Source organism: Niallia sp. FSL W8-0951, assembly GCF_038006525.1.
Lineage (GTDB): Bacteria > Bacillota > Bacilli > Bacillales > Cytobacillaceae > Niallia > Niallia circulans.
This window is the reverse complement of the sequence record NZ_JBBOVK010000001.1, coordinates 1,153,304-1,210,974: the sequence shown is the minus strand read 5'-3', so window position 1 is coordinate 1,210,974 and position 57,671 is coordinate 1,153,304. Positions and strand designations below refer to the sequence as shown.

The window sequence follows — 57,671 nt, the reverse complement described above, 5'->3', positions numbered from 1 at the left end:
GGGAACGAACATGTTCCAAGGCTTTATTGTTAACTAGATCCTCTCTCATTGCAACCCAATCATTAATTTGCTTTTCACAACGACGAGGATATTCATCTAATGGAATATTGAAACGGTCAATTAACTCAGGATAACGCGATTTAATAAAGTACGGATGATATTCAGCATTGTGTTCTGATGACTCTGTTACATAATAACCAAACTTATCCATCAACTCAAACCGAACCATATCACCATGCTTAGTTTTTTGCAATTCACGAGCTCTCCGCTTAATTTCTGGATATAAATCAATTCCATCCTTGCTTACTTCAAGAAGCCAGGCCATATGATTTATACCCGCAATCTTTTCTTTCACTCCTGTTCGGTCCATCCCCAATGCTTCAAATAATTCTTTTGTACAAATTTGCACACTGTGACACAGACCAATTGTTTTAATTGGTGTGAAACGATTCATAACCCCAGTTAACACAGCCATTGGGTTTGTGTAATTTAAGAATAACGCATCAGGACAAACTTCTTCCATGTCTTTTGCAAAATCGAGCATAACGGGAATAGTTCTTAAATTCCTGAATATTCCCCCGATGCCGACTGTATCTGCAATCGTTTGTCGTAAGCGATATTTTTTGGGGATTTCAAAGTCAATTACCGTACTTGGTTTATAGCCGCCTACCTGAATCGCATTGATTACATATTTAGCTCCTCTCAAAGACTCTTTTCGATCCGTATATGCTTTTACTATAATGTTTTTCCCTAGACTTTCCTTCAAATTAGTAAGCATTTGTTCCGAATCCTGCAAACGCTGTTTATCAATATCATATAACGCAAATTCATATCCTTCTAAAGCATCAACGAACATACAATCTCCAAGAACATTTTTAGCAAACACGGTACTTCCTGCACCTAGAAATGTAATTTTAGTCATAGTAATCCTCTCCTCCCAGCTTTCTTTGATTTATCCGTTTTACTGATATTCCTTTCGTATTCCTATCCCTGTACCTCGGTCCATTCATCAATGACGTTATCAAATAAATTTTTTTCCTTCCTAAATTGTTGAAAGATGGTAAAGTGTTTATCTTTAGGAATATAAGCTTCTGCTTTTTTTGCTCCTCCTTTCTTTACAACTTATAAAGCAGATCCCTGTGTAAGTAACATTTGACTAATTCTCTATGTTCAAACTTTCTCCATGTTGAATCTTACAGTTCTTCCTTTAGCGAATTGTTTATGTAATAAAGTTTTCTATCTGACTAATAATCTCAGCTGGTATATAGGCATATTAACATTAATTGTAAGGGGTTTCAATAATTATTCTCACTTTTCAAAAAGTTACTTTACTAATCAGCTTTTATCCTAAATTACAAGTAAATACCCTCCCTAATTACTTTGTTTTATTTTTACAACTATTACAAAAAAACAAAAAAAGGAACTGTTCACACAAACGAGTTCCTTTTTTATCTTAAAGTATCGGTAAGTTTAAAGCAGTATGAATGTTTTGCAAATTAAGGTTCACTTGTTCCTTTGGATCCCATGCATGGTACCACCCTTTTTCAGTCATGTATTGGGATAGTTGTTCATGTAAGTCAAGTGCTTCATTTAGATGGCGGACAAGGATTTCTTTTATCTCTGGATGTCCCGTTTCTGTGATGGCCATGGAATAATTTCTAATTCCGCTTTTGGCAGAAATCAATAGATCTGTTGCAATCATTTGATCAGTTAAAGCATCCATGCCTGTAAAATATTCTATAATGGAATTCATCCGTTCTCTCCCCCCATTCTCGGCATTTCTTGCGCTTTCGATAAAATAGTTGAAAATTCCTGTAGCTGCCTTGTTGATATATCCACATCTTGCAGCATTAATTCTTTTAATTGTGGATCGGAAACAAGTGCGCGCATCGTTTTAGCTTTTGTTATGCAAATCGTTTTAAACGTAGCCAGTTCTTGAACTTCTAATACTTCATGTAATACATAATCCATTACATAATCCTGCCTTTCTTATGGTTTTAAGACAACTTTTATACAATTATCCATTTTCGTATCAAAAATTTCATACCCTCGTTTTGCTTCACTCAATGGTAATACATGACTTACGACATCACTCGGATCAATTTTTCCAGTAGAAACTAATTCAAACATATATGGCATGTAATGAATAACAGGAGCTTGTCCAGAACGAATATTGACATTGCGCTGCATGATATCTCCTAAAGGAAAAGCATTATATCTGCCGCCATAAACGCCAGTAATTTGGATGGTACCACATTTACGAACCGCTTGGGCAGCCATCACAAGAGCGCTCATTGTGCCGCCTTGCAGCTTCATGCCGCTCGCTAGGAATTCCATATCGCTCATTTTTCCATCCATGCCAACAGCATCAATCACCACATCGGCACCGCCTTTTGTGAGTTCTTTTAAGTAAGCTCCCACATTTTCAACCTGTTCAAAATTAACAATTTCTACCTTATTTGTACGTTTGGCATGCTGCAGACGATAATCAACATAATCGACAGCAATGACGCGTTTTGCCCCTTTCAGCCATGCGAATTTTTGTGCAAATAATCCAATTGGTCCACACCCAAATACTATGACTGTATCTCCAGCTTTTACACCCGCATTATCTACACTCCAAAATCCAGTTGTCATTGCATCGGCAATAACCGTCAATTTTTCATCAGGTTCTTCACAAGTTTCTGGAATCTTAAAGTGAGTGAAATTTGCAAAAGGAACTCTTAAATACTCTGCTTGCCCGCCTGGATAACCTCCCGCATTCCCTGAATAACCAAAATAGGCACCAACATCTCCATTATCGTTGGAATTGTCACATTGACTTTCTAAATTACTTTTGCAGTACTGGCATTCTCCACAGGCAATATTGAAAGGAATAATAACCCGGTCACCTTTTTTGACTTTCGTCACTTCTGGTCCAACCTCTTCAACTATCCCCATCGGTTCATGGCCAATCACATAATTTTCTTGTAAGTTTGGCATCATTCCATGGATTAAATGTAAATCAGATCCGCATATCGCAGTACTTGTCACTTTAATAATCATATCATCAGGTTTTAAAATCTTTGGATCTTCCACTTCTTTTACTTCCACATTTTTAATCCCTTGGTAAGTTACTGCTTTCATTCTATCTAACCTCCATATTTAATGCTGATCAGGCGTCCGATCAAACATTCCTTTTCGATTCGTTTCACCAGTAAACAAATGCATATTTCCAATCATAATAGTATTCTTTGCCGAAAGTTGATCTAACTTATATTGTTCACTCATATCATGAGGATGGAACCATTTTTTTTCTATCATTAAATCTGTTATTTCTTGGTGCATCTGGATTGCCTGATTAAGTTGTTTTCGTAACAGTACTCTTAAGTCTGGTGAAGCTGTTTCAGTTAAAGCTGTTGCTATATTTCTCACCCCTTCTTTTGCGCGAATAAGAAAATCAACCGCAAATGTCATATCAGCAAGCTCTGGCATATTTAACGCATTAATGGGATCTAAGTAGTCATTATTCAATGGATAACACCTTCCTCTCCACCTATAATTGGCGTTGGACGCATTTGAGGGATTTCTGTTGCGAATGGCACATTCTTATATACTTCTTGTAGTTCCCTAAGCGCCTGAATAGACTGATTTACATCTTTCTGCATTAAATTCTTAAGCTCTTCATCAAAAACAAGACCTTGCATTAACTTTGATTTTGCTACACAGAGTGTTTTAAAATTTATCACTTCATGTAAATCTAATGATTCATGCGGAGCTAAGCTGTTCCTTTCCATGACCAATTACCTCCTGTCCTAATTTAATTACTTCGCTATTTTCCCCAACTTCTTTTCTTAATTTACTAGCAATTTTTAACGATTTATTTTTTGGAAAAAAACATCTTTATTTACATAAAATTTGAATTATGTACATATTTCCTTTAATGTTATCGTTTCTTTTGCTCATACTAATAAAGCAAACGACTTCTTGAAAGGATTAGGTTATTATGCTAAATAAACAACAAATGTCCCATTTTCAAAAAGTATTAAATGAACAAAAACGTGATTTGGAAATTAGATTTGAACATAATGATAACTTAGATTTGAAAGATGGACATTACCATGAGTCTCTTGGAGAGCTATCCAGTTATGATAATCATCCAGGAGATGAAGGAACGGAGCTTTATGAACGCGAAAAGGATATTGCCCTTGCTGAACATTACCATCATGAATATATGGGGGTGTTAAATGCTTTAAAGGCAATTGATGAAGGAACATACGGAAAATGTGCGGAATGCTCTCAAGATATCCCGATAGAAAGATTGGAAGTTATTCCTACAACGCTTTATTGTAAGGAGCATTCTCCTGATCAGAAAATCTCTGAGAAACGGCCAGTGGAAGAAGAAATATTAATGCCTCCTTTCGGAAAATTCGATATGGATAATAAAGATGAATCTGTCGTATATGATGCCGAGGATTCATGGCAGGAAGTATCTAGCTGGGGAACATCGGAAACACCGTCTGATTTTGCTCATCCTGTTTATGACCATTATAATGACGTCTACACAGAAAGTGATGAGAATATTGGCTATGTGGAAGATTACGAGAACTTTGTCGGTGTGGATATAGATGGAAGAAATATAACGGTTTACCCTAATGAACAGCATAAACGCTATGAACAAAGCTTGGATGAAGAAGGAATTATGACTACGTTTGGTGACTTGCCTGCTTACGAGCATGAGCCTTATGTGGAAAATGATGAGTAAAAAATGGGTTGTCTTAAGAAGGTGTAATGCCTTTAGACAACCTTTTTATATTTTCGTCACGCTTTCCTCCTTATAAGAATATATTAAATATACTAAGGAGGATTTTTATGAATGATGATAACTGGTTAAGTTTAATGGATGAATGGCTGAAAAACCATTTTCTTGATCCGTTGACTTCCGTATTAGATGAAACTGAGTTTCGAATTGATGTGTACGAAACGGAGAAAGAATTTATCGTGGAAGCATTATTAGCGAATTGTCACGATAACAGCATCCATCTTTCTGTAACTAAAAATTTGCTTACTATTAAGGCAATAATGCAAGATTCTAATCTCCTCAAAGAAAAACAAAGATTAATTGAATTTCCGGTTTCAATTGATCAAAATCCAGTTTATGCTGTATGCACAAATGAAATTCTGGAAATTTTTATTCAGAAGAAAAAACAGCAAGACAAGAAACTAACATCTACGATTGACATTCAGTTTTTATAAGTTGAATTCTCTTTCATATGTCTTTTTTAAAACATAATATTGGATTCCTTTCGTATGCTTTAAAGCACTTTTGGCATGCTTTTTCGCTACATCCTTTTCCTCTTTTTTTATAGCGATTTCCGCTAATAGTGCTTCTTTCATCCATTTCTTATTTACCCTTGCTATCCATTGCTGGGCATCATGAAATTGTTGCTCTTCTATATTGATTAAGGCTAAATAATAGGACTTCATTTCCGAATGTTTTATTTTCTCAGCTTCTTCTCTAAGTCCAAGCGTTTTTCCAAAATAAAGAGAAAATAATATCGTGAATATTGGATAATGAGCTTGATATTTTTTTCGTTTCATTAGTTTCCGGTAGCTTACAATTACCCTTTTATCCTCTTTCACACTTAAAGCATGAACAAAGCTATAATAGGGATGCTTTTTATTCTTACTAAAAAGTTTTTCCAATTTCTCAATATTTCTAGTTGCATGAATACGATACCATGTTGTTATTAACATCGTTACAAATACAAGTACATAACAAATAAAGATGTTTAGAAATAGAGGAGATGTAAAATTGTCGAGTACAAAGAAAGTAATAATAGCTACAGCTACTCCGATTATAAATGTTCCAAAAGATACCAAAAATATTCCTCCTCTACATAAACCATGCGTCTGCTAGGTTTATGATTCCTTCTTCTATTTCCTTTTCTTTTAATCCTCCAAACCCTAATAACAGAGGGTAACTCGCCCTTTCCTCGGCAAAATATGGTTTTGTGGAATAAACGTTAATCCCTATTTTTTCTGCTTCTGATAGCAGGATAGCTTCATTTTTCAAAGCTATACGAATAAGTAAATGTAAACCTGCTTTTTCACCAATTATTTCCACCTTATTTCCCATATACCGCTTGATACATTGAATCAAAAAGGTATATTTTCTTTCATATACTTTTCTCATACGCTTAATATGCCGTTCAAATTCTCCCTTTTGGATAAATTTTCCTAAAGCTTGCTGTAATAGCGGAGAGCACGGTTGAGTCTCGTTATACCTTTTCTTTTTCCATTTTTCTAGTAAAACATTAGGTAATACCATATAGCTTATTCTTAATGATGGTAAGAATGATTTAGAAAAAGTCCCCATATATATTACTCGATCATGCTGGTCAATTGCTTTCATACTTGGAATTGGCGAACCTTGAAAACGAAATTCGCTGTCATAATCATCTTCTACTATATACCCGTTCTCCCTTTCTGCCCACTCTAATAGCTCAATCCGCTTTGAAATAGGCATAATTTTCCCGGTTGGAAACTGATGGGAAGGGGTAATATAGACCAAATTACAAGAACTATTTAATAAAGAAGATAAGTCATGTCCATCTGTTTCTGATACTGGAATAGAAGATATAGAAAGCCCTTTTTCCTGGAATACATTGCGCACATCATTATAACCTGGCTCCTCCATCCCTATATGTAATGGGCAATCATTTAAAAGTGATAATACAACTTGGATTAGCTGCTCCGTGCCTGCTGTAATAACAAGCTGATCTGCTGTCGTCTGAATTCCACGTGACCTGTATAAGTATCCTGCCACTTCTTCTCTTAATTCTAATTCTCCCTGCTTATCTCCATAATTCATCCACCCATTTTGCTTGTCCTCCATTATTTCTTTCAGGGTCTTTTTCCAAGCATTTGTTGGAAAATTAGTCTGATCAATATCCCCATAATGAAAATCAACGGAATACTGTCCTGTTTGCTTTAAACTATTTTTATGGTTCCATTGGTTTTGTTCATTTTTATATTCATAACTAGGTAAGGAAACAACCGTATACCCACTTTTCTCTTTACTTTCCACATACCCTTCCAGCCATAATTGCTGGTATGCATCAATAACAGTATTTTTACTTATGTACAAATAACTTGCTAAATATCGAATGGATGGCAATTTTGTGCCCGCTTCTATCTTCCCTGTTAAAATTTCCGCTTTAAAATAATTATATAATTGCATATATACTGGCTCTGTACTTTCTTTATGCAAATGAATAGCCATATTCATACCCTAATTCTCCTTTTTCTCTCCGTTTTGTACCCTTAAAATTTCTGTAAACTGTGCCTATGTAATATACTCATTTCATTTTAAAATGAAGGAACAAGAAATGGAAGGGAATGATTTTGTAGTGCGACAATTATTTTTGGTGGAGGTAGGAGCAAAATGAACATATTCCAAGCAACAAAGAAAGACATCGGAGAAGTAGCTCGCTTATTTAATGAATATCGCATGTTTTATAAACGAGAAGATGATATCGTGAGTGCAGCAAGTTATATAAAGGAACGAATCGAAAACAACGAATCTGTAATCTTCGTTGTTCAAGACGGTGATGATTACATAGGTTTTACTCAACTTTATCCTAGCTATTCCTCTTTATCGATGAAAAGAACGTGGATATTAAATGATTTATATGTTGAAAAAAGAGCAAGAAAAAAAGGAATCGGAGAAATGTTATTACAACAAGTAAAAGAATACGCAAAGAATAGCGGAGCCAAGAGTCTAAGTCTTAGTACAGCTATAGATAATTTATCTGCGCAAAGATTATATGAGAAGAATGGCTATAAAAAAGATACGAAATTTTTTCATTACGAGTTAAATTTGAATAGTTAATCGTTCTTCCGTTTACTTTAGTCTAATAATTATTTTATGCAGAAGCTGTCTAACCAGGTTTCTGCATTTCTATTAGTTGTAGTTTGGCTGATTCCTCCCCTCTTTGGCTGATATTTTTCTGCTTTGGCTGATTTCCTACCCACTTTGGCTGATATTTTTTTACTTTGGCTGATTCCCTACCCACTTTGGCTGATATTTTCCGGTTTTGTCCAGAATCCTCCCCCTTTTGTCCAATAATCTTGCACCACTAAAAAAAATCGTCCTAATTTCCAAAATCTCTTTTAATATTCACGTATTTTTTTCATAAATTAACAAACAATACCAATATAATGATGGTGGAGGTTTGTCTAATGAAAAAAGTACTTTTTACTTTTTTTCTTTTTTGTGGTTTATCTCTTCAAGCATCGCCAGTTGACGCATCTCCAAGTGAAAAGGAAGTTAAGAGCTTAGCCGATAATTTGGGATGGACAACGGAAGACTTAGAAGAATATTTATCATTTAAAGGATTAAAAATAAGTGATTTTGATAATATACGTGTTTTAAAAAAACAACTTGGAACCCCAATCACGCCGTCTAATCTCAATAAATTACTTGTACAAAATTCGATGACACAGGAAGAATTAGATATTTTATTGGCGGGATTTCATGAAAGTATAGAAGATTTCTGGTTTTTAGAAGACTTAGAAGTAGCGATTGATTTTTATAAAAACCATGAAGATAAGATGCTGCAATTAGAAAAATTTCTCGAGAATATTGGCTTTGATGATAAGGAAAAACAACAATTTTATGGGCATCTAAATAAATTGGACCCTGCTTTTTTAGCTGCAAAAGTGGAGGATTGGAAACAGCAATTATCAACTTTTCAAGCTATGGACCAAGAAAGTGAAATAAGCGCAGAAAGAAACCAGGCATTAACGGATTTTTGGAAAGATTTTTTTACAGCAACCTCTTTAAAGCCAGTCATTATTAGCATAGACGATAACGGAAAAAGAAACGAACTTTCCTTGAATGATCTAAATCATAAACAGATGGATGCGACGGTGGCGATTGAATTATACGATCATGAGCAATTTTTAATTGGGGATGCAGTTGTGACATCTGATTTGGTTGCTTCTGTAGATGTTATCGACAAAGTGGTTGAATTGACGGAAGTGACAGAAGGTTTAGCCAATTTATATGCTGCTCAGCTTCCTAATACAGCATCTTCTCTTCCTATTATCCTTTGCATCGGTTATATGCTAGTATTACTAGGGTTGTTGATAACATTTAGGAAAGCTCCCTATGAAAATTAGAAAAAAAATGGGGATTCTCTCTATCTTGATAGGATTGGGAATGATTCTCTATACTTTGTCTTGTTATTTAAAAGTGGAAACTATTACAAAACAACCGTTCCTTGCTAAAGATAGTCATGTAGTTTTCTCTCCAACTCAATTTTTAAAAGAAGGAGAAAAAATGGGAGTCATTCTCATGCCGAAATTAGAGAAAACGATTCCTATTTATGAAGGGGTAAGTGCTGAGGTTTTAACTGAGGGAGCAGGTCATTATCCAAAGAGTGCCTTACCCGGTGAAAACAACAATGTTGTATTGTCAGGACATCGCGACACCTTTTTCCGTTTCCTGAGAGATTTAAAAAAGAATGATTCCCTTATAATCCAAACAATGGAAAAAGAATATGAATATAAAATTACGAAATTCTCCATTGTCTCACCTAATGACCGAACCATTCTTACTCCTAAATCAAGAGCTGTCCTTACACTAACTACCTGTTATCCCTTCTCCTTTATAGGACATGCACCAAAAAGATATGTAGTAACTGCTGCGTTAATACATTCAGAAGAATTCGGAAAAAATAATCGATCAGAATAATTCTCAAACTGGTTAGAGCGATTTTTACATATGAATGTGCCACAAGCTTATTATATCCCAAACAAATCACACGAAGGTTAAAGTGAACCTTCGTGTGATCATGCGGAAATTCCAGGCTATTTCCAAGTCTTTAAAAACACCCTTATTCTATTTTTCCATAAAAGGATTTTTGTAAATATTTTTGGTTGTTTTCCTTGCTTTTGCATTTCATACATACTTGCAATGGTAATTAGAATTGTTCCAGCAATTAATAAATATACCCACCAAGGAAAATTACCCCAATATGGTCTAGTTTGCAATAATACATTTAATATTAATACACCAATGCCAACAAAGAAATAAGATTTATAGCGGAAATAAAATCCTGATAAAATGGATATTACTGCAAGCACACCCAAAATGATGGCATCATAGATAGTATGAGAAAGATAGCCATCCATCGCTAAAAGCAAGGCCGAAATGGTTACGACACCCCATTCAATCTTCCTTAATAGTCCCGACGCATGCTTGACGATTTTCTTTGCGGCAACCATAACGACAAGTACTGGTAACACCTTTAGCTCTGTCTCGATATATTTCTGGATAGAAATAATTGATAGCATAGAATAATATGGCAACATGAGTGTAACCAAGCCGATAAGTTGAGGTACCCATTGAATTTCTTTCCCCACCCTATTTTTCTGGATAAAAACTAGCAATGCGAGTAACACTCCCGGAATAACAATATCCCACTTTAAATTTGTTTCTATTGCGTATAAAGAGAAAATGGTAAGAAAACTTGCTAGGAAATAAAAATCAATCCACTTTTCTCCTTCTTCCTGCCACTTTGTAATGACTGGATATACAATAGTGCTAATAAGCATAAATATAACACCCCAAACCAGCGTAAAAAGATACCGGTCGATTGGCAGAAAGTCATGCATGAATACTTCATTATTCATAAATAGGAAAACTATTCCAATAAACGAGACAAGATATAGTTTTTCTAGATGGATAACAAGTAGCAGGAGTACAATATATAGAAGGATGACGATGTAAGTAATAATGGTAAAAGGTGAGGCAAACATCCAATATATTATCCCAACTGAACTAAATGGTAAGAAAAAGAAAACAAGTTCTTTCTTTTCTTTTTTCAGAAAATATATCCCGAACAACGCCATCGACATTACCATAAATGCGAGACTATAAGCGTTCCCTCCTGCAAAGCCAAAAGGAAGAGCGGCCGCTAAAAAGAAATAACTAGATAGATAGCTCCCATATCGAAATACCATTTTCACATATTTATTAGCAACTAAATAGACACTTATACTATAAGCAATAAATAAATAGATAAACGGAAGAAAGGAATCATTTTCTATCATTAACCGATCAATGATAATACTTCCGAGAATATAAATATGGGAAATCGTGAGAAATGGAAGCTTGAAAGATGTGTTTTTTAATCCTAAACCCATCATAAACATACCCATCCAGCCATACTTCATAAGTAGTTCAAAAGAAAGCGTATCTGTGTTCCAAATAGAACCTACAAGACTGAAATAGCTAATCAAACTAACGATCCCAATTAACCAGGCAATAAGGATATTTTTTATTTTTCGATACAAATCATAAAAAATAATAATTGATGCTAAATATACACCAGTAGTCACCCATTTATTTAGTGTGAAATATTCCAAAATTAATAGCAACCCAAATCCGTACATGATTTGCCCAATGAAATAGCCGTTTCTTCCCATATTCTTATCCGCTTTTTCATATAAATTACCTGTTAAGATGGTAAAGACACTTCCTAATGCAATCGACAATGGATGGCCTTGCTCTTGGATAAAACGGAAGGATTCTGCTGTTGTAAAATAAACACCAAAAACAGTAAACGGAATTATATAGGAAAGAAGTTGCTGCTGCGTTTTATTTTTTATGAAACGACTGCCGCTATATAGACTTAGGGCAATTCCTGCTATCATAAAAGGTATATACCATTTCCCTAAAAAGATTGCTGTTGATAAAAAGGCTATTAGTACCATCCAGGCAATATTATAAATGGCAGATGGCTTTCTAATATCCTGTAATGGATGCCATTTATTAAAAATACCTAACAAAAATAAAAGCCCTATATTAATCCCGTAGCTAACAAGGAAAAAACTGTCGGGATCTTTTATTAATGGAACTAACAGAGCAGCATTCCATAACGCCAGGTTGATAAAGAGAACTGGCAAATAACGAATAATTACATATGTCAGCCTTTTTGCTAAAAGGATGAATTCTACAGCCAGTAAGAGATACGCAAACACTAAATACAAACTTCCAGCGAGAAACAGTTCCCAATAAAAAAGAATGGTTACGAAAAATGTAGCTAAAGCAATGACAAAGCTTGTAAACTCCCAAACTTTCCCCCACTCTATCTTTCCTTCTAAGATAAAAACAAAAGAAAGAAGGAAAATACTAAAGCAAGCAAAGGCTATTGGCAATAAGTCTTCTAAAATTGGATAGGTAAAAATTCGATAAAGCCCAAAGGCTATAGCGATAGTTATGTAAAAATGATCATGCTTTCGTTTCGTTAATGCTACGGTCATCATAAATAGACTGCTGATTATCAAATAGTAAAAGCCATTTATCACACTGCTCTCAAACAAAAAAGTCATAAATAAAGCAGTTAAGATTAATTGAACTTGAACAATGGGTGTGAGTTCCTTCTGAAAATATTGAATCCATTTCATGTGCTGATACTTTAATAAAACATAGATGGTTATAAATTGATAGATGATCATAAAGAAGAAGAATCCATCTAGTGCTAATGGTAAAAAAGCAAGCAGAAAGGCAATCGTTCCAGTGATGGTCCCAATCGTTAGTATTTTATAAAGACGGGACTTTAAATAAACCGCTAGAGCTGCATATATAGGGAATAATACGAAACCAGCTATTACTCCTAATAAGAAACGTCCCTCGCCATACATAGAAAGATAGTCCCCTGCTAGCTGAAAAAAGCTTATTGACAAAAATCCTATTGGAAGAAAAAGACTCCCCAGGAGAAAGAAAGCAAAGGCTGTATGGTCGATCTTTATTATTTTTTTCGATAACATGGCAAAACCAAAAAATAAGATCGAAACAAAGAAAATAGATACTGCCTTCAACCAACCGGGCATAGAGTCCCAATTACTAGTTGCAACCACTAATCCACCTATTAATAATAGAAAAACTCCTAAATAAAGTAACACCCCTATATTTCGTTCGCGCAGCTGTTCTGGAGTATGTTGTTTCTTTTGTATGGAAGGCTGCTTTTTCTTTTCTTTTTTCTCCATTACTTTTACTTTTACTTTTTCTTCTTTTTCTCCATTTTCTTTTATCGTCTCGTCCTCTAAATACTTTTGGAAACCAGACTTAATATCGGTATAACTCGTTTCTGTTATATATTCCTTCGAATACAATGATTCTACCATCCGATTAAAAAAAATAATCATATTTTTTTGCATTGTATGCATCCTTTCTATAAACACATGCGTTTCATACCTTTTAAACTAATAGTGTAATTTTACAACGAAGTTATTTATTTTTCAATATATTTTATTTTCAAAAAAAGAGGATATTCTTCTTATATAGCGAATTTATTTTCCATATCGAAATAATTGGAGGAATGGATAGAATGGATGTTATTCAACAATATTTAAAAGAAAAAAGAAAAGACCACTTAGAGGAATTATTTTCCTTTTTATCATTAGAAAGTATTAGTGCCCTTCCAGAACATAAAAAAGATATAGATAGAACCGCAGAATGGTTAGTGAACGCTTTAACAAAAGCTGGATTAGAGAATGCTGCCATTCATCAAACAAGCGGCAATCCTGTCGTTTATGCAGATTGGCTGCATGAGGAAGGGAAGCCGACCGTATTGGTGTATGGACATTATGATGTTCAGCCAGTTGATCCCCTTGAATTATGGGAATCTCCTCCTTTCGCACCTGAAATTCGCAACGAAAAGCTTTATGCTAGAGGAGCCAGTGATGATAAAGGCCAAGTTTTTATGCATATTAAAGCAATCGAAGCAATTCTTAAAACGACAGGTTCTTTACCAGTAAATATTAAATTCTGCATCGAAGGAGAAGAGGAAATTGGCAGTCCAGCTTTGCCGTCTTTTGTAGAAGCAAATAAGAAGTTATTAAGTGCCGATGTCATCGTTATTTCAGATACAGGGATGATGGAAGAAGGAAAACCAACGATTTGCTATGGTTTAAGAGGATTATGCGGGATGGAAATCCATGTGAAAGGCCCAAAAAGCGATCTGCATTCTGGGTTATTTGGAGGAGCAATTCACAATCCTATTACTGCTTTAAGCCACCTCTTAGCAAGTTTTCATGACGATAATGGAGTCATTTCTGTGGAAGGCTTTTATGATCGGGTAATTTCTTTAACAAGGGAGGAAAAAGATGCTTTTGCAGCATTGGAAATCACAGATGAATCAATTATCGAACAAACCGGCTCTCCTTCCCTATTTGGAGAAACAGAGTTCACTACTTTAGAAAGACTTTGGGTACGCCCAACCCTTGAGATAAATGGAATTAAAGGTGGATTTCAAGGAACTGGCGTCAAAACAGTTATCCCTTCTGAAGCGAGTGCAAAAATAACATGTAGACTAGTTCCAGCGCAAGATCCAGATGAAATCGTTGCTTTATTAAAGAAACATATTGAAAAGCATAAGCCAAAAGGAGTGGATGTAACAGTTCAATTATTTGACAAAGGCAATCCCTATGTTACTCCCTTTGATCACAAAGCTATTCAGGCCGCTGGAAGAGCGTATGAAAAAGTATATAAAGTACCTACTTCCTATACACGAGGCGGAGGATCTATTCCTATCGTAGCAGCTTTTGATCAAATTTTACATTTACCAGTTGTCTTAATGGGATTCGGCTTACCAGATGAAAACTTCCATGCTCCAAATGAACATTTTCATCTCAAAAACTATGACAAAGGATTAGAAACAATCTGTCATTACTGGTTCGATCTGGCAGAGGTGTGGTGAAAATAGCGAACTAACACTAAATATCAAAACAGCTCCCATCCCCTTGCTTTTTTAAAGGATAATCCTCCACTAGCATGGATAATGGGAGCTGCTTTATTTAAACTACCAATTTAGCTAATTAATTTCCAACCCTTCGTAGGTTGTATGGTCTATTTTCTCAAAATACTCATTTTGTTTTCCGTTTTCGATATACATAGTCAGTTCATGCATTGCTCTTGTACAAGCTGTGTAAAATAATTCTTTCTCTAATTCGCCTTCATAACTAGAAGCATTATAAAGGATAACTCCATCAAACTCAATTCCTTTTGCTAAATAGGCCGGTATGACAGATACACCTTTTTCATAAGAAGTTGTTCCTTTTTGAATAAAACGAACATCCACTTTTGCTTTAAGTCGTTTATATACTTCCTTACTTTCTTCAATTGTTTTGCAAATGATCGCAATTGTTTTATGGCCTTTTTCCTTCCACTCTTCCATTCGCTTTTGGATGTCCTTTATTTTCTTATCCCCATTTGCCACATTTACGACTGTAGGTTTTTCACCATGGCGATTAAATGGTTCAATTAAATCTCCATTTACAGTCAAGCCTCTTGTAAACTCTATTATTTCCTTTGTTGAACGATAACTTTTCATTAACTCTATTCGTTCTACTTCTCCGCTCTCTTCATTCCTAACAATCTCATTGTGATGATGCGCATAAATAGCTTGGTTAATATCCCCTAAAAGAGTCATTTTACTATATGGAAATAGTTCCTTCAAATAGTTAATTTGGAAATCAGAATAGTCTTGTGCTTCATCAATAAATACTTGGCGAATACCAGACGTAGATTTTTTCCCTTCTAGTTTATCTTTTAGGTAGGCAAAAGGAGTTCCATCTTCATACGCCAGAAAGCTTCGATTGAGATTAGCAATCGTTTGTGTTCCTATCGTTTGCCACTCTTTCTCTGTTAACTCTTTAGGACAAGATAAATGAAAAATGTTTTTGTAGATTGATGCAATATCAATAAATCGCATTTTTTTTATGGAAGCATAAATTGATTTAAAATATCGATTTACAATAAACTTACGTAAAAACTTTTCCTCTTCCTCGAAATAAGCAAACTCTTGCTCTTTCCCATTTTTCATTTCAGATGCATGGTATGCTTCTAAATATTCCTCTTTATCTAGCAGCTGAATTTCTTCCTCCACCCAAGGCTGCTTTCTTTCTACTTTAGCATGTTTTTTCATTTCTTTTTGTGCCCATTCAATTAATAATTGCATTCGATTGGGAATCGTGATAGTGCTATCCATTTCGTAAAATTTCCTCGTCAGTTCTTCACTAGAGATAAATACTTTTTTCCGAAACATAATATCCTTAAATACAATCCCATCATTCTGAAGATGTTGAAGATATTCATCGATTAGCTCTTTAAATGCAACACTACTTTTATATTGAATACTTATTAATCTTTGCGCTTTTTTTGCCTTGTCTGTTTCTGTTAACAAATACTCTAATTGAGAAAAGGAGTCTTCCACTTGATAAGGTTTGCCAATCCTTGATTGCAAATACTCATAAAAGGTGGACTGACGCATATTCTCTTCTCCCAGCTCTGGCAGTACAGTGGAAACATAACTATTAAATAATGGGTTGGGCGAAAATAGCATAATATTATCCGATTTTAATGTATCTCGGTGTTTATATAATAAATAGGCAACTCGTTGCAAAGCAGCGGAAGTTTTCCCACTTCCAGCAACTCCTTGGACAAGCAAGTATTTACTTTTATCATTTCGAATAATTTGATTTTGTTCCTTTTGGATAGTAGCAACAATTGATTTCATCATGGAGCTGGCATTATTACCAAGCACCTCTAGTAATAACTCATCTCCAATAGTAACACCAGTATCAAATAAGCTAATTAGCTTTCCATCACGGATAATAAATTGTCTTTTTAATAATAATTCCCCATCAACTTTACCACCTGGTGTTTGATAAGACGCTGGTCCTGGTGAATAATCATAATAAACACTAGAAATTGGCGCCCTCCAATCATATATGTAAAACTCTTCATTCTTTTTATCCATGAACGAACGTATGCCAATATATACCGGTTCAGTTTCCTCCCCCTCTTCCTTAAAATCTATCCTACCAAAGTAAGGAGAATCCTTTAATTTATGAAGAACCTTTTGCTGTTTATGGATCTGTCCATATGTTCGCTCACGCTCACCAAGTAGCTCTGCTTGCTGCTTAATACTTGTAAATGTTTCAATGACATCATCTGGTTCATCTAAGTTTACAGTAACATCTTCCCAGAAACTAGAACGCAGCTGGCTTACATCACCGCCAATATGGTTAATATCAGTTTCTAATACTGTTAGCTTCTCTTCAATTTGTTGACGAACAAAATCTATTCGCTTTTGTTCCTGGTCTTTTTCTAGTTCTTCTTTATTGTTCATAGTGTCTCCACCCCTAATCAATTATCTTGACAAGCAGAATCATTTTGTGATATCATTAATATAGAAATAATATAATCTTTTCTAAAAATGAATTCACTAACAGATTCATTTATTTTAACATATCTATCAACAAATTACCATTATTATAAGAATAGACATCCCATATCCTTTACGGATATGGGATTTATTATGTGTTTAGTTATATTTTTGCCATGTTCTTTTTGATTGAAACCTAATCCCTTCTCTCATTTTTAAACAGTGAGAGAAAATGACCTCCTGCATGGTCACAAAATCTAGATAGGCCATAATCCGAATGATGATAAATAGCCTCTCCAGCATAAAGAAAATATTTCTTCCTCTAATGCCAGATAACTAGATATAGCTAAAATAATATAAAATGTCGCTATTTTATTAACAATAAAAAAGTCCCTTCCCACATACTGGAAAGAGACTTTTTAAATGCTTATTCTTCCGGTGATTCTTCTGAATCAGTCTTACTAGTATTACCTTTTATATAATTATAATCCTCACGGTTTATTGGGGTAAATCCATCTGGTTTATGGAATCGCAATAAATCCTTCATCACAATGCTATCAGATGCTTGTAGTTCAGCAGCAGCTGCTTCCGCTTGTTCTTTTCCTTTATCTGCATCCACTAACTCGCCGTTAGCATCATAATAGTTATCACCTATTTTTGTTAGTGTAGGAGAAACAAAGTCACCGTTTCTAAATGGAACTGTTTCACGATGCTGCTCAGAAAGTAAATCAGAACCAACTTGTAAATAGTCCTTTGTATCAATACCAAGAAGATGCATTAACGTTGGCATTACATCTACTTCGCCGCCGTATTTGCTTACGACATTCCCTTCAACACCTGGTACATGAATAAATAATGGTACACGTTGTAACTGCGTGTTCATAAATGGTGTGATTTCCTCTTCACCAAGTACTTGGGCCATTGCTTTATTATGATTTTCAGAAATTCCATAATGGTCACCATACATAACAATTACTGAATTATCATATAATCCTGATTCTTTAAGTTCTTTAAAGAATAAACGGATTGATTCATCTAAATAATGAGCAGATTGGAAGTAATGGTTAACAGCATTGTCACCAAAGTCACCTGCTGGGAAGTCCGTATCTCCCTCATCCATTTCAAATGGATGGTGATTAGATAGCGTAATGAACTTTGTATAGAATGGTTGCTTTAACCCTTCAAGCAGAGGCATACTCTGTTCAAAGAACGGTATATCCTTCATACCATAGTTTTTTGTATTTTCTTCTGACATATCATAATACTCTGCGTCAAAGAATTTATCATATCCAATCGTTTTATACATTTCATTACGATTCCAGAATGTTTTATAATTCCCATGAAATGCAGCGGATGTATAACCTTCCCCTTTTAGAATAGCTGGTGCTGATTGTAATGTATTTTGCGCTTTGTTTACAAAAACAGCTCCTTGGGACATTCCGTATAGAGAATTTTCCATCATAAATTCCGCATCAGATGTTTTTCCTTGTCCTGTTTGGTGGAAGAAATTATCAAAATAAAATGTATTGTCATCTTTAATGAGTGAATTTAAAAATGGTGTTACTTCTTCTCCATTTAATTTGTAATTAATAATAAAGCTTTGTAGGGACTCTAATGAAACGTAAATAACGTTTTTGCCCTTTGCAACTCCGAAGTATTTGTCATTTGGTTCTGCATAATTAGCACTAATAAAGTTTTGTACTTCCGTAATGTCGCTGCTGTCTGCCAATGCTCTTTGACTTTCCGAACGAGCATTTTGGACGATATCATATATAGTGAAGTTATATGCACCTAAATATTTCACTAAATAGTTTCTATCAAATGAACGACTTAATAATTGCGGGCGGTCTGCCTCCGCTAAACCTAAATTAATAACAAATGTCAAAATAGCTAGTGCAAAAACTGATTTTGCTGCTTTTCTATTTTTTTGTATCGTAGGTTTATATGCTTTTGTTGCAAGTAATACGATTAAAATAATAACATCAAGGAAATAAAGTATATCATAAGGTTTAAGTAACGATAAAATACTGTCACTTAATTGACCACCATTTACTTTCACCTGCATTACTACTGGAACTGTTATAAAGTCAGTAAAGAAGCGATAATAGACTATGTTTGCATATAATAAAGCTGACATTAATGCCGTATTTATCGTAATATAAATAGGCTGTGCTTTCCCTTTAACAAATAAAGCAAGTCCAATAAAGAGCAACGCAGAGCTCAATGGATTAATAAATAGTAGAAATTCCTGCATAGGCCCTTGGACACCAATGCTAAACTCTACCTTATAACCAATATACGTTTTCAACCAAAATAAAATTATGGCGATTAAAAAGAAAGAAGAATGTTTTGTTAAAAATTTGCGAAATAATTCTACTGTACCTTTCAATCCCGTTCACCTCAATTCAAATAATTAACAATTTTTAATATAATGTTTATTTTCCCTTAATAAGTGCTACCTTATCTACATATGATACTGCTCTTCCTTTTGTTCATCTCTTTATGAAGTAGCAGATGATGAAATGACGTAATCCATTATAACACATCATTTTTATAATGGTCATTTCTTTTTCTTCCTATTAATGTAAATTTTCATTAATTGGATTTCAAATCAACCCCATCTTACATTAAATGAATGAATATTGCCAGCGATATCTATATTTATACGAAAAAAAGAAAGAAAAGCACATGTTTTGTGTTTTTTCGACAAGAATGTATATTAACATTTCTTTTACAAAAAGAAAATGGTAAATACTCACAACTCTTTCTTACTACCCTAAGATTAAGTCAGTTAAACAGCGGATAAGCATATTTAATCTTTCTATTATTAATAGTATAATGATTAGGATATTAAAAGGAGGAATTCTACTTGGTACAAATTAATCAAAAAGAGTATTTCGATTTATTAGAGCAAATATTGAATGTTACAAGTCCTTCAGGTAACACAGAAACCATTATTCAATTAATGGAAAAATACTTACATAGCGCAAATATTTCAACTTATCGAAATAATAAAGGGGGATTAATTGCAACTATTCCAGGCAAAATCTCAGAAAAGCAGCGGATGCTGACTGCCCATGTTGATACACTTGGTGCTATGGTAAAAGAAATTAAAGCAAATGGTCGACTTCGCTTAGATTTAATTGGCGGATTTACGTATAACAGCATTGAAGGAGAAAATTGTGTAATTGAAACTTCTTCTGGCAAGACATATACAGGCACTATTCTCCTTCATCAAGCATCTGTTCATGTATATAAGGAAGCAAGAACTGCTGAGCGTAATCAAGCCAATATGGAAGTTAGAATTGATGAAATCGTAAAAAACCAAGAAGATGTAAAAAAACTAGGCATTTCTGTTGGCGATTTTGTTTCTTTTTATCCACGTGTGGAGATTACCCCATCTGGATTCATTAAATCAAGGCATTTAGATGATAAAGCTAGTGTGGCAATTCTGTTATTACTAATGAAAAAAATGACAGAGAATAATATCGAACTTCCGTATACAACTAATTTCCTTCTTTCCAATAATGAGGAAATTGGCTATGGAGGCAATTCCAATATTCCAACCGAAACAATCGAATATATGGCTGTTGATATGGGAGCAATGGGAGACGGACAATCTACAGACGAATATACTGTCTCCATCTGTGTGAAAGATGGTAGCGGACCATATCATTATGCCTTACGAAAACATCTTGTTCAATTAGCTGAAAAACACGAGGTTCCCTATCAACTAGATATTTATCCATATTATGGATCAGATGCATCTGCAGCAATACGATCTGGTCATGATATTAAACATGCATTAATCGGACCAGGTATCGATTCCTCTCATGCATACGAACGTACTCACTTTTCGTCTATTAAGGCAACAGGTCAATTGATTTATCATTATCTGTTAAGTGATTTAGTCTAATTTTCTATCCAACTATCAATGGGCTGTAAGACGTTCACGTTATGAGATTGTAAGGCGTCCAGATAGATAGCAGTAGTGCAACTATCCATACATAGTGGTTTCTTAATAGAAAAAAGAGGATGACATCTTTTATTATGAGTCACCCTCTTTTTTGTTATTCAGGCCTTTTCCCTTTTTGCAATTCCTCTATTGTTAAACCAAAATCCATTTGTAAATGGGGATAATCTTTAAAGTTTGCCCAATCGCCACCCCATTGAAAACCTAAAGATTTTGCTATTTCTACCACTTCTGACCAATCACTTTTGCCATTACCGTTTCCATCATATTTCATATCCCAAATAACAACTCCATTAATATCCATAAGGGCAAAATCAATAGCTAGTCCATAATTATGATATGACTGTCCCCCCTTTGCATTTGTGACAATAGAACCTTCGCTCGTTCTACCTTGCTCATATAAGCGATCCTGTTCCTCTACACTTCTGAAGTCCTCAGTGATAACTACCCGAATTCCAATATCACCAGCTTTTTTAACAAGAATATCCTTCTTCTCATTTACAACCGGGTTTAATTCAACAGGCATTGGAACATCCCTATAATCAGGCTGGTTTAATTTCCAATATAATAGAAGAATAGAGAAAAAAATCAATATAATAAATAAGCTTCTTCCATGCTTCTTTCTTTTTTTTCTCAAAATACCGCTCCCAGCTTCAAAAGTTATTATTAGGTTTTACACCAAAATGTATTTCTTTATCGTAAATATTCAAATCGGGTAGTACTTCCCGTTTGCCCAGCGATTACCTCGAGCCTGATTTCCATTCGATCTTTCAATTCTGGAACATGGGAAATCACCCCAACTAATCGACCTGAATTTTGAATGTCCATCAATGTTTCAATTGCTTGATCCAAGGATTCTGGGTCTAATGTACCGAAACCTTCGTCAATAAACATTGTTTCAAGGGAAATACCGCCAGCAAAGTTTTGCACAACATCACACAATCCTAATGCTAGGGCTAGTGAAGCTTTAAAACTTTCTCCGCCTGACAGTGTTTTTACATGTCTTTCTTGACCAGTATATTGGTCAAATACGAGTAACTCTAAACCACTTTGGACATTTCCTTTTGATCGGTCACTCTTGCGGACAAGCTGATATCGACCGCTCGTCATTTTATTTAACCTGCTATTTGCTTGAAGCAATATTTCATCCAGGAAAGAAGCTAGTACATAGCGTTCAAAAGTAATTCGCTGAGCATTTTGTCCTCGGGAAATATCATATAAGTGGCCGACAAGTTTATACTGATTTTCTAGATCCTTTACTTGTCGATTTATTTCAATCACCTGATTATATATTTCTTTATTTTCTTTCTGCTTTATTAACATATTTGTATGTTCTTCCTGCAATTTATCTGCTTCTTCAATAATTGTCTTAAGTTTGTTTTGAAGATCTTCCGTGTTCGGAATGGTAATATCTTTAAGCGTCTCTTCTAAATCCCTTAATCGATCGGAAACAGACCGACATTCTTCTCGGTAAGCTTGGACTGATGCTTTTAACTTTTCCACTTCCTTTTCCAACAATTTACTATCTGAATAAGAGCGATAGGTTGGAAATCCTTGCTTTGTCATGCTTTCTAAAAAAATCTCTCTTTCTGTCTGCAAGCTATCAGTTAGCTGTTTGATTTGTTTTTGTACGCTTTCAAACCGAACGGATTCTTTTTGCCAATTTTCTTTCGTCATCTGTACTTTTTCTTGCGCTAACTTAAATTGAGCTTCTAACTTCTCTAACTGAAGCGAACTTTCCTTCCATACTGTTTTATACTGTGATAGAACACGCAGTTCAGCTGGAATGACATCTTTCATATTTTTCCATGTCGTATTATGTTCCGTATATTGGATAGTAGTATCTCGCATCGCTACTGCAATTTTTTCAAGCTCAGATTGCAATTCCTGATACTCGCGCTCAGCACTAACAAGAGATTGTTCCATCTTATCTCTTTCTGTCAATTGTTCCTCAAGTCTCTTCTGTTCGGTCTCAATTCTGTGAAGTTCGCTTTTAATCGTATTTACTGCTATCGTACTCTCTTCATTAGTAAAAGCTGGGTAAACATCTTTCACTTTCATTAGCTTATTTTGGGCATCTTCCGCTAATAATTTCCATTGCGTATTTGCTTCAAGCCAAGCCGCTTCTGCTTTTGCTTTTTCCTTTTCTATTGCTTCAAAATCCTTTTTCGCATTCTTACGGTCTTCCTCCGTCGCATTATCATCGTGATTCCTATTTATTGCCGGATCAGGATGATGAACACTTCCACATACCGGACAAGCCTCATCTTGCTTTAAGCTGCTCGCTAAAATAGATGATTGATTAATAAGCCATTTTTTTTCTAGCTCTTCTACTAATCCTTTTGCATCTTCTACTCTTCTTAATGTATTATCTAGCAATTTTTTCTTTGCTTCTGCATCTGCCTTTTGTCTCATCCCGCGATTAAGTACTTCTAAATAATCATTCATTTTCTCTAAAATAGATTGTAAATTCCGAAGCTTGTCTTTGTTTTCTAGCAGCATTTCCTTTATCCCGTCTAACTGCTTTAAACGTTCTTTCATATTTTGTATCCTTACTTCTTTCTCTTTTCGTTGAGTTTGAAGTAATTTTTCCTTGTCACCTATACTATCTAAATCTTTTTTTATCGTTCTTAGTTTTCCTTCTACTTCCGCGAAACGAAAGACATCCTTCTCCATATTTTTTAAATCGACAAGATAGTCAGCTAACTGTTTACGTTCTACTTCTTTGTCAACCTCTTGTTTAAGTTGTTTTTCTGCCTCCGTTAATTGAATATTAAGCTTTTCCAAGTTGAATTGAATTGTTTTCTCTTCCAAATTTCTGTCATCGATTTGTTTTTTTAAATGGTGGCAAATTTCTTCCTGCTGGGCAAGAAGTGCTGCTTTTTGCGCCTTATTAATTTTATTTTCTTTTTCTGTATATTCCTTCTGTTGACTATTTAGTTCATTTAAACGAGCAGCAAGCTCTTCTTTAAGCTTTGTTTGTTTTAATATAGATTCCGCTTCATATAAATGTTGCTTCAAACTATCTCGTTCTTTGTTTTTTCGGTCCAATTTTTTCTGTATTTTTTCTATCTCTGCTCCCATTAATACAATTTCCTGTTCTAACAGGGGAAGAATCGCCACATCATTTTCTCGATCTGATTCCAATTGAGTGATGAGATCCTGATGATAAACTGCCGTTATTTTCGATAAAGCATTAGTACGTAACAGGACTTTTTGTTCCACTTCTTTTTTTAGTGCTTGTGCTTGTTCCCTTAATTTCTCTTCAATCCGCTTATACATTTCCGTATGGAATAATCGCTGTAATATATTTTCTTTTTCTTTGCTATCGGAAGTAAGTAATCTACGAAATTCTCCTTGCGGGATCATGAGAATTTGCCGAAACTGATTGCTGTCAATTTGCATAATCTCCCTAACTTTTTCATCGACATCACGGATAGAGGAGGCAACAAGTTGTTCATTTCCCTCTGCATCAAACGTATATAATTCTGCCTTAGCACCGATAGTTGTATATCCATCTCCTCTTTCCTTTTTCTTCTCTTGCTGAGGTGATCTTGTAATTAAATATCGCTTTTCTTTTAACTTAAATTCAAAACTGACTTCTGTTAACAAGGAGTCTTCAGCAAACTGGCTTCTTAATTCTGGACCATTGCGGTCTTCTCCACTTGCTTTCCCGTATATCGCATAACTAATTCCGTCAAAAATCGTTGTTTTCCCAGATCCAGTTTTTCCAGAAATAACAAACATAGTACGATTTCCTAAAACAGTAAAATCAATGACTTCTTTTCGTGCATATGGTCCAAATGCTTGCATCGTTAGCTTTAACGGTCTCATTTAGCACCCTCCTCTCTTAGAACCTGATTAATAACCGAAGTCATCCATTCCTGTTTTTCTTGCGTAAAATCAGCTGTTGTCATTTCTTCATAAAAAGAAGCAAATAACTCTAGTTCGTTTTTTTGAACTTCTTTTTGAACTTGTAAAATACTCTTTTCTTTCCGGTCTTTGTTTTCTATTTTTCTTTCTAAATGAAGGACATTCGGATAGACTTGTCGTAATTTTTGTATCGGATCAAGAATTGCCCCTTCATCAAGTAATGTAATTTTTAGATAATCATCTACTTTTTGCTGCTGATAATAGGAAACGTCTAGCAATTCTTCTAAGTGGCCTTCTAATTCTCGCATATCTCTTTTCGGCATAAGCGTTTGATAATTTTGTGTGAAATTCCCTTTTTCATCTATTTCAATAATAGATACTGACTTCTTTTGATTTGCCTCGGAAAAAGAGTATTTCATTAGTGATCCTGAGTACTTTACAGTTGGATGATGAATAGCATCTGGACTATGTAAATGACCCAATGCTGTATAAGAGAAGGGCGCAAATAATTCCGCACCGACACATCCAGATCCGCCTACAGATAATATTCTCTCAGAATCTGTTGTTTTTCCGCCAAGTACAAAACTATGCCCTATGAATACATTTGGCTCATTTACATTTAAATTACTTTCAATCTTGCCGATGATTGCTTTCATAGCATCATGATGATTAAGGATAGTATCGTCCGCTAATAATTTTCTTACCACTACTGGCTCACAGTATGGCACTAAATAAAAATTCACTCCCGAAAATGAAATCGGAATAAAGCTATTTTCTATTTTACCGTTTAAATAAAAACGATTCTTCTGATACCAAGAGCTACCAAAAGATAATCTTTCTGCACTATCATGATTACCGGAAATAGCAAGAATCGGAGTATTTAACTCGACATTAATAAAATATAATACTTCATCCAATAGATTCACTGCATCAGTCGGAGGAATCGAGCGATCATATAAATCACCAGCAATAATAACTGCATCTGGTTTTTCTTTCTCCACTAGTTCCATAAATTGTGCTAGCATAAATCTTTGGTCCTCTGTCATGTATAAACCATGCACTAATTTTCCTAAATGCCAATCGGCTGTATGAATAAATTTCATCACATTCACCTCTATGTTTGAAAAAACTACTTACACTTTTTTTGTATATTCATTATAAATAAAAGAATATATTCTTTTATTATAACAAACTATGAAAAGATGAGGATGTGGGAGAAGGAGTAAATCAATTATTTCTATAAAAGGAGTCATTATTCGTTTGACAGATTATCAAAAGAAAAAGGCCAAACCAATTTTTTGGTCTGACCTTTTATATATGAAGAATAGCTATCCTTATATTTTAGTAACGTTAGCTGCTTGAGGTCCACGAGCACCTTCAACAACTTCAAATGATACGTCTTGGCCTTCTTCTAGAGATTTAAAGCCTTCTACTTGAATCGCTGAGTAGTGTACAAATACGTCATTGCCATCTTCAGCTTCAATGAATCCAAACCCTTTTTCTGCATTAAACCATTTTACTTTACCGTTTTTCATGTAAAAAAATCCTCCTAAAAAAGCTTGCTAGCTTCATCTTTAAATTACCATTTTCACGCATAAGCATTTGGCTATTAATCTCTCATTTTAAGTTGTTGATTGAATAAATAACATACTAAATACGTCAATAACGGTTAATGTAAATTTAACATTTTTAACTATTATTGTCAATAGAAAACCCTTTCATTTTTCGGATAATTATAATTTCGGGTCATTTTTTAAGCGATTTACTACTTTTTGATTAATTCTGGTAAACTCTGAATAGATTTTATCATTATATCTAGCTTTGTTTCGATACGATTCAGCAGATAAAAGCTGATAACTATCGGAAACCCTACTTGGCTTATAAATGATATAACCTCATCCACTCTGAACGCCTCCCAATAAAGTTACCTATTACGTTTTAGGTGTATCAATTATTCCCAGCGTAATAGGTAAACTGTTAACTTGCTATTTATACGTTAAATTTCATAATCTGTAATCTTTCTTTCCACTAGTCGAATTCCTTTTACCGCCGTTAAATCACCGTTATTTGAAGTAAAAACTTTGGATGCAATAATACTTTGCATGACAGATAATATTTCTTCAGACTTAACTGGTTCAATCGGACTTTCAAGGGATAATTTTGAACTTTTACCATTATTCGTTTCAAATGTTATCTCTAGTGTTTTTGCCATTATGATTTCTCCTTTCTATTTTTTTCTCTAATGTGTAAATCACTAAGCTTCTACTTCTACAATTTCTGAAATATCATTTCGTTCAACTGAATATAAAGAATAGGTCACTAATGATGCCAGTCCTTGTGCAGCTGCGTAAATTTGTTCTGGAGTAGCTGTTTCATTTAAATTTCTAAACGTCTTTATTACAAGATTCGGATCCCCATTTTCTTTCATCCCATTTAGAAAAGCCAACTTTAAACTTGCTTCATTCCAAAGTGCCTGTGCCATTGCCTCTCACCTCCTTTCAACTATTACATAGAGAGAAAAAGACAAAAAGGACAGTTGTTTTTTTACAAGCATGCTAATAGTACTTTCTGAAATGAGAATGGTTATGTAAACAATCAGATTTTCTCATCAGTGCATATGATAATCATGTAAAATAAAGGAGGGAAGATACTTTGGAATGGTTACAGGGTTTTCTACTAGAACATTATTATATATTAGTACCAGTCCTATGGATTATTGGCTATGCGCTTAAACAAACCCCCATTATCTCTGATTGGTTGATCATTTGGATTCTTCTTCTAACCTCCATTTCCTTAGCTGCTTTTGCTTATGGAATGACATTTGAAGCTATAACAAATGGAATTATCGCAACAGGCGTATCTGTATTTGGACACCAGCTTGTAAAACAGACGATTTTTAAAGATAAATCCAAATAGTAATGATGACAAATTAAAGTAGGACTGCTCGATGAAGGATCTATCACGATAAGAGTCGATTTCCTTTTGGCTACTGCAAAAGAATAATCGACTCTATCATTTAAATTTTTGAATCGTTGAATCTACTTATTGTGTTATAAAAAATTAATATAAATTTACATATTATAATTGGAGTGGTCTAGTTGAAGAAAGTTTATATTATAAGACATTGTGAGGCTGAAGGCCAGCTGTCAGAAGCACACCTTACGGATAAAGGATTTAAACAAGCAATAGAAATATCTAATTTTTTTGCTGAAATTAATATCGACCGTATTATTTCGAGTCCTTATAAGCGTGCTATTCAATCGATACAGCCACTTGCAACGCGATTAAATCTGGAGATAGAGATTAATAGAAAATTAACAGAACGTGTATTAAGCACTGAAAGTCTTTCTGACTGGTTAGATAAATTAAAAGCAACATTTGAAGATTTTGAGTTAACATTTGAAGGTGGAGAGTCCAGTCAGGAAGCAATGAAACGAATAGTAAATATTGTAGAAGACGTTTTTTACAGTGAATCTGAAAATACACTTATTGTTACACATGGGAATCTAATGTCATTACTTTTAAATTTTTATAATAAAAATTTCGGGTTTGAGGATTGGCAAAATCTTAGTAATCCTGACATATACCTTTTAAAAAATGTCGGTAATAAAGTAATTTATGAACGTTTATGGAAATAAAAAATAGCAAAAGTTCAGGTAGATTATGAATCTTATCATCTGCTTTTGATTAGCCCAAAACCGCGACAAATGTAAGAAACTTGCTGCTGTCTATTAATTCAATCACCTTTATTATTTCTAATCTTTGTATATGTATTGACCTCTTTCTCCATCTCTTTTAGCTAAAAAACTAGCTGGATATGTAATCATCCAGCTAGTTTTTGTGTATATGTTAATTAGTTGTACTTAAATTCTTTGTTAATTTTTTATAGTTAATAAACATGGCAATTCTCCATGGAACAATCATACAAAAAGCAAGCATCCAAAACATGCCTCCTAATGGGCCAACATCGATGGAACTACTTAGAATAAACTTGGCCACAATTCTAATTGCTAAAAGTCCAAATAATATATAGATAAATGCTTTTGAATTAATTAAATATATATCATTATCTTTTATTTCAAATTTTGTTGTTTTAATTAATAAAAAAGAAAACAAGATTCCAGCAATGGCTGCTTCTAAAATTTCTTGTCCACTAATACGAAAGTATGGAAAAATAAACATTAAAGCTCCAGTACTCATAAAAAAAGGCGGCAATATAATTTTCTTTGGTGAAACTGGCTTTTTAGCCGCTTTCATTCTCATAACCATAAAAAAGACGCCCATAAACACTGCGATACATGTTGAAATTATGACAGAAGTCATAGAAAAACCCCTTTACTAACCTTTTATCAATGCTTTAGAATACTTTTAATCTTACCATTAAGATAAGTACGCTGTCTATTTATATAAATAGACACAAAGAAAAACGGATACGATTATATCATATCCTCTAAAAGCATTTACTATATTTGTTATTTTAAAACACGATTTATTGCATCTAATACTCGGGTATCATCAAAAGGCTTCACGATAAAATCCTTCGCACCAGCTTCAATTGCTTCTACCACCATTTTTTGCTGGCCCATTGCTGAACACATAATAATTTTTGCCTGGGGAAATTCTTTCTTAATTTCTTTAACTGCGTCTAATCCGTTCATCTCTGGCATTGTAATATCCATTGTGACCAAATCTGGATCCAATTCACGGTATAATCTTATTGCTTCCTTCCCGTTTTCCCCTTCTCCAACAACTTCATGATTCGCTCTAGTTAAAATGTTTGAGAGTGTTAATCTCATAAACTTTGCATCATCCACAATCAATATTCGAGCCATCTTACTTCCTCCTCAACAACCGAAAACACCATATCTAATAGGTAAATAAATTAATAATACCTATCCAATATAGCGAATCTTTATCATAATTTCAATGTATTTCGGCATTATTCTTGACAAATCATGGGATAAAATTATGTAATTCATCCTATTATAAATATCATACTATTGTGCTTATAGAGTATTATTGCGTGGAAAAATGATTAAAAACCTTGAAAATCACCAAAAATTGGTGAGATAACACGTGTTAACCATTTCATTCCGTCTACAAACAATAATATTCCCATCACAATCATAAAAAATCCGCCAATTTTCGTCCACTGCACACTATACTTTTTAAGCATATTCCAATGAGAAATAAAAAAGGATAAAAAAATAAATGGGAGTGCAAATCCGATAATATATGCACCTAAATAAAGTAAGCTTGTTTCTGGATGCAGGCTTGCTAAAGATAGAACTGCTGCTAGAATCGGTCCGTTGCAGGGAGTCCACCCTGCCGCAAAACTTAATCCAATCAAAATAGATCCTAGATAACCAGTTGGTCTTGTCTTAAAAGAAAACCGATATTCTTTCATTAACCATTTAGGCTTTATTAATCCAATGATAGTAAGACCAAAGAATATGATGATAAGTGAACCAATTTTTCTTATCTCTTCTTGATATACTTTAAAATATTCTCCGATCAAGGAGGAACCAAAACCAAGGGCGATAAAAATAATCGAAAACCCTAAAAGAAATAGAATTGTATGTAGAAAACTAGCATTATTAAGTATTTTCCCCTCTTTTAACTCCCCGCTAGACATTCCGGTAATATAGGATAAATAGGCAGGATATAATGGTAAACAGCATGGAGAAATAAAACTCAAAAAACCTGCGCCTAATGCAATAAAAAAATTTATATCTACCACTATTTATCTCTCCTCTCTCCAATTCCTATAACTATATGCTTGTACAGTCTATTTATGTATCTTTGCGATATTTTTGCATTTACTTCCAAAAATAGATATAATTAAGTAAATTAATTTCCACTATTAACATTTATTAAATAACAGAATTTAGACGGAAAGGAAAATTAACCATGCTAAAAAAGCAATTGCTTACTCAAATTGAATTAAAGCGTACAGAGCTTATTGAGATTGCTATGAAACATGGTTTTTCATCTTCCTCAGCCATTATATGCAGTCAAGAATTAGATGTATTACTAAATAAATATAATGAAATAAATCTCAAAAATGAGTTTCCTGCTTTCCGAGAATCAAAAAAACAATGGAATATGTAAAAGAGAAAGAAACAAAAAAACCGAAGTTCACTGCTAAATTAGCGAACTTCGGTTTAATTTTGTACTGCTAAAGCGAAACCAAATATCTATGTTAGTTCCACTTTATCTTCTACTGTCTCTTCAATAGAATCGGCAGCTCCATTTTGTAGTAGATACATTTTATAATACAATCCTTTTTGTTGCAGAAGTTGTTGATGGTTACCCTTTTCCACAATGTTCCCTTTGTGAAGCACTAAGATTAAATCTGCATCTTGAATGGTAGAAAGGCGATGAGCGATGGCGATGGTTGTTCTGCCTTTACGCATTTTCGATAATGCAAGTTGAATAGCTTCTTCCGTTTCTGTATCAATATTGGCTGTTGCTTCATCCAATATTAGTACTTTCGGATTTGTCAAAATGGTTCTCGCAAATGCAATAAGCTGGCGCTGTCCACTTGAAAAAGCAGAACCTCTTTCTACCACTTTATGATTATATTGATCTTCTAGCTTTTCAATGAATTGATTAGCTTGCACAAACTTAGCTGCTTCGATAACTTCTTTCTCCGTTACTTCCTTATTATATAAACGAATATTATCTGTTACTGTTCCATAAAATAGGAATGGATCTTGAAGTACTAACCCCATTTTTTCCCTAAGTTCTCTTTTACTGAAAGACTTTAATGATTTGCCGTCAATCAGAATTTCCCCTTTTCCAAAATCGTAAAACCGCATAAGTAGATTGACAATAGAACTCTTTCCACTTCCTGTATGTCCTACTAATGCAACAGTTTCCCCTTCTTTAGCCGTAAATGAAATGTTTTTCAACACATCTTGTTTCCCATCATAAGAAAAGGTGACATCCTTAAATTCTATCACACCATTTTCAATTTTATTTTTGCTATCAGAAACGAGAGTTGGCTCCATATCTTCTTCATCTAATACGGTAAATACGCGAAAGGCAGATACAATTGCTTGTTGATAAAGTGATAGGCGCATCATCATATTATTGACTGGCTCAAAAAAACGATCTAAATAACTTACAAAGGCATATAATACCCCAATTTCAATCGGATTGTTAAAAGAAGATATTCCAAAATAGCTTAAAACAAGAATAAGCCCAAGTACGTAAACAAGGTCAATGGCAGGTCTGAGGAGTAACCCTTCTAACTTGATATTACGCATTCCTGCTTGATAGTGCTTAGTATTAATATCATCGAACTCATTTTTCAATCTTCTTTCTTGTCTAAATACTTGGATTATATTCATTCCTTGTAAAGATTCACTAAGTTTTGCATTTAATTGGCTTAATCGTTCTCTTATATCTTGGTAGAAGCTTGAGCTATATTTCCGATACGTATAAATAATAAATCCTAAGATTGGCAGTAAAATTAAACAGATTGCCCCAAGCTTAACATTCAAAACAAACATAGCAATAATAATACCGAAAATCATAAATCCGCTTTGAATAAAAGTCGCAAGGACACTGACAAACATATCTTTAATTGCTTCTGTATCATTTGTTACTCTGGAGACGATACTTCCAGCGGGTATTTTGTCAAAATAGCGGAGTCCAAGTGTATGAATCTTCGAAAATGTATCAACTCGAAGCTGTTGAATAATATATAAAGCAATTTCTTGAAACTTATATAATTGAAAATACATAATGACTACATTCATTATTTGGATAAAAATATAGGTAATTCCCAAAACAGTTAATGGCTGAACCGCTAAATTTCTTGGTGTTAAGTAATCATCTATAAAGACTTTAATTAAGTAGGGGCCTGCTAATTCGCCCAATGTCGATAAAATTAAGAGGCCGAATGCAATCATAACCGCTTTTTTATGTGGTTTTATATAACCTAGTAATCGAAATAATACTTTTCTTTGCTGTTCACTTGTGAGTTTAATTGTTTTATCCATTTGTATCCCCCATGCTTACCATTACTTCTAAAGCCTGGCGATGGTACATTTCTTTATACCAGCCGCTTTCCTTTACAAGCTGTTGATGGTTCCCGCTTTGAATAATTTCCCCTTCATCTAATACGATAATAAGGTCGGCATGTTCAATAGCGCTTAGTCGATGGGAAGTGATAATCGTTGTTTTGCCTTCCCTATTTTCCTTTAGGGCTGTCAAAATATTTTCTTCCGTTTTTGCATCCACTGCTGATAAAGAATCATCTAAAATAAGTATTTCCGGATTCATCAGGAGTGCTCTCGCAATCGAAATACGTTGTTTCTGCCCCCCAGATAAAGATACTCCTCTTTCACCAACTACCGTATTATAACCGTCTGTGAATCCAAGAATATCATCATGAATATTTGCTAATACAGCGGCCTGATGGATTTCTTCCTCTGAAATATTGGGATTAGTAAAGGCAATATTCTCGCGGATACTGGCAGAAAATAGAAAGTGTTCCTGTGGTACATATCCAATGGACACTCGCAATGCATCCAAATCTATTTCTTTTATTTCTGTTCCATTAATCATAATTCTTCCGTCATAATGATCATATTCTCGAAATAACAATTTTAAAAGCGTCGTTTTTCCAGCTCCTGTTTTGCCGACAATCCCTAATGTCTGCCCTCTTTTTAAACAAAAGTGAATATTTTTCAGAACATCGATTTTATGGTTATAAGAGAAAGATTTTAAATCATACACAATATCCCCAGCTGGCGCCGTTGTGATAGCTGTAGTCTTATTGATAATATCGACCTTGGTTTCCAATAATGCCGTAACTCGGTCATATGAAGCTCTCCCTCTCTCCATAATATTAAAAAGCCATCCAAACGCAAGCATTGGCCATATTAACAGACCAAGATAAGTAGTAAAAGAAACGAGCTGTCCTAAACTAAGTTCTCCAGTAATAACATACCGGGATCCAAATACAATTGCCAAAAAGAAAGAAATACTGACAATAATAGATATTGTAGGATCGTATAGGGCATCGACCCTAGCTACTTTAATATTTTTATCAACTACCTCAAGTGAGGACCTGCGAAAGTCTTCGACATCTTCTTTGTCTTGCCCAAAGGTTTTTAGGACTTTTATTCCAGAAATGCTTTCTTGCGTTTTATCATTTAACGATGAAAAAGCAGCCTGGGCTTGATGAAAGTACTTATGTATTAAAGAACCATAATAGCTTGTTAATACAGCCATTAACGGCATTGGCAATAAACATATAAGGGTAAGCTTCCAGCTGATCGTTGTAGCCATTGCAATAATAACAAAGCCACCTGTTGCCAATGAATCTACTAAAGTGAGCACCCCTTGCCCTGCTGTCTGTTGAATCGCCTGTATATCATTTGTTGCATGTGCCATTAAATCTCCAGTACGATTTCGCTGGTAGAAAGACTGAGACATTTTTGTAAAATGACTATACAGCTGATTTCTCAATAATCTTCCTAGCTTTACAGCGGACCCGAATATCATTACCCGCCAATAATAACGAAGTACATACATTGCTAATGCCGAAACAATTAAAACGCCTATCCACTGTAAGAAATTGCTCCAATTTAATGTTCTGCCTTGAATATGATCAACGACTATCCCAACTATTTTCGGAGGTATCAACTGAAGGATAGCAACTAAAATCAACAGAAAGACCCCACCAAGATAGGATTTCTTCTCCTGTATAAAATACCATTTTAAATTTAAAAAAACTTTCAAACCATACACACCCTCTTATCTATTGGCAACTAAATATGTAAAAATACCCTTCACTAGTTTAGCAAAATATTTAGGAACTGGAAAGAAATTTTATTATATTTTCAAAATATTTAATGGAGTGAAAATATTAGTTCATATTCCCAGCATTTATTGGTGTTGCTGACATAACACCTCTATTTTGCTTGAATGGCTTTCTTCTAAATTATTCGCCTCCTTCCCCCTTTGCGAATATACGTTCGTATACATCTTAAGTTTAATATCGTCATAAGTTATCTGTCAACTATAACAGAACTTTCGTTCGAATATTTCGAAACTGATCTACTGAATTTTTTATTTCCCTGACGGAAATTTCAGAATTTATGATATAATTTAAAGGATATTGTTTTAGATTGATTTTTCAAATTGTATAAAAGGGGGCGTTCATTATGATGAATAGAAAATTGATGATAGTTAACAAAATCCAAGGGGAAACGCCTAATTAATAATAGGATGGATTCCCGATTTTGAGAGGGGAAAAGAATTGAATCCTGTAGATGTAAAGCTTGTTAGCTTAAATGAAAATAATTGGTATAGATGTTGTGAATTGAAAGTTTCCGAGGAACAAGAAAAATATATCGAACCAAATGCTATTTCCATCGCCCAGTCCAAGTTTGAACCTACTTTACAACCATATGCCATCTATTTTGCGGAGAAAATAGTAGGTTTCTTAATGTTTAACACTGTAAAAGAGGAACTAGATGGTCAGGATATACAGAATAATGGTTGACAGAGAACATCAAGGAAAAGGCATTGGCCAAGCAGCTACTCTATTAATGATAGATGAAATGAAGAAACTAGCCACTGTAGAAAAAATTGCCGTTGGCTACCATCCTGAAAATAAATCTGCACATCACTTATATTCCCGTTTAGGTTTTCAAGATTTAGGGAACAGATTCGGCAAAGAAATGGCTGTTATCAAAAATATTGTGATTAAATGAAGGCATAGCTGATATATATGTAATCCCACAGAATTAAAGCCGAACAATTACAAGTTTTTGTGTGATTGTTCGGCATATTTAATCACTTAAAAAGCGCAATTTCCAGCTGCAATAGAGCAAGGCTGTCTTCATTAGGTATCTTTCACATGATTGATGAATCTACTGAACTTTTTGTCATATTTTGCGGTTTCCGGGGAAATGATAAGTTGATTCCATCATGTCTTGTCGTCCTCAGCCTTGAAATTTTGTCTTCTTTTTATTGAATTTTTATCAAAATACAAATAAACCACTTTCTTCATATTTAATCAGAAAAAAGTGGTTTAGAAATTTTGATGAGAATTACCATTTATTTATAAATAATGACAGAATCCTCTCTTATCAAAACAGAAAAATAGGCTTTCTTTAAAGCTTGTCCTATTATTTCCCTTGTTGTTTGTTCATTGCTGTCATCATTTGATTGATTTTCTTTTGAGAAGGTTTCATTCCCATTTGCATCATCATCATTTTTAACATTTGTTCATTAATTGGTGGGTTTTTCTTTAAGTAGTTCATCATGTATTTACGCGCAATAAAAAATCCGATAACGATACCGGCGATTAGTGCTACGACAATACTTAACCAAGCGTACCAAGGCATATCTTTTTTCCTCCTTCATGTTGTCTATACTTTAGTGTACTAGACCAGATAATATTATACAATATCTGTTACAGAATTTCTCCATTTTAGACAAAATTTCTTTCCTTAATTGGTTTTAACCAGCCAAATCGGCCATTTTCCACATCAATTGCTAAGAAAGAAGGTTCGTATTTCCGAATAATTTCAAAGAAAATGGATTCCGCATCATAGTAACCCTTTGCTTCTATAAATAAAGAATTATCTTGTATCGTTAATGTTGCACTGCTTAAATTTCCGTTTTCAATATAAAAAGTACCATCTTTATATTGGAAGCTCTTGTTTCTCTGTAAAGCGGAGTATAGTTGATTTTCGATCATCCATCTAGAAATAGGAAGCGTAATAAAATCCACTTGTTTTTGCAGTATCTCCTTTAATGGTCCATCGTTTGTTTTAGTATGGTCCGAAAATAAATTGTAAAACAAACGTTCTCTACCATTATAGTGTATAGCGATTTTTTCTTTAATTAAATACAATTGATATCTTCTCATACTGAATCTTCACCAACCTGTCCACTTCTTTTCCTTCTATTATAAAGAAGGATATCTCCAAGATGTGTCTCAAGGTGTTAAAAAAACAGACTTATTTTGTCGAACGAAGAAAATAGGATGGAATGGAAAATGCGATCCCCCCATTGGTTGGTGAAGAATCCTTTTCCAGCCATCCTTGACGAGTTAACTTTCTAGTAATGATTTTAACCGTTTGACCACATTGGACACTGTAAATCCATATTCCTCTAGTACTTTATTTCCTGGCGCAGATGCTCCAAAAGTTTCGATTGAAAGAACATCTCCTTCCTCTCCAACATATTTATGCCAGCCGAGAGAACTTCCCATTTCGATTGCTAATCTTTTCTTTACGTTTTTTGGAATAACGGCCTCTTTATATTCTTTAGATTGCTGTTCAAAGCGGTCCCATGCTGGTAAACTGACAACAGAAATATTGATTCCGTCTTTTTCTAATTCTTTTTGTGCTTCGACTGCTAAGCCAACTTCTGAACCTGCTGCTATTAATAATGCATCAGGGGTTTCCGTTTTAGAAGGAGAAATAATATATCCACCTTTCGATACACCTTCGTATGCATTATCTTTTGTCCCTTTAATAGTCGGTAAATTTTGTCTAGTTAAGACTAAAGCAGTTGGCTTATTTGTAGACTTAAGTGCAATTTTCCAAGCAGCAGCTGTTTCGTTTCCATCCGCTGGACGAATGACAGAAAGATTAGGCATTGCTCTTAAAGAAGCTAATTGCTCAACAGGTTCATGAGTTGGTCCATCTTCACCTACCGCAATACTATCATGTGTGAAAACATACGTTACTGGTAGTCCCATCAAAGCAGCGAGACGGATCGCAGGTCTTAAATAATCAGAGAATACAAAGAAAGTACCACCAAATATTTTTAATCCCCCATGAAGGGCAATCCCATTCAAAGCTGCGCCCATCGCAAATTCTCTAACGCCAAACCATATGTTTCTTCCTTCAGGCGTTTCAGGAGTAAAATCCTTTCCTCCCTTAATCATTGTATTATTACTTCCAGCTAAATCGGCAGATCCTCCAAGTAAAAATGGCAGCTCTTTTGAAATGCTATTGATTACTTCTCCGGAAGAGGCACGACTTGCTAGACTGCTGCCTTCCTCATATACAGGTATTTGACGATCCCAATCTTGTGGTAAAGTATCTGCTAGAGCAGTTTTTAATTGTTCAGCTAGTTCCGGAAATTCCTTTTCATAATTTGCAAAAAGTTCTTTCCATTCCTGTTCTTTTTTCTCACCATTCATTAAGACTTTTTCTTTAAAATGATTATAAACTTCCTCTGGTACATAAAAGTCTTCATCAAACGTCCAATTATAGGCTTCCTTCGTTAATTTTAACTCCTCAGCACCAAGTGGAGCTCCATGAACTAATGATTTTCCAGCTTTATTTGGTGCACCAAAACCAATAATCGTTTTCACTTCAATTAATGTAGGTTTTGATTGATCTTTCTTTGCTTCTTCTATTGCTTTTGCAATTTGGTCAGTATCATTACCATCATCGACACGAATATATTGCCATCCATACGCTTTAAATCGCTGTTCTACACTTTCGGAAAACGATTTGTCCAAATCACCATCTAAAGAAATATCGTTGGAATCATATAGCACAACTAATTTCCCTAACTGTAAATGTCCAGCTAGAGAAGCCGCTTCTGCAGATACTCCTTCCATTAAGTCCCCATCACCACAAATACTGTATGTAAAGTGATCGACAATTGGATAATTATTTTTATTATATACACCTGCCAAATGTTTTTCTGCAAGTGCCATACCAACGGCCATCGCAATTCCTTGTCCTAAGGGTCCAGTTGTAGCATCCACTCCTGCGGTATGTCCATACTCTGGATGTCCTGGTGTTTTGCTTCCCCACTGTCTAAACCCCTTTAAATCATCAAGGGATAAATCATAGCCTGATAAATGTAATAAGCTATATAGTAAAGCAGAGCCATGTCCTGCAGATAAAACAAAGCGGTCTCGATTAAACCACTCTGGATTTTTAGGGTTATGATTCATAAAAGATGTCCATAAAGTATAAGCCATCGGTGCTGCACCCATCGGCATTCCTGGATGGCCTGATTTAGCTTTTTCGATTGTGTCAATAGAAAGTGTTCTAATTGAAGCAATAGATAAATGATCTAATTTTGTATTCAATGTTCAACATCCTCTCATTTTCTTGATTTTAGTAGCCAATATGATTCTTTTTCTATATATGTACACTAGAAAGAAGCACCACTATATAATTTCGACATTTATTTTGTATTTTACCCATAAATTCCTTTAGAAAACATAAAAAAACCTTAACATATAAATGTTAAGGCTAGAGTTAAAGGGAAAAATTAGTGTAATTTCTTTTTATTTTGAATATCTTTAATCTTTTGAGGTGTTACATCCGTTCCATTTGGATCAAGAATTTTTACATTTTCAATTGTATTTACCATAGTTGAACGAAAATTTTTTAAATAATCTGCGCGTAATTTTGTTTGTTCTTTTGCTTCTTCAAGCGTTAAGCCTGTTTCCTTTTTCTTTTTTGCAAGTTCATTTATACGATCAAGTTTATTTTTAGGATACATATTATACTCCTTTTATTAAATTTTTCATGATTGTGTGATAAGATAACTTGTCTTACCATCTGTCAATAACGCACTAACTGTGTGTTTTAATTTAAGCTGTAATAAAATAAAAAAGCCCAGTTTACTTGTAACTGGCTTGATGAAATCCATTATAACATAAATAAAAGCAGTTTCCTATTGAAAAGACTGACATGAAGATTTCTGCATTACTTTTCTTTTCTTTGCTCTATATAGTCTTGATATCTCCTATGAATAGTAGCTTTAGAAAAGCTATAGCCTAATCCTTTTAATGTAGAAGTTATTTCTGCAAAAGTTAACCCATTTTGCTTTAATTTCACCACTTCTTCAATAGGAACATCTATCTTCTGCCTTCCTGAATGATCTCCTAAGTTTTTTAAGTTTCTATCTGGGCGATATCCATTTTCTACAGCTCTTTTCATTCCTCTTTTTATTTTTAAATTATGTATCTTTCGCTGATATTCTTCTACAATACTTACAATTTTTAATACCATTTCATCTGCTTCAGAAAGTGTAAGTTCTCCAGAAGAGGAAACACTATAAACTTTAATATTTTCCTTTAATATACAATGTAAAATCGCTATTCTAGCATTTCCCCTGCCTAATCTTGTCTCATCTTGTATAAGAATAGACGAAATATCCTTTTCCTTTATCCGCGATAAAAGGTCCAATAATCCTTCTCTATCTAAATCGTATCCACTTGCTCTTTCGGAGATTATTTCTTTCACTTCAAAGCCCATTTTACTTGCCAATTGTAATAATTCCTCTTCCTGTCGCTCAAGAGAAGTAGTCTGTTCTTCTTTATCTGTACTTACTCGACAATAGATAATCGCATTCTTTTCCTTATTCATTACTATTATTAGTCCTTTTCTATTATTCTGATGCCAACATTAGTTGATGATCCTCTTCACGTACTGGGATGAGTATTTCTTTTCCTGCCGAAATACTATTTGCAGAGATATTGTTTTGTTGTTCTACCCATTTAATAAATTGTTTTTTTGACATATTATAAGAGCCTGCATATTCATTAGATATTTCCCAGAGAGTTTCCCCATTTTTCACAGTAACGGATACATATTTGCTAGAATCTGCTTCACCCGTATTAATTACAATTATAATACACGCTATAAAACCACAAATTAAAAGAATAATAGTATATGAATATTTTTCCCACAATTTAGACATCTATAATTCCACCTTTTTTTAGAATGTATGTTCGTTTATGAATCTAGTTTAATACGAACAAACGTTTCCTGTCAACAATAAAATAGAACTTATGTTTGTATCCTATTCTTAAACATGCTATAATTATGACAAGAATAAAATAACGAGGTGCATATAATGCAGAAGCTTTCAAAGAGGCAATTAGACATACTAGAATACATAAAAGAAGAAGTAAAGCTAAAAGGATATCCCCCTTCTGTACGTGAGATTGCAGAAGCTGTTGGTCTTGCATCGAGCTCTACGGTTCATGGCCACTTGGCAAGATTAGAAAGCAAAGGATTAATTCGTCGAGATCCAACGAAACCTAGAGCGATTGAGATTTTGGATCTTGAAGAAAGCAATATACCAAAATATAATATTATTAATGTGCCTGTGGTCGGAAAAGTAACAGCGGGTATGCCTATTACAGCAATTGAAAATGTAGAAGAATATTTTCCACTGCCTGAAAGATTAGCACCTAGTGACGAACAAATATTCATGCTCGAAGTTATGGGAGAAAGTATGATTGAGGCTGGAATCTTAGATGGTGATTATGTAATTGTAAGGCAGCAGCATTCAGCTAATAACGGAGATATAGTAGTGGCAATGACAGAGGAAGATGAAGCTACTGTTAAAAGATTCTTTAAAGAACGCGATTTTATTCGCCTTCAGCCAGAGAATAGCACAATGGAACCGATTATCCTGCGAAATGTAAGCATTCTTGGAAAAGTAATTGGTGTATATCGTCATATTCAATAATATTTAAAAGTAGAATGGAAGACTAGAAATAGAGAAGGTTTATCACTATGTGGTAAGCCTTCTTTAACTATGTAATTCCCTTAAAAGCTACTAAATCCTTCTCATATTAAAATTCTAAAACATGTTATTGTGATTATATTGCGCGATTATCCTTTTAGCTAATAAATAAAAGAAATTTGCATCTATTATCCCTACTTTATGTTCAAATAATTTATTTTTGTTCTATCACTCCCAATCTTTACATACATCCACCCACTCCACTGCATTTCCGTAGATATAAAGTTCTTCATTGCTTAATTCAATAGCTGAATTGCTGCTGCCGCAAGCTGGAAAGACCGTACTAAATCGCTTCAATGATTCATCCAAATAGACAGGTAAATCTTCCGTTAAACCAAAAGGACAAACACCGCCTACAGCATGACCAGTTTTTTCTAAAACTTCTTCTGGTGAGAGCATCCTTGGTTTTTCCGAAAAAGCTTGTTTAAATTTTTTATTATCAATTTTGGCATCACCTGCTGCAACAATTAATATCGCATTATTGTCCTTACGAAATGACAATGTTTTTGCAATTCTTTGTGGTTCTACCCCTAATGTTTCAGCAGCCTCTAAAACAGTTGCACTAGATGTTGTAAATATTCGTATATCTTTCTCTCTATTCCATTTACTTAAATATGCTTGTACATTTTCTAACGACAATGATGGCCACCCCTTAAAATTTTCTTAATATTATAAATATATCACTTAACAGTTCTCAGCTCAATTACTGTCACCCTTATAAAATAAAAAAGAGTCCTCTAACTAACAAAGGACACTTTATATATTGTGTGGCCACAATATATATAAATGGATTAGAAAGTAATTAGTTTTTTTAATTCCTTAAACCCAATAATATAGCTTGCTGCAATTAGCGCATTAATAAAGAGGATATAAAATAACCCAATAATATAGACTTTGTATTTTTTCCACTTTTTTTTCACGTCTTACCCCACCTTTATAGCTATTAATATCCTCTCTATTGGTAAATTTATGTATACAAAAATAATACTAATAAAAATTTTTCCTATACTCATACTAATTTTATAAAATTCTACTTTAAATCAAGGATAAAAAGTGGTGACATACATGTTTAGTTTTATCTTACACTATCCCAGCAATATTGAAATCGAACAAGAAAAAGAAAAATTAACCCACCTTTCCATCGATCATTGGTATCAGCATGACTTTTTATCGACGAACTGGTGGATTCTATTTCTCGCAACCATTATTCCTTATTTTATTTGGTGGAAACTCGTGGATAAAAATCGTTTTTTTGAAATTTTTTCTTATGGGATGGTGTGTGCCACTTTTTGCATGCTCCTTGATGTTATTGGTACTGAGTTTATGCTATGGAGCTATCCAGACAAAATTATCCCCATTATCACCCCTCTAATTCCTGCTAATTTGGTCATCATTCCGATATCAGCTATGATTGTCTATCAATATTTTAGTAATTGGAAACACTTTATGTTAGCAACTTTAGGTTGGTCGATTCTATTTTCTTATATTATTGAACCATTATTTATACTGCGAAAAATGTTTGAATTAGGAGAACATTGGTCCCATACAAGATCCTTTATTGGTTTTATCATACTTGGATTTATCTTGAAAAGTATTTTTGAAAAAATAAAGAAGACACTTCCTAATTAGCCTTTTCTTTTTCATCACATATAATTTTCATTTTTTCGCAAACTAACAAAAGTAATAACCGAAAAAGGAGTGAACAATGATGAAAGATCCTAATGGAAAAGATACAAACCTGCAAGATCGATTAGGTCTAGATGAAGATGAACAAGAAATGAATGGTTTATATGGTATGGCGGAAACAAAAGAAGAAGACGTGCGTCATAACTCGAATACTCAATTAAAACAATAAGTAAAAATGCCCCTGCAGCATACATATTAGGACTACAGGGGTATTTAAACTTATGTTTTCTTTCTTTCTATCGCTTTTAACATTGCAGTTTCAATTTCTTCATAACTTGTACAGCGACATATATTCGATTCTAGCCATTCTTTTATTTTTTCTTTATTAGGATTTTTTTCATTTAGTAGCAGTGCATGGCCGTTCATAATAAAACCTGATGTACAATACCCGCATTGGAAAGCAAATTCCTCGATAAATGTTTGCTGAAGAGGACTATTCTCTAACCCTTCGATTGTTACTACTTCCTTTCCGACTGCTTCCATTGCAAGCATTAAACACGATTTCATCGCCATTTGATCGACCATAATAGTACAAGCTCCACAATCTCCATTGAAACAGCCAGGCTTAGATCCAGTTAAAAATAGATCTTCCCTTAATACAGCTAGCAAAGTTTTATTTGGAGGAATGACTACTAAATGATTTTGCCTGTTGACACGCAGCTTCATCGTCTGCAAATTAGGTTCTTTCTCTCCCATCAATCTACCTCCAGTCGTGCTATTACTTTTTCTAAAAGATCTGTAAGAACAAATATACGGTACTCCTCTGATCCTTCCACATCATTTAAAATGGGAGCAGGCAGATGATTTACGATTTGATCGATACGTTCTTGCCGACTAAGCATTCGATTATTCATTATGTTTTCTAATGTAATGGAACGGAACGGATATGGGCATAAGCCACTAAAGGCCATTCGAATTTCACCATCTATTTCTAAAGCAGCAATTGTAATTAACGGATAACCGGTTTCCCATTGCTGTCTCACTTTAATGGCAATATACTCACGAGATATGTACCTTTTTTCAATAAATGCCTGCACAAATAATTCTCCATTTTTAAGCTGTAATTGCTCATGAAAAACATCATGAATATATTCTGTTCTCAATCCATTTTTGCCAGCAAGCACTAGAATGCTGTCTGTCAAAAGGAACGGTAAAACAGCCTCTCGATAAAAAATAGCACCGCAAATATTCCCCCCGACTGTTATCTTATTTCTCGCTGTATGATCGGCAATTTCTTTGCAGATATCTGTTAATAATGGAAAATGATTTTGATCCTCTATTTCAGTTAGAGTGAGACAGGAACCATAAACAAGATAGTCTTCTTTCAGCTGATGAACAAGGCAAGCTGGAATATCTTTAATATCAATGGCTACATCAATACTTAACTGTTGAATTCTTTGTAATGTAAGGATTTCTGTACCACCAGCGTAATAAGCAGGTTGTCGATTTTCCATCTTGGTTTTGGCAAATTGCGCTAATGCTTGATCGATAGTTGAAGTCTTCCAAAATTCAAAACCCATGTGCTCCCTCCTTTGTCTGTCGCCAGATGGATTCTGGAGTCAAAGGCAACCGGGTCAATTCATGATTAACTGCTTTGGAAAGCGCATTTGCTATTGCTGCAGGAATACCAATCAAACCATGTTCTCCTGCCCCTCTTGCTCCAAAGGGCCCTTCTAAATGAGGAGTTTTAATGATTGCTACCTCATAATTGGGATGTTCGCCAAACCTTAGTGGTCGATAGGTTCGTAATTGCAGATTAAGAAGCCTGCCATTCTTATCAAAGTAAAATGCCTCCCTTCCTGCCCATGCAATCCCCATACTCATTGCTCCTTTTATTTGTCCCAGCGCTCCTTTGTAGTTCAATACTTCGCCTATATCCATAACGGTTATCGCTTTAAGAATTTTGTAGCGAAATGTTTTTGTGTCTATCTCTATTACGACACCTTGTGCTGCGACCGCCCATTCAGGACCAGGATTCCCTGCACCAGTTTTAGGATCTAAATTCGTTAATCCAGTAAGTGAATAGCTTCCATTTGCAATAATTTGCCCACCTATAGAATTGCCATCTGGATAGGTGTATCCATATACTATATCTTTAAACGGCACTAATTTTTGGGGATTATCTCGTAGATATACTGTTTCATTAGCAATCTCTATGTCATCTTCTGAAGCCCTTAATACAATTGCGCCCATTTTTTTCAGTTGGCGAATAGCATCATCTGCTGCAGCCATTACTGCTCTGCCGGCCATTAACGTACCTCTGCTTGCTACTGTCTTCCAATGTTCTGGTTCTGTTTGTGTATCTACGGTCATTCTTACATGAATTCTCTCCACCTTCATCTTCATCTTCTCTGCTAAAATTTGTGCCAAGACCGTTTTTGTTCCCGTACCTATTTCCACTAATCCGGACATAAGATTGATGCTCCCATCGGAATTAAAGGTAAGAATAACACCTGAACTGACGCTAGGACCAATAGTTGAATTTTTCCAGGTGCATGCGATTCCTTTTGCACGTACTTTATTAGGGGAAATTTCTTCTAATTGTCCTTTTTCCCAATCCATTAATTCATGTAATCGATCAATGCATTTTTCAATATTTCCAACTTTACTGCTTGTTAATAACACTTGTGTTGGTGTGGTATCACCAGGGCGGATTGCATTTATTCTGCGAAACCGAAGAGGATCCATCCTCACTTTTTTTGCCAGCATATCCATTGCTCTTTCAAAAGCAAAATGTACCTCTCCATGACTGAAGCCTCTATAAGGAGCAGGATAAGGATGATTGGTATATACACATAAAGCATCACACCAAACATTCTCTATGTTATAAGGTCCTGTACAATCAACTGCCCCAGCTGTACTAAGGTGTGGTGATTTATCAGCATACGCTCCCCCATCAAATACATATTTCAGTTTTGCAGCGGTTAGTTTTCCGTCCTCTGTACAAGCGAGTTGTATGGTTGCTTCTAGACCGATATGTACTGGTGAAACTGCAAAATCTTCTTCTCTTGTATTAAATAGACGTACTTTTCGCCCGCCGACTGCTCTTGATGCAATAAAAGCAAATATTTCAAGCTGTACAGATGCTTTGCCACCATAGCCACCACCAACAAAGGGAGTTTCTACAACGACCTTTCCTGTTTCCACCTTGAAATCCCTGCTGATAATCTTTTTCACCATATAAGGGGCTTGAGAGCTGGTTACAATTCGGACAATCCCGCTTTCCAAAATTTCACAGAGAGCGGCCCTTGTCTCCATTGCGGCATGATCTGATAAAGGAATGGAAAAATGAGATTCTATTTTGACTTCCCCTTCCTGCAGACCAGCCTGAATATCCCCTTTTCTGATTTTAGTATGATTGATAATATTCGTTCCTTCTACCGGGTATATTCCTTCGTCTTTTGTATAATCAAGCAAATTTTCATGAACAAGTGGCGCGTTTTCTTCTAAACCCTGTAACGGAGAATTTACCACTGGAAGAGGGTCGTATTCAATGTGGATAAGCTGTGCTGCTTTTTTGGCAATAGAAATATTTTCCGCTACAACTAGCGCAATGACTTCCCCGTAATAACGTACTTTATTGAATGCAAGGGCAGGTCGATCAATTACTTCCTCCCCAATTAAAGGAAGATTATCTCCGAGAATAATTGCTCGTACGCCATCTAGCCTTTGTGCTTTCTCTATTTCAATGGAGCGAATATTTGCATGAGCATACGAGCTTTTCACCATTTCCACATGTAAAGCATCACTCGCTAGGTAATCAGCGGTATACCTTGCTCTCCCTGTTACTTTTTCGAGGGATTCTTTTCGAAAAACACTTTTTCCAATATACGTCACAGTGCCCCTCCTCTTCTTTTCCCCGATATTATTCTAGAATAGATTTTATGAGATCATTCAAACATAAAAAGACACGGTCAATTATATACAAATCTCTATATGTATATGATTTTATTTTCAAAATATAGATGGCGTAAGCAAAAAACAGGAAATTTTTATGAAGGGTTGAGGTAAATCCGTTAACCATCCATCTTGTCTACTGAAGAAAATAAACAAATAGAGAACAGTCTATAAATTTAGTAATGGTTAATGAGGAGATAGCTACTATATAATAGTTAAGTGGTTCAAACAATATAATTGAGTACTTTTTTATTCTGTAAGAAAATTTCATCATAAATGAAAGAATAAACAAAGTAACCGGAATACACATAAAAAAATTGCCCAACAAGACGTAAGAGCCTGCAAGCATAAAGCAATCGTGGCTGACACGATCCTTCTGTATTCCGGCTGCGAATCACACCGCCATTATCTTTGCAAAATCTATTTAAGCAGATAAATGAAATTAAATTTGTCCTTTTCGGAAAACTATTCAGATTCAAAGAATCCCTTGTTTACAGAGAGTATGCATTCCTACTATCTTCTTAATCCCACCCCATCTTTTTACATAAATTGATAATGTGAGCAAGATGGTGACGACCATGCCAGGCGTACGTTCCCACTAATAATTCAATCGACTGCTTTCCATTTTCAGGATGAAAAAATTCTTTTTTCCTGTCTTCTGTAGAAAGAATGGCTCGCAGTAAATATGTCCATCTTTCATGAAGGGAAGAAAGTAATTGGAGCGAGGTAGAAATAGGTAGTGCAGAATCGGAGAGCTCTGCCCATTGTGCTTCTTCATACGGTTTAATCGTTGGCTCTTTTTCTGTTAAAGTTAACTTTGTTCTGATATATGCATTCATATGGCTATCTGCTACATGGTGTACCACTTGACGAATTGTCCAGCCACCATCTCGATATGGAGTATCTAACTGCTCCTCCTTTAAAGACTCAACTGCTTTTGCAAGTTTATCAGGATACTCCTCCAATTCTGCAAGCCATTGTTGTAAGACTTCTTCGGTAATTTCATCTTGCCATTCAAATAAGCCAATTGGATATTTTTCATCCATATTTTATTCCTCCTCATCGACGTTTTAATTTTGGAATAGCTTATTTCTCCAAAAATAGTAAGATAGAATCTATCTTTGGCTCATATCCAATTTCCATGTAAATCTTATTGGACGTAGGATTTGTTATATCCGTATAGAGACTCGTAGAGGAAAACCCAGAGGATAATAATCGTTGTGTAAGCTCTGCAACACAATTTGATGCATACCCTCTTTTTCGGAATTCCTTTGGTGTATAAACAAAATTTATCGTTATATTATTTTTCGTCGGTCTGCTTGCATTAGCCATGCTGACCACCTGATTATCTACTTCCCAGAAAGCAAGCCGGTTGCTTTCAATTAGTTCTACTGCCCGTTTAGCAGCTTGGTCGATTTCCAGCGGCTGATTGACCGAAACTGCGAAATCGTAAACCCATTGCTGGATGATGGCCTGATCACTTTTATCCGCCCATCTAAAAATACCAGTTTGATCTGCCTTTTTCTTTAATTCCTTCAATTGATAAATACGTTGATCCATCCCAAGGACAACTTTTAAGCTGCGCAAAGAGGCAATATGCATCGCTATTTCTTCTACAATTGCTTTATCTCCAATTAACCCTGGAATTTCGGTGATGCTTTCATGAATCAACTTGCTGATAAGTGGTAAATCATTAGGCGAAATCCTTTCAAACACAGCGACTATGATTTGTTTTGGATGTGTCTGCAATAACATAAGAATAGGTTGTTCATTATCATATAAGCCGGCCATTACAGTTGGCTTCATATCCTGATTAGCATTCATTAAAATTCCAAGAGGCAACCCATTTACTGCTTCATCTTTTTCTAAATGAGGAATCATCACTTTCTTGAAATCTTCTAAATCATAAAACTTCTGTACTAGATACATAGCTGTTCTACTCCTATCATGAATATTTTAAGGGATAAAAAATTACGACTGACTTACTTCAATGAACGTTTTAATGGCTGGCGGGGTGTATGTAGTGAATTGATCAAGTAATTGTTTTGGATTAGCATCCACTATCGCTATGGAACGGTATTGCTCTTGCAAAAATTCCGCATCCGCCATATGATTAATTAATCCCACAAGAGGATCATAATAATGATTAATATTCAAAATCCCTAAAGGTTTTTTATGTAATCCAAGCTGAGCCCAAGTAAATATCTCAAAAAATTCTTCCATTGTTCCTGCCCCGCCAGGAAGAGTAATAAAGCCATCTGCAAGCTCTGTCATTTTCGCTTTTCGTTCATGCATGGACTTAACAATAATCAACTCACTTAAAGCTGGAAGTGCTATCTCTTTTTCTTGCAAAAAGTCTGGAAGCACACCAATTACTTTTCCTCCTGCTTCCACCACACTGTCTGCAATGGCTCCCATTAAACCTACGCATGATCCACCATATACAAGTTCTAATTTTCTTCTTGCTAATTCCTTCCCTAACGCAATTGCTTCTTCCATATATATTGGAGAAGCACCTGTACTTGAACCACAGAACACAGCAATTCTTTTCATCTTGATCCCTCCATTTTGAGAATCGTGCAATTTTCTATTCACTACCTTAGTTCAACTAATTGATACGAATGTTGAAAATGGAAAATTTTTCTCCTTCCTATTATTCTAACTGGATTATCGGCTTAAAAGAAGTCTTATTTTTACTAATTTCCTAATATATTTTTATGATTTTACTTAGATTCATAGCACAGAATAAACAGAAACCTAGTTTTTCAAAAAAAAAAATGAAAAAATAAGTTTATTTGGTTTCAAAATTGGGTAAGAGGAAAAGAAACCATATATAAGTATACCTAATATCAAGGAGGTTTATAATGGCAGAAGGGAAGGTTTTGTATAAAGGCAGAGTGTTCAAAGTTTTATTTTGCTATGATACAGGTTATTGGGAAATTAGGGATATTTATAATGTTTTTAAAGTAGAACTTGTACATAATTCACAGCTTACAAAGTTAGAAGATATCTGCACACAATAGTTTAATTTTTTTGATGAAATTAGTACAGTTTTATATTTAGATATAATAGTAAGCGCTATCTAGTTATCTCCCCTATAGATAAATCCCTTTTTAGGGTTATTGATCATTTTACATATTTAACGTTTTTTAATGAACTTGTCCACACCATAGTCGGTTACTTTCATATCATATAGTAAATCTATAGATGGAGGTGACTGATATGTCTGAATATGGAGGCGGATCTGGAAGAAACTTTGCTTTAATCGTCGTATTATTTATTTTATTAATTATCATCGGTGCATCTTATGTAGGCGGTTATTAATAAAGATTGCGAAAGGGCTCAAGAATTGGTATATGTGTGCATGGATATGGCCTTTTTCTTCAATTAAGCAATATATGACTAACACAGCCTTCCATAACCACATAATGTTAGCCTCTTCTTGAGGCTTTTTTGCTTTTATGGAGAATATCTATTCTATTATTTATCAGTGCAAGTTCTTTAATGAAAATGCCTTTTGTTTTTCCTATGTGATTCTTGTCCATTCACTCTTATACATGCTTACATAATATATATTGTAACTAGTAGAAGGAGGTGGCATAAATGTCAGAATATTACGGCGGTGGCAGCGGTTACGGAAGTAACTTCGCTTTAATAGTTGTCTTGTTCATCTTGTTAATTATCGTTGGAGCTTCCTTTTTAGGAAGTTATTAATCCGTAAAAAGAAAGCACGCTTTGTGCTTTCTTTTTCTATGTCCTTCTTTTTGAAATACAAACCCTCTATATACAAAAAGAGCACCTATTTTCAACAGGTGCCCTTTTCTCCTTACCATTAGAAGAATCTTCTTCTTGGTCTGCAATTATTTGAGTTATTGATATCAGATCCACAATCAAAATCTTGTACTACTGTTTCGTTTACTTGTCTTTCTGTTACAGGGAAAAAGTTTTCATTACGGACTACCGTTCTATTTACATTGATGATTTCTGTTGGATGAATATTACGGATTCTGCGTTTATTTGTTGTTGTACGTACAACCGTTTTAGTTGGATGGATGATATCTTCTACTGGGGAAACACGATTAGAACATTTATCGCAATGTTTGTTATGAGCTGAACCACCAACATTATTATTATGACGACCCATTCTCTATCACTCCTTTCAATTATTGAATTTCACTTACAATATATACTATGGAAGGAAACAATGCTTGTTCGAGCTTTTATACTATTCTTTGTCAAAATATGCAGAACTACTAAGAATAAAGTCTATTACTAGAAACGCGGATAATATGTATAGTAAATATGAATATTTTTAATAAAGCCAAACACATAGAAATCGGAGCATTTTATAATATTAGCAAACAAAGCTACTGATTCACTAATTAGAGCAAAAGCTTATAGTTTCACAATCTAATATAATAGATACCCATTTTTATAGACAGAACGATACAAAGCTGAAATATCTTTACTGGCTCCTACATCCATGCCAAAAATTCATTTTTATCTAGTTCATAAAATAAAAAGCAATCTCCTCAAGAGAAAGCTTCTAAGCATACAATGGATATGTCTTTTTAACAAAGGAGGCTGCTAAGATGGAATCCAACTTGAAAATGCGTGGCTGCTTCTTTTTTAGACAATAGGCCTTTATGTATGTGTCTGTGACTCCATACACCAGAATCGTACGCTGGGAGACAGCATTATCCTTTTTCACATAGATAATCTCAATTGGTCTTTTTTCTTTCCGCGCTTTTTCTAATTGCTTTACCATCGTTAACTCCTCCTTCTTTCTTATTATACAAGAACATTTGTTCTTAATCAAGTTATTTACGAACGAATGTTCTTATTAATAAACTTTTTACTCTTCCAGCGAACATTGTATTATCTTTACTGTTAGAAACTCATTTTAATGAAGACAACCAACTTTCCACATAACAAAGAATAAGATAAAGCAAAATCATGTTGTATGTTTTTTATATTTTTCAAAATGAAGGCGCTTAATATTTATTAATAAACTCCCAAAGAATTTACCCTTCTTTCTTAAGAAGTTAATTTACATCGAACGCTTATTCCATAAAATATAGCTTATTTTCCAATATAATGTAAGACTGTCGGAATACTAAATGAGAACAAAATAATTAAGCAAAAAAGTGTGCTGATTAACAAATAGCTATTTGCAAACTTCCCAGACAAAGTAACCCCTTTCAGTTTTGAAAATAGGACAACTATTAAAAAGATTAAGATAGGTAAAAATGAAAATATTACTGCTGCTAATAATGCAGCAGCTAATTGAAAAAACACTAATCCACTCATATATGTAAAAAGCACCTCCTCTTTTTCCATGATTACACTCGTACTATATGATAGATAATACGATTTATTACTTGTTTTCATGAGAACAAGGTTTTCTAACAAAGAAAAGAATAGCCGTTTCTCTTTCCTGTGATACCGTTTACAAAACTAATTATATAATTTCTAATTTCCTCTTATTTACTTATTATCTATCTAATTTATTATACCATTGTACTAAACAAATTTTTGAAACTTACTCCCTTTTATAATGGAATAATAAACGCCTATTTCTAATATTTAGAGGTTTGTCTAGAGCCGGAAATAATTATTATGATTTTATTGTCATGAGACTACCTCTAGTTAAAATAGCTTTAATTAGGAGGTGTTTCCATTGATTAAATTATTTAGAAAACGATGGATGCTCTTTGATCAAGTAGTGAAACCTTATAAACCTTATGTTACGGTTGATTATGGTGTCATATCTGTATCTCCAAATGACATTATCGGACTTTCTACACCCGTTAACCAAGTAAAGAACAGCGATAAAATTAAAGATCTTCGAAATTCACTGGAACAAAAGGGCTGGCATGATGAATGTCCTGCCGATTTACATTTATATAGGCTTCCGAATGGGAAATATACTGTTGCTTCAGACGGGAATCACCGTACCTATTTAGCCAATCAACTGGAAATACCAAAAATAAAAGCACTGGTTTCACTCCTTATTCCAGAAGGCTATATCCCAGAAAATATCAAAGCAAAAATCGAGGAATATGAACAGAAGGAAAAGGCATACCGTATAGAAGCGGAAAAGCTTAGTAAATCATTGCAAAGTCTTGGAGAAAAACAGAAAAAAGCAAAAGAAGAATTCGCTTATAAAAACTTCTGCAAACTAATAGATGATATGTATAGTAAACGACAATATACGCTCCTTGCATTTGCCCGTTTTTTAAATTTAGTACCAAATGAAGCAGCGGACTAATCCGCTGCTCTTGTGATTACTTCCCTTTGTACTCTTCTTGGTAGACAAAGAGACTATACACAGACCATATTAATAGTCTCCTTAAACTATTATGCTTTTACAGCATCATGATGATGATGGTGATGTTTTTCTTTGTGGTGTTTACCAATAGTGATACTATATTCTGCATTAAAAGGAATATTTAAAATAGTAACAGTTAAATCAACACCGAAAATTGTAAATGGCATAAATTTCACCCCTTTATTAAAAAAATACCTCCAAGCAATCAATTATTTTAATTGCTTGTCCTTTCCCTATATAGTATGAAACGGTGAGACAAATGATTGTGCTATTAATAATTTTTCTATAAAGTAAACCATAAAAAAGACAACTTTATAAAGAAATCAGCAGAACCGCCTTTACTTAAATGTAGTTTCTTGATTTCCCTTATAATTAGTTTATATTGCTCTAATTCGGATGAATATACGAAAATTACCAATTAAAGGAGATTGCAAGGATGGAATCGTTAAGAAAATGAAGTAAGGATAACTTATTTACTGCATACTATTCTGCTGTAAAACTTAAATTATCAAATGAATTTGTAAAAATATTAAAAAATGAAATCACCAAAAAAGACCTCACTAAACTTTAAAAAGATGAATGGTACTTACTTTAATAAGAAGCATCATTTTTTATTATCTTCCTTTCTCTCCAATCTTAATTTGTATAGATTTGTATATTTAATAAAATGAAGCAAATATCGGATAAAATAACAGAATAATGTGATAATAATAAAAAGGAGGGAATGATGATGGAACTATTTATTGGAATCATCTGTTTTATTGGTGATATCCTTGCCGCTTGGGCAATGTCAGCATATGTTTTTTTTCATGATAAATATAACGGCAAATAAGGGGCTCTCCCTTGAGACTGGCACAATGATTCCAACCATACAAAAGAGAAAGTGCGTTGAAATCATCCGCTGGCTGAATACACAACGCTACCATGAAAATACTTTGGAACCGTAGACCTCTTCCGCTTTTGTCCAAGCTCTTTTTTCTCTTTCATTAGCAGTATTACCATTCATCAAATGATAACTTATTCAGCTGTTAATCCTATCAGCCTCCACCCTCATTAACGTCTTATCCTTTTCCAAATACCAATGTACTTCTTTCAATAAATATAGTTTTTATACTTTTATTTCTTTCTCATAACAGTCTTGTTATAATAAAAAAAGATTCATATGAAGGGACTGAATTATGCACAGATATCAATATATAACCCCAAACTAAACTTTATAAAATGGAGGGAAAAATATTGATTACAGAATTACACACTACAAGACTATTATTAAGAAAAATGAGAGCCTCAGATTCAACTAGTTTATTTCCGATTTGGTCGGATCCTGAAGTGACAAAATTTATGAATATCGACAGTTTCACAGAGGAAAGTCAAGCTAAAGAAATGATTTTTTTCTTAGATGAGCTATCAAAGGAAGATAAAGCAATTCGCTACGCCATCATTGAGCTGGAATCAAACCAAATTATCGGCTCTTGCGGCTTTAATTTTATTGATTTTGAGAATGAGAAAGCGGAAATAGGATACGAATTAAGCAAACTCTATTGGGGACAAGGATATGCCAAAGAAGCAATTTCATGTTTAATTCAATCTGCTTTTACTGATTTACACCTAAATAGAATAGAAGCTAAAATTGAACCTGATAATATTAATTCAATCAAACTTATAGAAAAATTATCTTTCACTTACGAAGGAACTTTAAGAAAAGCGGAAAAGGCTAAGAATCGTTTTATTGATCTTAGGTTGTATTCACTTTTAGCTACAGATTAATCAAATTCCCTCAAAAGCAGAGTGATATATCATGCTCAGCTTTTGAAGGATCATTTATGTTTCTTCTGCTTTCAAACTTCTTTTAGCCAATAAGCAATGGCCCCTAAAAAGAGGCTTACTTTATTTTCTTCCCATATTATTACTGTAACAACCGTTATATATCCCTTGAACTTTTATTTTTTGAAGAAAATTTCCTAGTAAGCCGTTGTTCCACATCCTCATAATAGGCTAAAAATTGATTAGTCAACTTTAATTTTGGTAAAGTCACATATACTAAAACGGATGACATTGCCGCAATGATTGCCCCTACCAAAACATCCATTGGATAATGAACACCTACCCATATACGCGATACCCCGACAATAAAAGCAAGCATAACCCATATCAACCAAAGCCCTCTTTTAAATAAATAAAAGGATAGACAAATGGAAAAAAATAAAATTGTATGATCGCTTGGAAAAGAATTATCCACAGCCTTTTCAATCAATTTATTTACATGTAATAACTCTTCAAAAGGTTGATAATTTGAATGTAGTATTCCAGCTATTTTCCCTCCAATTTCTGCAAATATGAAACTAACCATGGCGCAAAATACCATCATCCTATTTTTCTTCTTGCTATTGAACCAAAGCATCAAAGTTACAATAGCTAAGCAATACACCATATACTCGGCAATGAATATCATCGGTATATTCAAAAAAGTGTATTGCTTTCCTAAATCATTAATGTACCTAAATAAATGAATATTAACCTCTAAAAAAATCATATCTACCATAATCCTCTCTTTTGATATACTATGACTTTAATTTAAGGTAATATATAAATTTTCTCCTTCAAATTAGATAACATTGTGCTTTATAAACGAACAGTACTGTAATTTAAGTGTGACAATTATGTTAGATTTATACTGAATTATTCAAAAGAGAGTAAACAAAGGACATTATTTTCCAGCTGCAGATTGATCTTTTTCCTCCTTTGAATGAAACACAGCAAGTATTACATATAATAAAAAAGACTTGATTATAAAAATACCAAGTCATAAAGGATCGAATATAAGCATATAGACACCAAGGTGATCTGTCTCATGAGAAGACAACAGAAAAGCTACATATTTTTATTGATGACTGAAATTGTCCTCAATCCACATGGAGGAACTGCAAAAATCTAGAAAGTGGTATAAAATCCTCTTTGGAGTTTCTTTGCATGTAAAAAGCATCCACTGGATGCTTTTTATACTTTAAATCCTATTTACTATTTCTGAATATTTTTTAAATAATTCTTCAATTTCTTCTGGCCTTACATCATCTCCAAAAAAATCTGCCTGTTTCACATGTAAGGCTATTAACTCCATAATCATATCGTACTTATTTCTTCCAGTAGTTTTTAACTCCATCTTTGCACCTCCCTCCCTTTCATTATTAAAGAAAAGAAATTAATGGACAATCTATATATTTCGTCATTTTTCGACATAAATCTTCTTACCTATTTTTTAAGGTTGATTCCAAAAGGTGCTCGCAATTAATGGGGAAGCTGCAGTATGTTACGATTAAAAAGATAGTGGGGAATTGATACGATTTCTTGTATAAAACAATTATATATGCATTTCACATTTTTATTTTTCTTTGCTACCTCATTCGGTTATCTTATGTAATACTGGGAAAGTAGCTGTCTTTGTATACTCTAATCTTTTTTTATGTTAGGGTAAAGCTATCATTAAAACTAAATTTCATATATCAATTATTTAATTAAGGACATGAATTTATTTTTTTTGAAATAAAAAACAAAGGATGATTTGTTGAATAAAATAATAACGTTCCGCCAAAAGGTAATATACAATGGTAGAATTCACTTTTGCTTTTCAGATTTTGATGAAAATGGGCTCATAGAAATAATTGATCCTAAAACGAAATCCATTTTCTTAACACAACTTGAATGTCTTATATATAGGGTAAAATAAGCTATCCATTTAACTTGATTGTTTTTTCATGCTCTTACACTTCCTTTTCCTTGCTAACATTTTTCAAATGTACTGTTTCCCTTGCCTTTTTTCTAATATTAATGTTTTTGCTGAAAGTGAATCTTGGCTTGTAGTATTTGCTGCTACTTCCTTTACAAATCAGCATCATCATTCAAATTATTAGATATAGGAAAAATAAAGAAGTATTATATGGATAAGAGGATACTGAATTTCCTAACTGAATCTATTTCACTTCTTCTTTTTCCACAAAGAAGGATGTGTTCCTAAACAAATTCTAGCTTTCTCCGACCTTACTAATAATACTTATAAATGGAGAGTAAGACAAGTTAAGGTAGTAAACTAACAAACAAAAGCCCTAACGAAAGGTTGCTTGCTTATCTAATTCTTTATTTTCTAATAAATTAA

62 protein-coding genes and 2 pseudogenes (1 of these 64 cut by a window edge) are annotated in these 57,671 nt (G+C 34.2%); 20 read left to right on the top strand and 44 right to left on the bottom strand.

Features of this window, described 5'->3' with window-relative positions; genetic code table 11:
* From NSS71_RS05705 to NSS71_RS05680, 6 genes are all read right to left on the bottom strand, one after another.
* On the bottom strand, window positions 1-922 hold the 5' portion of the coding sequence (locus tag NSS71_RS05705; protein WP_341151357.1) for an alpha-glucosidase/alpha-galactosidase. 407 nt of this gene lie to the left of the window's left edge; 922 of the gene's 1,329 nt are visible here — the first part of the coding sequence; it begins with the start codon at window positions 920-922; the stop codon falls past the left edge of the window.
* Between the two features lie 531 nt (window positions 923-1,453).
* Window positions 1,454-1,753, bottom strand: coding sequence for a spore coat protein (locus tag NSS71_RS05700; protein WP_047943506.1), 300 nt, complete (start codon window positions 1,751-1,753; stop codon window positions 1,454-1,456).
* Window positions 1,750-1,971 carry a hypothetical protein gene (locus NSS71_RS05695; RefSeq protein ID WP_047943505.1) on the bottom strand — a complete coding sequence of 74 codons (222 nt, stop codon included), beginning with the start codon at window positions 1,969-1,971 and terminating at the stop codon, window positions 1,750-1,752. The genes NSS71_RS05700 and NSS71_RS05695 overlap by 4 nt, the downstream gene beginning before the upstream one ends.
* An 18-nt stretch (window positions 1,972-1,989) precedes the next feature.
* On the bottom strand, window positions 1,990-3,126 hold the full coding sequence (locus NSS71_RS05690) for a zinc-dependent alcohol dehydrogenase (protein WP_047943504.1): 1,137 nt from the start codon (window positions 3,124-3,126) through the stop codon (window positions 1,990-1,992).
* A gap of 18 nt (window positions 3,127-3,144) precedes the next feature.
* Window positions 3,145-3,513, bottom strand: coding sequence for a spore coat protein (locus NSS71_RS05685; protein ID WP_047943503.1), 369 nt, complete (start codon window positions 3,511-3,513; stop codon window positions 3,145-3,147).
* On the bottom strand, window positions 3,510-3,776 hold the full coding sequence (locus tag NSS71_RS05680; RefSeq protein WP_047943502.1) for a hypothetical protein: 267 nt from the start codon (window positions 3,774-3,776) through the stop codon (window positions 3,510-3,512). The genes NSS71_RS05685 and NSS71_RS05680 overlap by 4 nt, the downstream gene beginning before the upstream one ends.
* Before the next feature lie 209 nt (window positions 3,777-3,985).
* On the opposite strand from NSS71_RS05680, the gene NSS71_RS05675 reads away from it, so the two are divergent.
* Window positions 3,986-4,744, top strand: a complete 759-nt coding sequence (locus NSS71_RS05675) for a TraR/DksA C4-type zinc finger protein (RefSeq protein ID WP_047943501.1) — start codon at window positions 3,986-3,988, stop codon at window positions 4,742-4,744.
* Between the two features lie 107 nt (window positions 4,745-4,851).
* Window positions 4,852-5,235: an Hsp20 family protein gene (locus NSS71_RS05670; RefSeq protein WP_047943500.1), complete on the top strand. Its 384-nt coding sequence runs from the start codon at window positions 4,852-4,854 to the stop codon at window positions 5,233-5,235.
* Here the strand turns inward: NSS71_RS05670 and NSS71_RS05665 are convergent.
* Both NSS71_RS05665 and pdxR read right to left on the bottom strand, forming a co-directional pair.
* Window positions 5,230-5,862: a hypothetical protein gene (locus NSS71_RS05665; RefSeq protein WP_047943499.1), complete on the bottom strand. Its 633-nt coding sequence runs from the start codon at window positions 5,860-5,862 to the stop codon at window positions 5,230-5,232. The genes NSS71_RS05670 and NSS71_RS05665 overlap by 6 nt on opposite strands.
* A gap of 13 nt (window positions 5,863-5,875) precedes the next feature.
* Window positions 5,876-7,270, bottom strand: a complete 1,395-nt coding sequence (pdxR, locus tag NSS71_RS05660) for a MocR-like pyridoxine biosynthesis transcription factor PdxR (RefSeq protein ID WP_061798936.1) — start codon at window positions 7,268-7,270, stop codon at window positions 5,876-5,878.
* Between the two features lie 156 nt (window positions 7,271-7,426).
* On the opposite strand from pdxR, the gene NSS71_RS05655 reads away from it, so the two are divergent.
* Window positions 7,427-7,873, top strand: coding sequence for a GNAT family N-acetyltransferase (locus NSS71_RS05655; protein WP_251687208.1), 447 nt, complete (start codon window positions 7,427-7,429; stop codon window positions 7,871-7,873).
* A 49-nt stretch (window positions 7,874-7,922) separates the two neighbouring features.
* Here NSS71_RS05655 and NSS71_RS05650 read toward each other — a convergent pair whose 3' ends face one another.
* On the bottom strand, window positions 7,923-8,057 hold the full coding sequence (locus tag NSS71_RS05650) for a hypothetical protein (protein ID WP_336045315.1): 135 nt from the start codon (window positions 8,055-8,057) through the stop codon (window positions 7,923-7,925).
* A 166-nt stretch (window positions 8,058-8,223) separates the two neighbouring features.
* On the opposite strand from NSS71_RS05650, the gene NSS71_RS05645 reads away from it, so the two are divergent.
* Window positions 8,224-9,165, top strand: a complete 942-nt coding sequence (locus NSS71_RS05645; RefSeq protein ID WP_061798942.1) for a processed acidic surface protein — start codon at window positions 8,224-8,226, stop codon at window positions 9,163-9,165.
* On the top strand, window positions 9,155-9,739 hold the full coding sequence (locus NSS71_RS05640) for a class D sortase (protein WP_047943496.1): 585 nt from the start codon (window positions 9,155-9,157) through the stop codon (window positions 9,737-9,739). Before NSS71_RS05645 ends, NSS71_RS05640 begins: the two co-directional genes overlap by 11 nt.
* Before the next feature lie 116 nt (window positions 9,740-9,855).
* On the opposite strand, the gene NSS71_RS05635 is transcribed toward NSS71_RS05640, so the two are convergent.
* Window positions 9,856-13,209, bottom strand: coding sequence for an SCO7613 C-terminal domain-containing membrane protein (locus NSS71_RS05635; protein ID WP_341151356.1), 3,354 nt, complete (start codon window positions 13,207-13,209; stop codon window positions 9,856-9,858).
* A gap of 161 nt (window positions 13,210-13,370) precedes the next feature.
* On the opposite strand from NSS71_RS05635, the gene NSS71_RS05630 reads away from it, so the two are divergent.
* A complete protein-coding gene (locus NSS71_RS05630) occupies window positions 13,371-14,750 on the top strand; it encodes a dipeptidase (RefSeq protein WP_418789663.1) in 1,380 nt (459 codons plus the stop codon).
* A 114-nt stretch (window positions 14,751-14,864) separates the two neighbouring features.
* Here NSS71_RS05630 and helD read toward each other — a convergent pair whose 3' ends face one another.
* On the bottom strand, window positions 14,865-17,183 hold the full coding sequence (helD, locus tag NSS71_RS05625) for an RNA polymerase recycling motor HelD (protein WP_047943493.1): 2,319 nt from the start codon (window positions 17,181-17,183) through the stop codon (window positions 14,865-14,867).
* A 463-nt stretch (window positions 17,184-17,646) separates the two neighbouring features.
* Window positions 17,647-19,608, bottom strand: coding sequence for an LTA synthase family protein (locus tag NSS71_RS05620; protein WP_341151355.1), 1,962 nt, complete (start codon window positions 19,606-19,608; stop codon window positions 17,647-17,649).
* A gap of 480 nt (window positions 19,609-20,088) precedes the next feature.
* Between NSS71_RS05620 and NSS71_RS05615 the strand changes: the two genes are divergently transcribed.
* Entirely contained in the window at window positions 20,089-21,135 is a 1,047-nt protein-coding gene (locus NSS71_RS05615) for a M42 family metallopeptidase (protein WP_047943491.1), read from the top strand.
* A 154-nt stretch (window positions 21,136-21,289) separates the two neighbouring features.
* Here the strand turns inward: NSS71_RS05615 and NSS71_RS05610 are convergent, their stop codons facing one another.
* The 7 genes from NSS71_RS05610 to NSS71_RS05580 form a co-directional block, all read right to left on the bottom strand.
* Entirely contained in the window at window positions 21,290-21,829 is a 540-nt protein-coding gene (locus NSS71_RS05610; protein WP_061798962.1) for a M15 family metallopeptidase, read from the bottom strand.
* 56 nt (window positions 21,830-21,885) lie between these two features.
* Window positions 21,886-25,026, bottom strand: a complete 3,141-nt coding sequence (locus tag NSS71_RS05605) for an AAA family ATPase (protein WP_251687198.1) — start codon at window positions 25,024-25,026, stop codon at window positions 21,886-21,888.
* A complete protein-coding gene (locus NSS71_RS05600; RefSeq protein ID WP_047943488.1) occupies window positions 25,023-26,168 on the bottom strand; it encodes an exonuclease SbcCD subunit D in 1,146 nt (381 codons plus the stop codon). The genes NSS71_RS05605 and NSS71_RS05600 overlap by 4 nt, the downstream gene beginning before the upstream one ends.
* Window positions 26,169-26,399: 231 nt before the next feature.
* Window positions 26,400-26,600 (bottom strand): cold-shock protein, encoded by a 201-nt coding sequence (locus tag NSS71_RS05595; RefSeq protein WP_031537602.1) that lies wholly within the window; start codon window positions 26,598-26,600, stop codon window positions 26,400-26,402.
* Between the two features lie 230 nt (window positions 26,601-26,830).
* Window positions 26,831-26,968 (bottom strand): YvrJ family protein, encoded by a 138-nt coding sequence (locus NSS71_RS05590; protein ID WP_047943487.1) that lies wholly within the window; start codon window positions 26,966-26,968, stop codon window positions 26,831-26,833.
* A 93-nt stretch (window positions 26,969-27,061) separates the two neighbouring features.
* Window positions 27,062-27,277 (bottom strand): DUF2922 domain-containing protein, encoded by a 216-nt coding sequence (locus tag NSS71_RS05585; RefSeq protein ID WP_047943486.1) that lies wholly within the window; start codon window positions 27,275-27,277, stop codon window positions 27,062-27,064.
* 42 nt (window positions 27,278-27,319) lie between these two features.
* Entirely contained in the window at window positions 27,320-27,547 is a 228-nt protein-coding gene (locus NSS71_RS05580; protein ID WP_047943485.1) for a DUF1659 domain-containing protein, read from the bottom strand.
* A gap of 170 nt (window positions 27,548-27,717) precedes the next feature.
* On the opposite strand from NSS71_RS05580, the gene NSS71_RS05575 reads away from it, so the two are divergent.
* Window positions 27,718-27,981: a phage holin family protein gene (locus tag NSS71_RS05575; RefSeq protein WP_047943484.1), complete on the top strand. Its 264-nt coding sequence runs from the start codon at window positions 27,718-27,720 to the stop codon at window positions 27,979-27,981.
* Between the two features lie 182 nt (window positions 27,982-28,163).
* A complete protein-coding gene (locus tag NSS71_RS05570; RefSeq protein ID WP_095257355.1) occupies window positions 28,164-28,703 on the top strand; it encodes a histidine phosphatase family protein in 540 nt (179 codons plus the stop codon).
* 211 nt (window positions 28,704-28,914) lie between these two features.
* Here the strand turns inward: NSS71_RS05570 and NSS71_RS05565 are convergent, their stop codons facing one another.
* The 3 genes from NSS71_RS05565 to NSS71_RS05555 all read right to left on the bottom strand — a co-directional run bounded on the left by NSS71_RS05565 (window position 28,915) and on the right by NSS71_RS05555 (window position 30,805).
* Window positions 28,915-29,388 carry a CcdC family protein gene (locus NSS71_RS05565; RefSeq protein WP_047943482.1) on the bottom strand — a complete coding sequence of 158 codons (474 nt, stop codon included), beginning with the start codon at window positions 29,386-29,388 and terminating at the stop codon, window positions 28,915-28,917.
* A gap of 149 nt (window positions 29,389-29,537) precedes the next feature.
* Window positions 29,538-29,897, bottom strand: a complete 360-nt coding sequence (locus tag NSS71_RS05560) for a response regulator (RefSeq protein ID WP_047943481.1) — start codon at window positions 29,895-29,897, stop codon at window positions 29,538-29,540.
* A 203-nt stretch (window positions 29,898-30,100) separates the two neighbouring features.
* Entirely contained in the window at window positions 30,101-30,805 is a 705-nt protein-coding gene (locus NSS71_RS05555) for a cytochrome c biogenesis CcdA family protein (RefSeq protein WP_047943480.1), read from the bottom strand.
* A 170-nt stretch (window positions 30,806-30,975) separates the two neighbouring features.
* Between NSS71_RS05555 and NSS71_RS05550 the strand changes: the two genes are divergently transcribed.
* Window positions 30,976-31,176: an aspartyl-phosphate phosphatase Spo0E family protein gene (locus NSS71_RS05550; RefSeq protein WP_047943479.1), complete on the top strand. Its 201-nt coding sequence runs from the start codon at window positions 30,976-30,978 to the stop codon at window positions 31,174-31,176.
* Window positions 31,177-31,262: 86 nt separating this feature from the next.
* On the opposite strand, the gene NSS71_RS05545 is transcribed toward NSS71_RS05550, so the two are convergent.
* Both NSS71_RS05545 and NSS71_RS05540 read right to left on the bottom strand, forming a co-directional pair.
* On the bottom strand, window positions 31,263-33,074 hold the full coding sequence (locus NSS71_RS05545) for an ABC transporter ATP-binding protein (protein WP_095321471.1): 1,812 nt from the start codon (window positions 33,072-33,074) through the stop codon (window positions 31,263-31,265).
* The gene (locus NSS71_RS05540) at window positions 33,067-34,821 is read right to left on the bottom strand and encodes an ABC transporter transmembrane domain-containing protein (protein WP_144580154.1); all 1,755 of its coding nucleotides are present in this window, start codon (window positions 34,819-34,821) and stop codon (window positions 33,067-33,069) included. Before NSS71_RS05540 ends, NSS71_RS05545 begins: the two co-directional genes overlap by 8 nt.
* A gap of 520 nt (window positions 34,822-35,341) precedes the next feature.
* Between NSS71_RS05540 and NSS71_RS05535 the strand changes: the two are divergent.
* Window positions 35,342-35,798: pseudogene (locus tag NSS71_RS05535) on the top strand (GNAT family N-acetyltransferase).
* Window positions 35,799-36,215: 417 nt separating this feature from the next.
* Here NSS71_RS05535 and NSS71_RS05530 read toward each other — a convergent pair.
* The 6 genes from NSS71_RS05530 to yneA form a co-directional block, all read right to left on the bottom strand.
* On the bottom strand, window positions 36,216-36,434 hold the full coding sequence (locus NSS71_RS05530) for a YneF family protein (protein WP_016205025.1): 219 nt from the start codon (window positions 36,432-36,434) through the stop codon (window positions 36,216-36,218).
* Between the two features lie 86 nt (window positions 36,435-36,520).
* Entirely contained in the window at window positions 36,521-36,961 is a 441-nt protein-coding gene (gene sirA, locus NSS71_RS05525; RefSeq protein ID WP_095320052.1) for a sporulation inhibitor of replication protein SirA, read from the bottom strand.
* Between the two features lie 183 nt (window positions 36,962-37,144).
* Window positions 37,145-39,151, bottom strand: coding sequence for a transketolase (gene tkt / locus NSS71_RS05520; protein WP_144581688.1), 2,007 nt, complete (start codon window positions 39,149-39,151; stop codon window positions 37,145-37,147).
* 185 nt (window positions 39,152-39,336) lie between these two features.
* A complete protein-coding gene (locus tag NSS71_RS05515) occupies window positions 39,337-39,570 on the bottom strand; it encodes a DUF896 domain-containing protein (protein WP_047944818.1) in 234 nt (77 codons plus the stop codon).
* A gap of 206 nt (window positions 39,571-39,776) precedes the next feature.
* Window positions 39,777-40,439 carry a YneB family resolvase-like protein gene (locus NSS71_RS05510; RefSeq protein WP_047944819.1) on the bottom strand — a complete coding sequence of 221 codons (663 nt, stop codon included), beginning with the start codon at window positions 40,437-40,439 and terminating at the stop codon, window positions 39,777-39,779.
* 22 nt (window positions 40,440-40,461) lie between these two features.
* Window positions 40,462-40,773 carry a cell division suppressor protein YneA gene (gene yneA / locus NSS71_RS05505; protein WP_047944820.1) on the bottom strand — a complete coding sequence of 104 codons (312 nt, stop codon included), beginning with the start codon at window positions 40,771-40,773 and terminating at the stop codon, window positions 40,462-40,464.
* Window positions 40,774-40,929: 156 nt separating this feature from the next.
* Here yneA and lexA point away from each other — a divergent pair, with 156 nt between their 5' ends.
* A complete protein-coding gene (gene lexA, locus NSS71_RS05500) occupies window positions 40,930-41,550 on the top strand; it encodes a transcriptional repressor LexA (protein ID WP_047944821.1) in 621 nt (206 codons plus the stop codon).
* A gap of 225 nt (window positions 41,551-41,775) precedes the next feature.
* Here the strand turns inward: lexA and NSS71_RS05495 are convergent, their stop codons facing one another.
* Both NSS71_RS05495 and NSS71_RS05490 read right to left on the bottom strand, forming a co-directional pair.
* Window positions 41,776-42,246, bottom strand: coding sequence for a YbaK/EbsC family protein (locus tag NSS71_RS05495; protein WP_251687193.1), 471 nt, complete (start codon window positions 42,244-42,246; stop codon window positions 41,776-41,778).
* Between the two features lie 152 nt (window positions 42,247-42,398).
* Window positions 42,399-42,527, bottom strand: coding sequence for a hypothetical protein (locus NSS71_RS05490; protein ID WP_268874835.1), 129 nt, complete (start codon window positions 42,525-42,527; stop codon window positions 42,399-42,401).
* A gap of 145 nt (window positions 42,528-42,672) precedes the next feature.
* On the opposite strand from NSS71_RS05490, the gene NSS71_RS05485 reads away from it, so the two are divergent.
* Complete coding sequence (locus tag NSS71_RS05485) at window positions 42,673-43,236, top strand: CBO0543 family protein (protein ID WP_341151354.1); 564 nt, start codon at window positions 42,673-42,675, stop codon at window positions 43,234-43,236.
* Window positions 43,237-43,312: 76 nt separating this feature from the next.
* Window positions 43,313-43,462: a DUF4021 domain-containing protein gene (locus NSS71_RS05480; RefSeq protein ID WP_082138457.1), complete on the top strand. Its 150-nt coding sequence runs from the start codon at window positions 43,313-43,315 to the stop codon at window positions 43,460-43,462.
* A 50-nt stretch (window positions 43,463-43,512) separates the two neighbouring features.
* On the opposite strand, the gene NSS71_RS05475 is transcribed toward NSS71_RS05480, so the two are convergent.
* The 6 genes from NSS71_RS05475 to NSS71_RS05450 all read right to left on the bottom strand — a co-directional run bounded on the left by NSS71_RS05475 (window position 43,513) and on the right by NSS71_RS05450 (window position 49,743).
* Window positions 43,513-43,989, bottom strand: a complete 477-nt coding sequence (locus tag NSS71_RS05475) for a (2Fe-2S)-binding protein (protein WP_047944824.1) — start codon at window positions 43,987-43,989, stop codon at window positions 43,513-43,515.
* Window positions 43,989-44,813: an FAD binding domain-containing protein gene (locus NSS71_RS05470; protein ID WP_061798972.1), complete on the bottom strand. Its 825-nt coding sequence runs from the start codon at window positions 44,811-44,813 to the stop codon at window positions 43,989-43,991. Before NSS71_RS05470 ends, NSS71_RS05475 begins: the two co-directional genes overlap by 1 nt.
* On the bottom strand, window positions 44,803-47,130 hold the full coding sequence (locus NSS71_RS05465; RefSeq protein WP_341151353.1) for a xanthine dehydrogenase family protein molybdopterin-binding subunit: 2,328 nt from the start codon (window positions 47,128-47,130) through the stop codon (window positions 44,803-44,805). The genes NSS71_RS05470 and NSS71_RS05465 overlap by 11 nt, the downstream gene beginning before the upstream one ends.
* 581 nt (window positions 47,131-47,711) lie before the next feature.
* A complete protein-coding gene (locus NSS71_RS05460) occupies window positions 47,712-48,236 on the bottom strand; it encodes a YfiT family bacillithiol transferase (protein WP_047944827.1) in 525 nt (174 codons plus the stop codon).
* A 40-nt stretch (window positions 48,237-48,276) separates the two neighbouring features.
* Window positions 48,277-49,119 carry a GNAT family N-acetyltransferase gene (locus NSS71_RS05455; protein ID WP_095321460.1) on the bottom strand — a complete coding sequence of 281 codons (843 nt, stop codon included), beginning with the start codon at window positions 49,117-49,119 and terminating at the stop codon, window positions 48,277-48,279.
* 42 nt (window positions 49,120-49,161) lie between these two features.
* On the bottom strand, window positions 49,162-49,743 hold the full coding sequence (locus NSS71_RS05450) for an LOG family protein (protein WP_341151352.1): 582 nt from the start codon (window positions 49,741-49,743) through the stop codon (window positions 49,162-49,164).
* A 311-nt stretch (window positions 49,744-50,054) separates the two neighbouring features.
* On the opposite strand from NSS71_RS05450, the gene NSS71_RS05445 reads away from it, so the two are divergent.
* The 3 genes from NSS71_RS05445 (at window position 50,055) to NSS71_RS05435 (ending at window position 50,904) form a co-directional block, all read left to right on the top strand.
* Window positions 50,055-50,213 (top strand): hypothetical protein, encoded by a 159-nt coding sequence (locus NSS71_RS05445; RefSeq protein ID WP_162531752.1) that lies wholly within the window; start codon window positions 50,055-50,057, stop codon window positions 50,211-50,213.
* A gap of 199 nt (window positions 50,214-50,412) precedes the next feature.
* Window positions 50,413-50,514 carry a YjcZ family sporulation protein gene (locus NSS71_RS05440; protein ID WP_141231624.1) on the top strand — a complete coding sequence of 34 codons (102 nt, stop codon included), beginning with the start codon at window positions 50,413-50,415 and terminating at the stop codon, window positions 50,512-50,514.
* A 279-nt stretch (window positions 50,515-50,793) separates the two neighbouring features.
* Entirely contained in the window at window positions 50,794-50,904 is a 111-nt protein-coding gene (locus tag NSS71_RS05435; protein WP_061798981.1) for a YjcZ family sporulation protein, read from the top strand.
* A 118-nt stretch (window positions 50,905-51,022) separates the two neighbouring features.
* Here the strand turns inward: NSS71_RS05435 and NSS71_RS05430 are convergent, their stop codons facing one another.
* The 3 genes from NSS71_RS05430 to NSS71_RS05420 all read right to left on the bottom strand — a co-directional run bounded on the left by NSS71_RS05430 (window position 51,023) and on the right by NSS71_RS05420 (window position 52,530).
* Window positions 51,023-51,334, bottom strand: a complete 312-nt coding sequence (locus NSS71_RS05430) for a spore coat protein (RefSeq protein ID WP_341151351.1) — start codon at window positions 51,332-51,334, stop codon at window positions 51,023-51,025.
* 402 nt (window positions 51,335-51,736) lie between these two features.
* Complete coding sequence (locus tag NSS71_RS05425; RefSeq protein ID WP_047944832.1) at window positions 51,737-51,958, bottom strand: WYL domain-containing protein; 222 nt, start codon at window positions 51,956-51,958, stop codon at window positions 51,737-51,739.
* A 314-nt stretch (window positions 51,959-52,272) separates the two neighbouring features.
* Window positions 52,273-52,530 carry a hypothetical protein gene (locus tag NSS71_RS05420; protein WP_061798983.1) on the bottom strand — a complete coding sequence of 86 codons (258 nt, stop codon included), beginning with the start codon at window positions 52,528-52,530 and terminating at the stop codon, window positions 52,273-52,275.
* A gap of 340 nt (window positions 52,531-52,870) precedes the next feature.
* Here NSS71_RS05420 and NSS71_RS05415 point away from each other — a divergent pair, with 340 nt between their 5' ends.
* The gene (locus tag NSS71_RS05415) at window positions 52,871-53,461 is read left to right on the top strand and encodes a hypothetical protein (protein ID WP_047944834.1); all 591 of its coding nucleotides are present in this window, start codon (window positions 52,871-52,873) and stop codon (window positions 53,459-53,461) included.
* Window positions 53,462-53,550: 89 nt separating this feature from the next.
* On the opposite strand, the gene NSS71_RS05410 is transcribed toward NSS71_RS05415, so the two are convergent.
* On the bottom strand, window positions 53,551-53,688 hold the full coding sequence (locus NSS71_RS05410; protein ID WP_156485423.1) for a hypothetical protein: 138 nt from the start codon (window positions 53,686-53,688) through the stop codon (window positions 53,551-53,553).
* A 302-nt stretch (window positions 53,689-53,990) separates the two neighbouring features.
* Between NSS71_RS05410 and sda the strand changes: the two are divergent.
* A pseudogene (gene sda, locus NSS71_RS25675) lies at window positions 53,991-54,092 on the top strand (sporulation histidine kinase inhibitor Sda); the annotation flags it as partial.
* 665 nt (window positions 54,093-54,757) lie between these two features.
* Window positions 54,758-55,288, top strand: coding sequence for a GNAT family N-acetyltransferase (locus NSS71_RS05405; RefSeq protein ID WP_047944835.1), 531 nt, complete (start codon window positions 54,758-54,760; stop codon window positions 55,286-55,288).
* 154 nt (window positions 55,289-55,442) lie between these two features.
* Here NSS71_RS05405 and NSS71_RS05400 read toward each other — a convergent pair whose 3' ends face one another.
* Window positions 55,443-56,054, bottom strand: coding sequence for an undecaprenyl-diphosphatase (locus tag NSS71_RS05400; RefSeq protein WP_341151962.1), 612 nt, complete (start codon window positions 56,052-56,054; stop codon window positions 55,443-55,445).
* 471 nt (window positions 56,055-56,525) lie between these two features.
* The gene (locus NSS71_RS05395) at window positions 56,526-56,681 is read right to left on the bottom strand and encodes a hypothetical protein (protein WP_161798419.1); all 156 of its coding nucleotides are present in this window, start codon (window positions 56,679-56,681) and stop codon (window positions 56,526-56,528) included.
* Window positions 56,682-57,671: the final 990 nt, after the last annotated feature.

Coding starts and splice junctions, on each gene's coding strand:
- NSS71_RS05595 (WP_031537602.1), bottom strand. CDS start 26,600: ATGAAAAACGGTAAAGTAAAATGGTTTAATGCAGAAAAAGGGTTTGGA.
- NSS71_RS05530 (WP_016205025.1), bottom strand. CDS start 36,434: ATGCCTTGGTACGCTTGGTTAAGTATTGTCGTAGCACTAATCGCCGGT.
- NSS71_RS05635 (WP_341151356.1), bottom strand. CDS start 13,209: ATGCAAAAAAATATGATTATTTTTTTTAATCGGATGGTAGAATCATTG.
- NSS71_RS05475 (WP_047944824.1), bottom strand. CDS start 43,989: ATGGGAGAGAAAGAACCTAATTTGCAGACGATGAAGCTGCGTGTCAAC.
- helD (WP_047943493.1), bottom strand. CDS start 17,183: ATGAACAATAAAGAAGAACTAGAAAAAGACCAGGAACAAAAGCGAATA.
- NSS71_RS05395 (WP_161798419.1), bottom strand. CDS start 56,681: ATGGAGTTAAAAACTACTGGAAGAAATAAGTACGATATGATTATGGAG.
- NSS71_RS05445 (WP_162531752.1), top strand. CDS start 50,055: ATGGCAGAAGGGAAGGTTTTGTATAAAGGCAGAGTGTTCAAAGTTTTA.
- NSS71_RS05515 (WP_047944818.1), bottom strand. CDS start 39,570: ATGTATCCTAAAAATAAACTTGATCGTATAAATGAACTTGCAAAAAAG.
- NSS71_RS05675 (WP_047943501.1), top strand. CDS start 3,986: ATGCTAAATAAACAACAAATGTCCCATTTTCAAAAAGTATTAAATGAA.
- NSS71_RS05630 (WP_418789663.1), top strand. CDS start 13,371: ATGGATAGAATGGATGTTATTCAACAATATTTAAAAGAAAAAAGAAAA.
- NSS71_RS05690 (WP_047943504.1), bottom strand. CDS start 3,126: ATGAAAGCAGTAACTTACCAAGGGATTAAAAATGTGGAAGTAAAAGAA.
- NSS71_RS05435 (WP_061798981.1), top strand. CDS start 50,794: ATGTCAGAATATTACGGCGGTGGCAGCGGTTACGGAAGTAACTTCGCT.
- NSS71_RS05460 (WP_047944827.1), bottom strand. CDS start 48,236: ATGGATGAAAAATATCCAATTGGCTTATTTGAATGGCAAGATGAAATT.
- NSS71_RS05605 (WP_251687198.1), bottom strand. CDS start 25,026: ATGAGACCGTTAAAGCTAACGATGCAAGCATTTGGACCATATGCACGA.
- NSS71_RS05450 (WP_341151352.1), bottom strand. CDS start 49,743: ATGAAAAGAATTGCTGTGTTCTGTGGTTCAAGTACAGGTGCTTCTCCA.
- NSS71_RS05470 (WP_061798972.1), bottom strand. CDS start 44,813: ATGGGTTTTGAATTTTGGAAGACTTCAACTATCGATCAAGCATTAGCG.
- NSS71_RS05510 (WP_047944819.1), bottom strand. CDS start 40,439: ATGAATAAGGAAAAGAATGCGATTATCTATTGTCGAGTAAGTACAGAT.
- NSS71_RS05485 (WP_341151354.1), top strand. CDS start 42,673: ATGTTTAGTTTTATCTTACACTATCCCAGCAATATTGAAATCGAACAA.
- NSS71_RS05425 (WP_047944832.1), bottom strand. CDS start 51,958: ATGGTAAAGCAATTAGAAAAAGCGCGGAAAGAAAAAAGACCAATTGAG.
- NSS71_RS05695 (WP_047943505.1), bottom strand. CDS start 1,971: ATGGATTATGTATTACATGAAGTATTAGAAGTTCAAGAACTGGCTACG.
- NSS71_RS05585 (WP_047943486.1), bottom strand. CDS start 27,277: ATGGCAAAAACACTAGAGATAACATTTGAAACGAATAATGGTAAAAGT.
- NSS71_RS05670 (WP_047943500.1), top strand. CDS start 4,852: ATGAATGATGATAACTGGTTAAGTTTAATGGATGAATGGCTGAAAAAC.
- NSS71_RS05680 (WP_047943502.1), bottom strand. CDS start 3,776: ATGGAAAGGAACAGCTTAGCTCCGCATGAATCATTAGATTTACATGAA.
- NSS71_RS05430 (WP_341151351.1), bottom strand. CDS start 51,334: ATGGGTCGTCATAATAATAATGTTGGTGGTTCAGCTCATAACAAACAT.
- sirA (WP_095320052.1), bottom strand. CDS start 36,961: ATGAGAAGATATCAATTGTATTTAATTAAAGAAAAAATCGCTATACAC.
- NSS71_RS05640 (WP_047943496.1), top strand. CDS start 9,155: ATGAAAATTAGAAAAAAAATGGGGATTCTCTCTATCTTGATAGGATTG.
- NSS71_RS05480 (WP_082138457.1), top strand. CDS start 43,313: ATGATGAAAGATCCTAATGGAAAAGATACAAACCTGCAAGATCGATTA.
- NSS71_RS05455 (WP_095321460.1), bottom strand. CDS start 49,119: ATGTATCTAGTACAGAAGTTTTATGATTTAGAAGATTTCAAGAAAGTG.
- NSS71_RS05645 (WP_061798942.1), top strand. CDS start 8,224: ATGAAAAAAGTACTTTTTACTTTTTTTCTTTTTTGTGGTTTATCTCTT.
- yneA (WP_047944820.1), bottom strand. CDS start 40,773: ATGTCTAAATTGTGGGAAAAATATTCATATACTATTATTCTTTTAATT.
- NSS71_RS05565 (WP_047943482.1), bottom strand. CDS start 29,388: ATGACTTCTGTCATAATTTCAACATGTATCGCAGTGTTTATGGGCGTC.
- NSS71_RS05600 (WP_047943488.1), bottom strand. CDS start 26,168: ATGAAATTTATTCATACAGCCGATTGGCATTTAGGAAAATTAGTGCAT.
- pdxR (WP_061798936.1), bottom strand. CDS start 7,270: ATGAATATGGCTATTCATTTGCATAAAGAAAGTACAGAGCCAGTATAT.
- NSS71_RS05420 (WP_061798983.1), bottom strand. CDS start 52,530: ATGGAAAAAGAGGAGGTGCTTTTTACATATATGAGTGGATTAGTGTTT.
- NSS71_RS05410 (WP_156485423.1), bottom strand. CDS start 53,688: ATGCCATTTACAATTTTCGGTGTTGATTTAACTGTTACTATTTTAAAT.
- NSS71_RS05545 (WP_095321471.1), bottom strand. CDS start 33,074: ATGGATAAAACAATTAAACTCACAAGTGAACAGCAAAGAAAAGTATTA.
- NSS71_RS05560 (WP_047943481.1), bottom strand. CDS start 29,897: ATGGCTCGAATATTGATTGTGGATGATGCAAAGTTTATGAGATTAACA.
- NSS71_RS05400 (WP_341151962.1), bottom strand. CDS start 56,054: ATGATTTTTTTAGAGGTTAATATTCATTTATTTAGGTACATTAATGAT.
- NSS71_RS05440 (WP_141231624.1), top strand. CDS start 50,413: ATGTCTGAATATGGAGGCGGATCTGGAAGAAACTTTGCTTTAATCGTC.
- lexA (WP_047944821.1), top strand. CDS start 40,930: ATGCAGAAGCTTTCAAAGAGGCAATTAGACATACTAGAATACATAAAA.
- NSS71_RS05550 (WP_047943479.1), top strand. CDS start 30,976: ATGCTAAAAAAGCAATTGCTTACTCAAATTGAATTAAAGCGTACAGAG.
- NSS71_RS05700 (WP_047943506.1), bottom strand. CDS start 1,753: ATGAATTCCATTATAGAATATTTTACAGGCATGGATGCTTTAACTGAT.
- NSS71_RS05580 (WP_047943485.1), bottom strand. CDS start 27,547: ATGGCACAGGCACTTTGGAATGAAGCAAGTTTAAAGTTGGCTTTTCTA.
- NSS71_RS05655 (WP_251687208.1), top strand. CDS start 7,427: ATGAACATATTCCAAGCAACAAAGAAAGACATCGGAGAAGTAGCTCGC.